Annotated in this window: 55 protein-coding genes and 1 riboswitch (1 of these 56 only partly in view); of the genes, 27 read left to right on the forward strand and 28 right to left on the reverse strand. The window is 71.6% G+C overall.

Annotation, left to right across the window (positions count from 1 at the left end; all coding sequences use genetic code 11):
* Nucleotides 1-166: 166 nt before the first annotated feature.
* A complete protein-coding gene (locus tag ACF08W_RS25680) occupies nt 167-1,009 on the reverse strand; it encodes a hypothetical protein (RefSeq protein ID WP_392280678.1) in 843 nt (280 codons plus the stop codon).
* A 161-nt stretch (nt 1,010-1,170) separates the two neighbouring features.
* Between ACF08W_RS25680 and ACF08W_RS25685 the strand changes: the two genes are divergently transcribed.
* Entirely contained in the window at nt 1,171-2,046 is an 876-nt protein-coding gene (locus ACF08W_RS25685; protein WP_385217609.1) for a DUF4097 domain-containing protein, read from the forward strand.
* A 1-nt stretch (nt 2,047) separates the two neighbouring features.
* Entirely contained in the window at nt 2,048-3,043 is a 996-nt protein-coding gene (locus tag ACF08W_RS25690) for a helix-turn-helix transcriptional regulator (protein WP_392280679.1), read from the forward strand.
* Nucleotides 3,044-3,135: 92 nt separating this feature from the next.
* Here ACF08W_RS25690 and ACF08W_RS25695 read toward each other — a convergent pair whose 3' ends face one another.
* The 3 genes from ACF08W_RS25695 to ACF08W_RS25705 form a co-directional block, all read right to left on the reverse strand.
* Nucleotides 3,136-4,590 (reverse strand): cellulase family glycosylhydrolase, encoded by a 1,455-nt coding sequence (locus tag ACF08W_RS25695; RefSeq protein WP_392280680.1) that lies wholly within the window; start codon nt 4,588-4,590, stop codon nt 3,136-3,138.
* A gap of 32 nt (nt 4,591-4,622) precedes the next feature.
* Nucleotides 4,623-5,588 (reverse strand): zinc-binding dehydrogenase, encoded by a 966-nt coding sequence (locus ACF08W_RS25700; RefSeq protein WP_352277089.1) that lies wholly within the window; start codon nt 5,586-5,588, stop codon nt 4,623-4,625.
* Nucleotides 5,589-5,722: 134 nt separating this feature from the next.
* Nucleotides 5,723-6,937 (reverse strand): NADP-dependent malic enzyme, encoded by a 1,215-nt coding sequence (locus tag ACF08W_RS25705; protein WP_366293187.1) that lies wholly within the window; start codon nt 6,935-6,937, stop codon nt 5,723-5,725.
* Nucleotides 6,938-7,473: 536 nt separating this feature from the next.
* Between ACF08W_RS25705 and ACF08W_RS25710 the strand changes: the two genes are divergently transcribed.
* From ACF08W_RS25710 to ACF08W_RS25720, 3 genes are read left to right on the forward strand one after another with little or no spacing between them, the layout of a single operon-like run.
* A complete protein-coding gene (locus tag ACF08W_RS25710) occupies nt 7,474-8,421 on the forward strand; it encodes an ABC transporter substrate-binding protein (protein ID WP_392280681.1) in 948 nt (315 codons plus the stop codon).
* Between the two features lie 29 nt (nt 8,422-8,450).
* Nucleotides 8,451-9,401 (forward strand): amino acid ABC transporter permease, encoded by a 951-nt coding sequence (locus ACF08W_RS25715; RefSeq protein ID WP_392280682.1) that lies wholly within the window; start codon nt 8,451-8,453, stop codon nt 9,399-9,401.
* A complete protein-coding gene (locus ACF08W_RS25720; protein WP_352278454.1) occupies nt 9,398-10,159 on the forward strand; it encodes an amino acid ABC transporter ATP-binding protein in 762 nt (253 codons plus the stop codon). The genes ACF08W_RS25715 and ACF08W_RS25720 overlap by 4 nt, the downstream gene beginning before the upstream one ends.
* A gap of 75 nt (nt 10,160-10,234) precedes the next feature.
* Here ACF08W_RS25720 and ACF08W_RS25725 read toward each other — a convergent pair whose 3' ends face one another.
* From ACF08W_RS25725 to ACF08W_RS25735, 3 genes are all read right to left on the reverse strand, one after another.
* The gene (locus ACF08W_RS25725; protein ID WP_385217592.1) at nt 10,235-10,999 is read right to left on the reverse strand and encodes a hypothetical protein; all 765 of its coding nucleotides are present in this window, start codon (nt 10,997-10,999) and stop codon (nt 10,235-10,237) included.
* A complete protein-coding gene (locus ACF08W_RS25730) occupies nt 10,996-11,484 on the reverse strand; it encodes a SigE family RNA polymerase sigma factor (protein WP_352278450.1) in 489 nt (162 codons plus the stop codon). Before ACF08W_RS25730 ends, ACF08W_RS25725 begins: the two co-directional genes overlap by 4 nt.
* Nucleotides 11,485-11,633: 149 nt before the next feature.
* On the reverse strand, nt 11,634-12,407 hold the full coding sequence (locus ACF08W_RS25735) for a class I SAM-dependent methyltransferase (RefSeq protein WP_352278448.1): 774 nt from the start codon (nt 12,405-12,407) through the stop codon (nt 11,634-11,636).
* A 76-nt stretch (nt 12,408-12,483) separates the two neighbouring features.
* On the opposite strand from ACF08W_RS25735, the gene ACF08W_RS25740 reads away from it, so the two are divergent.
* A complete protein-coding gene (locus tag ACF08W_RS25740; RefSeq protein WP_352278446.1) occupies nt 12,484-13,113 on the forward strand; it encodes a CGNR zinc finger domain-containing protein in 630 nt (209 codons plus the stop codon).
* On the opposite strand, the gene sodX is transcribed toward ACF08W_RS25740, so the two are convergent.
* On the reverse strand, nt 13,017-13,466 hold the full coding sequence (sodX, locus tag ACF08W_RS25745; RefSeq protein WP_392280683.1) for a nickel-type superoxide dismutase maturation protease: 450 nt from the start codon (nt 13,464-13,466) through the stop codon (nt 13,017-13,019). The genes ACF08W_RS25740 and sodX overlap by 97 nt on opposite strands.
* Before the next feature lie 208 nt (nt 13,467-13,674).
* Here sodX and sodN point away from each other — a divergent pair, with 208 nt between their 5' ends.
* Entirely contained in the window at nt 13,675-14,070 is a 396-nt protein-coding gene (gene sodN, locus ACF08W_RS25750; protein ID WP_352278442.1) for a superoxide dismutase, Ni, read from the forward strand.
* 83 nt (nt 14,071-14,153) lie between these two features.
* Here the strand turns inward: sodN and ACF08W_RS25755 are convergent, their stop codons facing one another.
* On the reverse strand, nt 14,154-14,687 hold the full coding sequence (locus ACF08W_RS25755; RefSeq protein ID WP_392280684.1) for an AAA family ATPase: 534 nt from the start codon (nt 14,685-14,687) through the stop codon (nt 14,154-14,156).
* A 455-nt stretch (nt 14,688-15,142) separates the two neighbouring features.
* Between ACF08W_RS25755 and abc-f the strand changes: the two genes are divergently transcribed.
* Nucleotides 15,143-16,834 carry a ribosomal protection-like ABC-F family protein gene (gene abc-f / locus ACF08W_RS25760; RefSeq protein ID WP_392280685.1) on the forward strand — a complete coding sequence of 564 codons (1,692 nt, stop codon included), beginning with the start codon at nt 15,143-15,145 and terminating at the stop codon, nt 16,832-16,834.
* A 332-nt stretch (nt 16,835-17,166) separates the two neighbouring features.
* On the opposite strand, the gene ACF08W_RS25765 is transcribed toward abc-f, so the two are convergent.
* Both ACF08W_RS25765 and ACF08W_RS25770 read right to left on the reverse strand, forming a co-directional pair.
* Nucleotides 17,167-17,661 carry a DUF3237 domain-containing protein gene (locus ACF08W_RS25765; protein ID WP_392280686.1) on the reverse strand — a complete coding sequence of 165 codons (495 nt, stop codon included), beginning with the start codon at nt 17,659-17,661 and terminating at the stop codon, nt 17,167-17,169.
* Nucleotides 17,658-18,122: an ester cyclase gene (locus ACF08W_RS25770; RefSeq protein WP_392280687.1), complete on the reverse strand. Its 465-nt coding sequence runs from the start codon at nt 18,120-18,122 to the stop codon at nt 17,658-17,660. Before ACF08W_RS25770 ends, ACF08W_RS25765 begins: the two co-directional genes overlap by 4 nt.
* Nucleotides 18,123-18,200: 78 nt before the next feature.
* Between ACF08W_RS25770 and ACF08W_RS25775 the strand changes: the two genes are divergently transcribed.
* From ACF08W_RS25775 to ACF08W_RS25785, 3 genes are all read left to right on the forward strand, one after another.
* Nucleotides 18,201-18,842, forward strand: a complete 642-nt coding sequence (locus ACF08W_RS25775; protein ID WP_392280688.1) for a TetR/AcrR family transcriptional regulator — start codon at nt 18,201-18,203, stop codon at nt 18,840-18,842.
* A gap of 119 nt (nt 18,843-18,961) precedes the next feature.
* A complete protein-coding gene (locus ACF08W_RS25780; RefSeq protein WP_352278437.1) occupies nt 18,962-19,219 on the forward strand; it encodes a hypothetical protein in 258 nt (85 codons plus the stop codon).
* Nucleotides 19,220-19,437: 218 nt separating this feature from the next.
* Entirely contained in the window at nt 19,438-19,920 is a 483-nt protein-coding gene (locus ACF08W_RS25785) for a VOC family protein (protein WP_392280689.1), read from the forward strand.
* Nucleotides 19,921-19,981: 61 nt separating this feature from the next.
* On the opposite strand, the gene ACF08W_RS25790 is transcribed toward ACF08W_RS25785, so the two are convergent.
* Entirely contained in the window at nt 19,982-21,487 is a 1,506-nt protein-coding gene (locus ACF08W_RS25790; RefSeq protein ID WP_392280690.1) for an MFS transporter, read from the reverse strand.
* 103 nt (nt 21,488-21,590) lie between these two features.
* Here ACF08W_RS25790 and ACF08W_RS25795 point away from each other — a divergent pair, with 103 nt between their 5' ends.
* A complete protein-coding gene (locus tag ACF08W_RS25795) occupies nt 21,591-22,217 on the forward strand; it encodes a TetR/AcrR family transcriptional regulator (protein WP_385217557.1) in 627 nt (208 codons plus the stop codon).
* A 77-nt stretch (nt 22,218-22,294) separates the two neighbouring features.
* On the opposite strand, the gene ACF08W_RS25800 is transcribed toward ACF08W_RS25795, so the two are convergent.
* The 4 genes from ACF08W_RS25800 to ACF08W_RS25815 all read right to left on the reverse strand — a co-directional run bounded on the left by ACF08W_RS25800 (nt 22,295) and on the right by ACF08W_RS25815 (nt 25,757).
* The gene (locus tag ACF08W_RS25800; RefSeq protein ID WP_392280691.1) at nt 22,295-23,248 is read right to left on the reverse strand and encodes an NAD(P)H-binding protein; all 954 of its coding nucleotides are present in this window, start codon (nt 23,246-23,248) and stop codon (nt 22,295-22,297) included.
* Nucleotides 23,245-23,628: a DUF952 domain-containing protein gene (locus tag ACF08W_RS25805; protein ID WP_392280692.1), complete on the reverse strand. Its 384-nt coding sequence runs from the start codon at nt 23,626-23,628 to the stop codon at nt 23,245-23,247. Before ACF08W_RS25805 ends, ACF08W_RS25800 begins: the two co-directional genes overlap by 4 nt.
* A gap of 75 nt (nt 23,629-23,703) precedes the next feature.
* On the reverse strand, nt 23,704-24,711 hold the full coding sequence (locus ACF08W_RS25810; protein WP_392280693.1) for an NAD-dependent epimerase/dehydratase family protein: 1,008 nt from the start codon (nt 24,709-24,711) through the stop codon (nt 23,704-23,706).
* Between the two features lie 92 nt (nt 24,712-24,803).
* Complete coding sequence (locus ACF08W_RS25815; protein WP_385217543.1) at nt 24,804-25,757, reverse strand: LysR family transcriptional regulator; 954 nt, start codon at nt 25,755-25,757, stop codon at nt 24,804-24,806.
* 244 nt (nt 25,758-26,001) lie between these two features.
* Between ACF08W_RS25815 and snpA the strand changes: the two genes are divergently transcribed.
* Nucleotides 26,002-26,670, forward strand: a complete 669-nt coding sequence (gene snpA / locus ACF08W_RS25820) for a snapalysin (RefSeq protein WP_392280694.1) — start codon at nt 26,002-26,004, stop codon at nt 26,668-26,670.
* A 67-nt stretch (nt 26,671-26,737) separates the two neighbouring features.
* Here the strand turns inward: snpA and ACF08W_RS25825 are convergent, their stop codons facing one another.
* From ACF08W_RS25825 to ACF08W_RS25845, 5 genes are all read right to left on the reverse strand, one after another.
* Entirely contained in the window at nt 26,738-27,097 is a 360-nt protein-coding gene (locus ACF08W_RS25825) for a GntR family transcriptional regulator (protein WP_352278424.1), read from the reverse strand.
* A gap of 2 nt (nt 27,098-27,099) precedes the next feature.
* Nucleotides 27,100-28,089 (reverse strand): DUF1648 domain-containing protein, encoded by a 990-nt coding sequence (locus ACF08W_RS25830; protein ID WP_392280695.1) that lies wholly within the window; start codon nt 28,087-28,089, stop codon nt 27,100-27,102.
* 127 nt (nt 28,090-28,216) lie between these two features.
* Entirely contained in the window at nt 28,217-28,891 is a 675-nt protein-coding gene (locus ACF08W_RS25835) for a DUF6304 family protein (protein WP_385217535.1), read from the reverse strand.
* Nucleotides 28,892-29,112: 221 nt separating this feature from the next.
* On the reverse strand, nt 29,113-30,168 hold the full coding sequence (locus ACF08W_RS25840; protein WP_385217657.1) for a family 2 encapsulin nanocompartment cargo protein polyprenyl transferase: 1,056 nt from the start codon (nt 30,166-30,168) through the stop codon (nt 29,113-29,115).
* Nucleotides 30,169-30,332: 164 nt separating this feature from the next.
* Nucleotides 30,333-31,739: a family 2B encapsulin nanocompartment shell protein gene (locus tag ACF08W_RS25845; RefSeq protein WP_352278420.1), complete on the reverse strand. Its 1,407-nt coding sequence runs from the start codon at nt 31,737-31,739 to the stop codon at nt 30,333-30,335.
* Nucleotides 31,740-31,929: 190 nt separating this feature from the next.
* Between ACF08W_RS25845 and ACF08W_RS25850 the strand changes: the two genes are divergently transcribed.
* The 3 genes from ACF08W_RS25850 (at nt 31,930) to ACF08W_RS25860 (ending at nt 34,643) form a co-directional block, all read left to right on the forward strand.
* Nucleotides 31,930-32,379: an RrF2 family transcriptional regulator gene (locus ACF08W_RS25850; RefSeq protein WP_392280696.1), complete on the forward strand. Its 450-nt coding sequence runs from the start codon at nt 31,930-31,932 to the stop codon at nt 32,377-32,379.
* A gap of 118 nt (nt 32,380-32,497) precedes the next feature.
* Complete coding sequence (locus ACF08W_RS25855) at nt 32,498-33,694, forward strand: globin domain-containing protein (RefSeq protein ID WP_385217528.1); 1,197 nt, start codon at nt 32,498-32,500, stop codon at nt 33,692-33,694.
* Nucleotides 33,695-33,725: 31 nt separating this feature from the next.
* Nucleotides 33,726-34,643: a 1-aminocyclopropane-1-carboxylate deaminase/D-cysteine desulfhydrase gene (locus tag ACF08W_RS25860; RefSeq protein ID WP_392280697.1), complete on the forward strand. Its 918-nt coding sequence runs from the start codon at nt 33,726-33,728 to the stop codon at nt 34,641-34,643.
* Here the strand turns inward: ACF08W_RS25860 and ACF08W_RS25865 are convergent.
* A complete protein-coding gene (locus tag ACF08W_RS25865; RefSeq protein WP_385217522.1) occupies nt 34,616-36,220 on the reverse strand; it encodes a Na+/H+ antiporter in 1,605 nt (534 codons plus the stop codon). The genes ACF08W_RS25860 and ACF08W_RS25865 overlap by 28 nt on opposite strands.
* 57 nt (nt 36,221-36,277) lie before the next feature.
* Here ACF08W_RS25865 and ACF08W_RS25870 point away from each other — a divergent pair, with 57 nt between their 5' ends.
* From ACF08W_RS25870 to ACF08W_RS25880, 3 genes are all read left to right on the forward strand, one after another.
* Entirely contained in the window at nt 36,278-36,538 is a 261-nt protein-coding gene (locus ACF08W_RS25870) for a UBP-type zinc finger domain-containing protein (protein WP_352278412.1), read from the forward strand.
* Between the two features lie 230 nt (nt 36,539-36,768).
* On the forward strand, nt 36,769-37,182 hold the full coding sequence (locus ACF08W_RS25875) for an anti-sigma regulatory factor (protein ID WP_148839137.1): 414 nt from the start codon (nt 36,769-36,771) through the stop codon (nt 37,180-37,182).
* Between the two features lie 23 nt (nt 37,183-37,205).
* Entirely contained in the window at nt 37,206-38,132 is a 927-nt protein-coding gene (locus tag ACF08W_RS25880; RefSeq protein ID WP_385217518.1) for an RNA polymerase sigma factor SigF, read from the forward strand.
* Between the two features lie 104 nt (nt 38,133-38,236).
* On the opposite strand, the gene ACF08W_RS25885 is transcribed toward ACF08W_RS25880, so the two are convergent.
* Complete coding sequence (locus ACF08W_RS25885) at nt 38,237-38,545, reverse strand: hypothetical protein (protein ID WP_385218333.1); 309 nt, start codon at nt 38,543-38,545, stop codon at nt 38,237-38,239.
* 294 nt (nt 38,546-38,839) lie between these two features.
* On the opposite strand from ACF08W_RS25885, the gene ACF08W_RS25890 reads away from it, so the two are divergent.
* Nucleotides 38,840-39,808: a diacylglycerol kinase family protein gene (locus ACF08W_RS25890; RefSeq protein ID WP_352278408.1), complete on the forward strand. Its 969-nt coding sequence runs from the start codon at nt 38,840-38,842 to the stop codon at nt 39,806-39,808.
* A gap of 320 nt (nt 39,809-40,128) precedes the next feature.
* Entirely contained in the window at nt 40,129-40,386 is a 258-nt protein-coding gene (locus ACF08W_RS25895; RefSeq protein ID WP_003953983.1) for a WhiB family transcriptional regulator, read from the forward strand.
* Nucleotides 40,387-40,584: 198 nt separating this feature from the next.
* On the opposite strand, the gene ACF08W_RS25900 is transcribed toward ACF08W_RS25895, so the two are convergent.
* The gene (locus ACF08W_RS25900; protein ID WP_352278407.1) at nt 40,585-42,054 is read right to left on the reverse strand and encodes a histidine kinase N-terminal domain-containing protein; all 1,470 of its coding nucleotides are present in this window, start codon (nt 42,052-42,054) and stop codon (nt 40,585-40,587) included.
* Between the two features lie 522 nt (nt 42,055-42,576).
* Between ACF08W_RS25900 and nagB the strand changes: the two genes are divergently transcribed.
* Nucleotides 42,577-43,362 carry a glucosamine-6-phosphate deaminase gene (gene nagB / locus ACF08W_RS25905; protein ID WP_352278405.1) on the forward strand — a complete coding sequence of 262 codons (786 nt, stop codon included), beginning with the start codon at nt 42,577-42,579 and terminating at the stop codon, nt 43,360-43,362.
* Nucleotides 43,363-43,473: 111 nt separating this feature from the next.
* Here nagB and ACF08W_RS25910 read toward each other — a convergent pair whose 3' ends face one another.
* The 4 genes from ACF08W_RS25910 to ACF08W_RS25925 form a co-directional block, all read right to left on the reverse strand.
* Nucleotides 43,474-45,003, reverse strand: coding sequence for a glycoside hydrolase family 3 protein (locus tag ACF08W_RS25910; protein ID WP_385218312.1), 1,530 nt, complete (start codon nt 45,001-45,003; stop codon nt 43,474-43,476).
* Nucleotides 45,004-45,010: 7 nt separating this feature from the next.
* Nucleotides 45,011-45,841 (reverse strand): carbohydrate ABC transporter permease, encoded by an 831-nt coding sequence (locus ACF08W_RS25915; RefSeq protein ID WP_352278402.1) that lies wholly within the window; start codon nt 45,839-45,841, stop codon nt 45,011-45,013.
* Complete coding sequence (locus tag ACF08W_RS25920) at nt 45,838-46,830, reverse strand: sugar ABC transporter permease (RefSeq protein ID WP_352278400.1); 993 nt, start codon at nt 46,828-46,830, stop codon at nt 45,838-45,840. Before ACF08W_RS25920 ends, ACF08W_RS25915 begins: the two co-directional genes overlap by 4 nt.
* A gap of 103 nt (nt 46,831-46,933) precedes the next feature.
* The gene (locus tag ACF08W_RS25925) at nt 46,934-48,217 is read right to left on the reverse strand and encodes an extracellular solute-binding protein (RefSeq protein ID WP_352278398.1); all 1,284 of its coding nucleotides are present in this window, start codon (nt 48,215-48,217) and stop codon (nt 46,934-46,936) included.
* A gap of 279 nt (nt 48,218-48,496) precedes the next feature.
* On the opposite strand from ACF08W_RS25925, the gene ACF08W_RS25930 reads away from it, so the two are divergent.
* From ACF08W_RS25930 to ACF08W_RS25950, 5 genes are all read left to right on the forward strand, one after another.
* Complete coding sequence (locus tag ACF08W_RS25930; RefSeq protein ID WP_385218324.1) at nt 48,497-49,261, forward strand: GntR family transcriptional regulator; 765 nt, start codon at nt 48,497-48,499, stop codon at nt 49,259-49,261.
* 262 nt (nt 49,262-49,523) lie between these two features.
* Nucleotides 49,524-49,778, forward strand: a complete 255-nt coding sequence (locus ACF08W_RS25935) for a DUF3311 domain-containing protein (protein ID WP_392280698.1) — start codon at nt 49,524-49,526, stop codon at nt 49,776-49,778.
* Nucleotides 49,775-51,409 (forward strand): monocarboxylate uptake permease MctP, encoded by a 1,635-nt coding sequence (gene mctP / locus ACF08W_RS25940; RefSeq protein ID WP_352278393.1) that lies wholly within the window; start codon nt 49,775-49,777, stop codon nt 51,407-51,409. Before ACF08W_RS25935 ends, mctP begins: the two co-directional genes overlap by 4 nt.
* A 181-nt stretch (nt 51,410-51,590) precedes the next feature.
* A riboswitch (cobalamin riboswitch) is annotated at nt 51,591-51,717 on the forward strand.
* A gap of 140 nt (nt 51,718-51,857) precedes the next feature.
* Nucleotides 51,858-54,263, forward strand: a complete 2,406-nt coding sequence (locus ACF08W_RS25945; RefSeq protein ID WP_392280699.1) for a ribonucleoside-diphosphate reductase subunit alpha — start codon at nt 51,858-51,860, stop codon at nt 54,261-54,263.
* On the forward strand, nt 54,263-54,708 hold the start of the coding sequence (locus ACF08W_RS25950; RefSeq protein ID WP_385218330.1) for a ribonucleotide-diphosphate reductase subunit beta. Its footprint extends 574 nt past the window's final position; the window shows 446 of its 1,020 coding nt (coding positions 1-446); it begins with the start codon at nt 54,263-54,265; its stop codon lies beyond the right edge, outside the window. Before ACF08W_RS25945 ends, ACF08W_RS25950 begins: the two co-directional genes overlap by 1 nt.

Consider the following 54,708-nt stretch of genomic DNA (forward strand, 5'->3'; position numbering starts at 1 on the left):
GTGAGTTCCTAGACAGTTCCCACCCCACCGGAGGTCTTCGCCATGTTCAAGACCAGACCAGTGTCAACAACGCTCGTGATCAATACACCTAGGGCCTTTCGTTTGGATCATGCCGGGCTCGCGTGGTCCGGCCTGATCCAAACGAAAGGCCCTGGCCCCGCTCCCCTCAAGGCGTTCCGGCGTCCTCCTCGGCGTCCCTGATCCGGTCGTAGGCGAGACCGAGCGCGCCGTGCGCCACCAGCAGGGTGCCCGCGAGCGCCCAGCCGCCGCCGCGCCGGATCCCCAGGAGGACCAGCGGCAGCCCGGCGGCGATCTGGGCGGCGGCCAGCGCGCGGGCCCGGGGGCCGCGCATCCAGGGTCCGAGGCGCCCGCGCTCGACCGCGTCCAGTTCGGCCCGTACCGCGCGCCGCCAGCCGGTCCAGACGAGCGCCTCCGCGTCGGGCCGTTCGTCGGCCGCCGCGTACAGCCGCTCGCCGGGGGTGTCCGGATCGAGGCCGGGCGGCAGGACCAGCCCGATCCTGGTCAGCACGGCGACCAGTCCGCGCAGCCGGATGCGGGCGTCGGCGTCCGCGTCCGGCCGGGTCAGCTCTTCGAGCGCCTGGACGTCCAGTACGGGATCGAGGCCGAGGCGCTCCGCGAAGGTGCGCATGGCCTCATCCTCGCCGGCCGGGGTGCCGTCGGCGAGCCAGACGTAGCCGACCGGGCGGCGGAACCCCGTCGCGAGGATGTATCCGGCCCGGTCGCCGTCCCACCACAGGGCGAGCACGGGCCAGGTCGAGCCGACCGCGAGCGCGGTCGCCCAGCCGGCCACCACCCGGTCGACCGGCTCCACATCCGCCTCTTCCGTACCGTCGCCCTGCCAGGGCTTCCCCTCGGGCACCAGGACGGACCAGCCGTCCCCGGCGGGGGCGAGCAGCATCCGCTCGCGCAGCAGATGGGCCACCGGGCGCACGGACTCCGGTTCGGCCCGGCACAGCAGCAGCGCCCCGGCGGGGGATGTCGCGTTCATGGCTCACACGCTAGGGCACCTCGCCCCGGTTCGACACTATTTGCCGCACCCTCATCGCTCTGCGGACGGGACGGGCCTTGACTTCCGCATGCCGCGATATATCGTGTTCAACAAGAGACGCGATATGTTGCGTCATTCCGTGTTCCTGGGAGGTCAGATCCATGCCTGTGTCGACCTGGGCCGTCCCCGAGCCCCAGAAACTGGCCTTCGACGCCCCGGTGACCTCGCTCGACGTACGTCTCGTCGGCGGCACCGTCAACGTGGTGGGCACCGACGAGCCGACCGCCCGGCTGGAGGTCACCTCGATCGAGGGGCCGCCGCTGATCGTGACCCAGGAGGGCGGGGCGCTCACGGTCGCCTACGAGGACCTGCCGTGGCAGGACTTCCTCAAGTGGTTCGACCGCCGGGCCCGGCAGCGCAGCGCGGTCGTCTCGCTCGCCGTGCCGGCCGACTCGGCGGTGAAGGTCGGGGTGGTCGGCGCGAGCGCCGTCGTCTCCGGCGTCCACGGCCGGACCGAGGTCCGGGGCGTCACCGGCGACACCACGCTCGTCGGGCTCGGCGGCCCGGTCCTGGCCGACACGGTCTCCGGCAGCGTCGAGGCCCAGTCGGTCGCGGGCGAGCTGCGCTTCCACTCGGTCTCCGGCGATCTGACGGTGGTCGAGGGCACCGGGGCGGCCGTGAAGGCGGAATCGGTCAGCGGCAACATGGTCCTCGACCTGGACCCGACCGGGCGGCCCACGGACATCCGGCTCACCACGGTCTCCGGCGAGATCGCCATCCGGCTGCCGCACCCGGCGGACGCCACGGTGGAGGCCAACACCGCGAGCGGCTCCGTCTCCAACGGCTTCGAGGACCTGCGGGTCGGCGGCCAGTGGGGCGCGAAGAAGATCACCGGCACGCTCGGCGCCGGGACCGGGAAGCTGCGCGCGACGACCGTCTCCGGCTCGATCGCCCTCCTCCGGCGCCCCTCGGCCGAGGACGGCGCACCGGCCGAGGACGGCCCGTACGATGCCGAGCCGACCGGAAAGGTGCTCTGACATGCCCCCCGTTTTCGCCCACGGCCGCCTCCGCCTCTATCTGCTGAAGCTGCTCGACGAGGCCCCCCGCCACGGCTACGAGGTGATCCGGCTCCTGGAGGAGCGCTTCCAGGGGCTGTACGCCCCCTCGGCCGGGACGGTCTATCCGCGCCTGGCGAAGCTGGAGGCCGAGGGGCTCGTCACCCACGCCACCGAGGGCGGTCGCAAGGTCTACTCGATCACCGACGCGGGCCGCGAGGAGCTGGCCGGCCGCACCGCCGAGCTGGCCGACCTGGAGCTGGAGATCCGCGAGTCGGTCTCCGAGCTGGCCGCCGAGATACGGGACGACGTGCGCGGTGCCGCGGGCAAGCTGCGCAGCGAGATGCGGGCGGCGGCGGACGAGACCCGGCACACCTCCGCCCGCAAGGGCCCCCGGGAGAACCCCTTCGGCGACCTCGGGGACCTCACCGACACCGAGGCGTGGCGCGCGGCGAAGGAGGAGCTGCGCAAGGCCAAGCAGGAGTGGAAGGAGCAGGCCCGCCGGGCGAAGGACGAGTCCCGCCGGGCCCGCGAGGAGGCCCAGCAGGCCCGCCGCCAGGCCAAGGAGGCCCAGGACCGGGCGCGCGAGCAGATGCAGAACGCCGTCCGCCAGGTGCAGGACCACTTCGCGCGCGGTGACTGGCCGGCGGGCGTACGGGACGGGCTGGCCGAGATCACCGGCCAGCTGGGCGGCCTGGCCCGCACCGGCAACTGGTCCCCGTACGTGAAGCAGGACCCCGCCGGGGCCGACCCCGACTGGGGCCGGGACACCCCCCGCACCGGCGACCCGGCCCGCGACCTGGACCGGCTGCTGGACCGCTTCCGCGACGACATCCGCGACACGGCCCGGGACCGGGGGGTCACCGAGGAGCAGTTCGCCGCAGCCCGGGGCCACCTCGCGACGGCGGCGGCCCGCATCGACGCGCTGCTGCGCGGTGACGGCGGGGCCACCGACGGGAAGGCGGCCGACCACGGCTGACGCCCCGCCCCGACCACGGCTGACGCCCCGCCCCCGGCCGCCGCTCCCGGCCGGGGGCGGCGGCTCTCCGGCCGCTGACCGGGCCGTCTCCGTCACCGCGACGCGGGCCCCGTCCCGGTCACCGTCACCGTGACCCGCGTCCCGGGGCGGGCCCGGACGCTCACCTCTCCCCCGTTCCGGCGGACCTCGGCGCGGCCCTGGACCGCCACCCGCCACCGCCCCGCGGTCGGCGGCAGCGAGATCTCCGTGGCCCCGCCCCGGCCCGCGGTGTAGGCGAGCCGGTAGACGCGCGCCGTGTCGTCGTACGTGTCGGAGCGGACGGTTCCGGCGACGGCGGGGGCGTACGGGGTGGCGGTCCGCTCCTTGTTCGCGGCGAAGTCCCCGTTCCCGTCCAGGGCGCAGTAGCCGCCGCCGTAGCACCACACGTAGCCCGCCCAGCCGGAGCTGTAGCGGCTCAGCGAGGCCATCGCGTCCCGGTAGAAGCGGCCCATCATCGGCAGCCGGTTGTTCAGCGGACCCCACTCCCCGACGACGACCGGCATCCGCCGCTCACGGGGGTACGCGGTGACGGCGGCCTCGTACGTCTCGATCCAGCCGGCCGCCGGGTCGTAGTCGGCGCCCGCCTCCATCGCGGTGTTGTAGAAGTGCGGGGCGTAGACGGTGCGGCGGTCGCGGATCGCGCCGAGGCCGGTGGGGACGCTCTCGCCGACGATCGGGGTGGGCTCCACGAAGAGCCAGTTGCTCCGGTCCACCGTGCGGACGGCGCGGGCCAGCCGGTTGTACATCGGGGTGAGCTGCCGGGCCTCGATGCGGCGGGCGGCGGCCGGCAGGTCCTCGCCCTCGCGCACCTCCCCCATCGGCTCGTTGATCAGGTCGTAGCCGAGGACGGCGGGGTGGCGGCCGAAGCGCTCGGCGAGGAGCCGCCACATGGCGGCCTGGGCCCGCTGGAGGTCGGCGTCCTCGTAGAGGTGGGTGAAGGCGCGCTGCACGGCCGGTTCGAAGTACTCCCCGAACCAGTCGTCGGGGTGCGGGGTGAAGGGCAGCCCGTCGGTACGGGTCGCCCAGGCGGGGATGCCGCGATGGCCGAAGGCCGGGCCGAACACGTCCTGGTGGGCGTCGATCAGCACCTGGATGTCGTACGTGTGCGCCCAGTCCAGGATCCGGCCGATCCGGCGCAGGTACTCGGCGCTGTAGTGGCCCCGGCGCGGTTCCAGGTCGTCCCAGAAGATCAGCAGCCGGGCGAAGTTGAAGCCCTTGGCCCGCAGGTCGCGGAAGTGCTTCTCGGTGATGGCGGTGAGGGCCCGGTCACCGCTGTTCGCCTTGTCCTCGACGTTCCAGCCGCGCAGGGTGAGCGTCCGGCCCCGGTCGTCGGTGAGCGGGGGGATCCCGGCCCGGTCGGACGGGGCCGGCCGGGCGGGGTGCGTGGCTGGTACGGGTCGTGCCTGGTGTGCTTCGGCGGCGGGGGCGAGGGCCCCCGCCGCGAGCACGAAGGTCGTCATGATCGAGGTGGCGGCGGTGGCCGCCCGTATCCGCGTCCGCTTCAGCATGGCGCAGATCAGAGCAGCTCACCGGTCACACCTCAAGAGCAGGTGAGCACAATCTTGCCGAAGTGGTCGCCCGCGGCCAGCCGTTCGAAGCCCTCGCGGGCCCGGTCCAGCGGCAGCACCTCGTCGATGACCGGGCGGACCCCGGTGGTCGCGCAGAACGCCAGCAGGTCCTCCAGCTCGTCCTTGCTTCCCATGGTCGAGCCGACGACCTTCAGCTCCAGGAAGAAGATCCGGGTCAGCTCGGCGTGCGAGGGCCGGTCGCCGCTGGTCGCGCCGGAGATGACCAGGGTGCCGCCGGGGCGCAGCGACTTCACGGAGTGGGACCAGGTGGCGGCGCCGACCGTCTCGATGACCGCGTCGACCCGCTGCGGCAGCCGTGCGCCCGGCTCGAAGGCTTCGAGGGCGCCCAGCTCGACGGCGCGCTTCCGCTTGGCCTCGTCGCGGCTGGTGGCGTAGATCCGCAGTCCGGCGGCCCGGCCGAGCACGATCGCGGCGGTGGCGACGCCGCCGCCCGCGCCCTGGACGAGCACCGAGTCGCCGGGGCGCACCCCGGCGTTGGTGAAGAGCATCCGGTACGCGGTGAGCCAGGCGGTCGGCAGGCAGGCGGCCTGCTCGAAGCTGAGCTCCTTCGGCTTGGGCAGCACGTTCCAGGTGGGGACGGTGACCTGTTCGGCGAAGGTGCCCTGGTAGCGCTCGGTGAGGATGGAGCGGGGCTCGTCCGGGCCGACCCCGTGGCCGCTCTGGCCGATGACGGAGTGCAGGACGACCTCGTTGCCGTCCTGGTCGACTCCGGCGGCGTCGCAGCCGAGGATCATCGGCAGCTTGTCCTCGGCGAGGCCGACGCCGCGCAGGGACCAGAGGTCGTGGTGGTTGAGGGAGGCGGCCCGGACGGTGACGGTGGTCCAGCCGGGGCGTGCCTCGGGGGCCGGGCGTTCGCCCAGTTCGAGGCCGTCGAGGGGGCGGTCGCGGTCGATGCGGGAGGCGTAGGCGGCGAACATGACCCGACGATAGGCCGGGGCGCGGCGGGGCGTAACCGGCCGCGGGTGTGACGCGCGCCGCGCGGGGTGGATCTCCCGCGCGGCGCGGGTGAGGGGGCCGGGCCCAGCGGCCCCTGCCCCCTCACCCGCCCGGCTCAGCGCCGGGCCACGCCCTCGGCCCGCGCGGCCGCCGCCACCGCGGCCGTCACGGCGGGGGCCACCCGCTCGTCGAACGGCGAGGGGATCACGTAGTCCGCCGCGAGCTCGTCGCCGACGACGTCGGCCAGCGCGTTCGCCGCGGCGATCTTCATGCCCTCGGTGATCCGGGAGGCCCGGACCTGGAGGGCGCCGGCGAAGATGCCGGGGAAGGCCAGCACGTTGTTGATCTGGTTGGGATAGTCGGACCGCCCGGTCGCCACGACGGACGCGTACTTGTGCGCGATGTCGGGGTGGACCTCGGGGTTCGGGTTGGCCATGGCGAAGACGAACGCGCCGGGCGCCATCGAGGCGACGGCCGCCTCGGGGACCGTGCCGCCGGAGACGCCGATGAAGACGTCCGCACCGGCCAGGGCGGCCTCCAGCGGACCGGAGATCCCGGCCCGGTTGGTCAGCTCGGCCAGCTCGCGCTTGACCTCGGTGAGGTCCTCGCGGTCCCGGCTCACGACCCCCTTGCGGTCGGCCACGGCCACGTCGCCGAGCCCGGCCTCCAGCAGGAACTTGGCGATGGCCACCCCGGCGGCGCCCGCGCCGGAGATGACGGCGCGCAGATCGCCGAGGCTGCGGCCGGACAGCTTCGCGGCGTTGCGCAGGGCCGCGAGCGTCACGACGGCGGTGCCGTGCTGGTCGTCGTGGAAGACCGGGATGTCGAGCCGCTCCTGGAGCTTGCGCTCGATCTCGAAGCAGCGCGGGGCCGAGATGTCCTCCAGGTTCACGCCGCCGAAGGAGGGCGCGAGCCGGACGACGGTCTCGACGATTTCGTCCGCGTCGGTGGTCGCGAGCGCGATCGGCACCGCGTCGACCCCGCCGAACTGCTTGAAGAGGATCGCCTTGCCCTCCATCACGGGGAGGGACGCCTCGGGCCCGATGTCTCCGAGGCCGAGCACCGCGGTGCCGTCCGTCACGACCGCGACGACCTGGGACTTCCAGGTGTAGTCGTGGACCAGTTCGGGGTTGTCCGCGATGGCGCTGCACACCTTGGCGACGCCAGGCGTGTACGCGAGGGACAGGTCGTCCTTGTCGCGGATCGGGACGGTGGCCTGCACGGCCATCTTCCCGCCGCGGTGCAGCGCGAAGGCCGGATCGAACGGCTCGTCGGTGCTGCTGTTGTCGGTATTGCTGTCGCTGCGAGGATTGACGATCTCCGCTGCCATGGTGTTGACCCCTTAAGTCTTCATCTTTTTGAGGGTGGCCACTCCTGGTTGAGGAGGGGTGGGCGGGCACCGCGTACGTTCCCTGCGTCGGCGGTTGGCCCGCACCGGCAGGGGGAACTACATACGCGCGGGCGCGCCGCACAACGCGCCCCGAGCCCCTGATGAGGGGTGTAAAGGTCTTTCTTACCGGACAGAGCCCGTCATCGACGAGTCCGGGGCGGCTCGGTGACGTGACTCATACTCGAATATCTGGACATGTCAGCTGGACGGCGAAAGTGTCCACCTGTCAAGACGCGCCACAGATCCTGCGGCCGGGAATCCGTTTCCCCGAAGAACGTCCGGCCCCGCACACCGGCCCAGTACCGGCCTTCTGGGCTACTGGAACGGCCCGTTATCCGATTTTGACATGTTCAGCGGCAAGTTTGAGCCAGTCCGAATGGCAAGATGCCCTAACCAATCAGGGGGGCGACATCGACAGTCACGTGTCCATACCGCCTGGCACCACACCACCCTCACCTGCCGGAGGAATCCCGATCATGACCGCACGCACCACCTGTCGACCGACCGCGAAGCACCGGATCGCAGCGGTCGGCGCCATCGCGGTCGCCGGCACCATGCTGCTGACCGCTTGTGGCGACCAGACGAAGAACGGCTCGCGCCCCGCTTCGAACGACCAGGCCCCGCTGGCCCATCTGCTGCCCGCGGCGATCAAGGACAAGGGAACGCTCCGGGTCGGCTCGGACATCGCCTACCCGCCGGTCGAGTTCAAGGACAAGTCCGGCAACACGGTCGGCATCGACCCCGACATCGCCGCCGCCATCGGCAAGCAGCTCGGCCTGACCCTCGAATTCCAGAACGGCACGTTCGACACGCTGATCACCGGCCTGCGCTCCAAGCGCTACGACCTGGCCATGTCGTCCATGACCGACACCAAGGACCGTCAGCAGGGCATCGACCCGGAGACGAAGAAGAAGGTCGGCGAGGGTGTCGACTTCGTCGACTACTTCAACGCCGGTGTCTCGATCTACACGCGCAAGGGCGACGACCAGGGGATCGCGTCCTGGGCCGACCTCTGCGGCAAGAAGATCGCCGTCCAGCGCAACACCGTCTCGCACGACCTCGCCAAGGCCGAGTCGAAGAAGTGCCCGGCCGGCAGGTCGATCACGATCGAGACCTTCGACAACGACCTGGAGGCCCAGACCCGGCTGCGCAGCGGTGGCGTCGACGCCGGCTCCTCCGACTTCCCGGTGGCCGCGTACGCGGTGAAGACCTCGGGCGACGGCAAGGACTTCCAGATGGTCGGCGAGCAGGTCGACGCGGCCCCGTACGGCATCGCCGTCGCCAAGGGCAACGACCAGCTGACCCAGGCCATCCGGGCGGCCCTGGACGCGATCATCAAGAACGGCGAGTACGGCAAGATCCTCGCCAAGTGGAAGGTGGAGGACGGGGCCGTCACCGAGGCCAAGATCAATGGCGGGTCCTGACAGGGCATCGGCGCAGAAAGGTTCTTCCTGTGACTGACTTCGAGAAGAAGAGGACCGGCCCGGCCGACCCGCCGCCCGCCGCCCCGTCGTCCGGCCCCCAGGCGATCCGGGCCATCCCGGTCCGGCACTACGGCCGGTACGTCTCGGCGGTCGTCGCCATCGGCGTCCTCGTGGCGATCGTCTACGCCTTCAGCCAGGGCAAGATCAACTGGGGCGCGGTCCCCGACTACTTCTTCGACGACCGCATCCTGAAGGGCGTCGGCCAGACCCTGCTGCTGACCGCCCTGTCCATGGTCATCGGTGTCGTCGGCGGCATCCTGCTGGCCGTGATGCGGCTGTCGAAGAACCCGGTGACCTCGTCGATCGCCTGGTTCTACATCTGGTTCTTCCGCGGCACCCCGGTCCTGGTCCAGCTCTTCGTCTGGTTCAACCTCGGCCTGGTCTTCGAGTACATCGACCTGATGCCGATCTACAAGGACTACTGGTCGAGCTTCATGACGCCGCTGCTGACGGCGCTGCTCGGCCTGGGTCTGAACGAGGCCGCGTACATGGCCGAGATCTGCCGGGCGGGGCTGCTCTCCGTCGACGAGGGGCAGACGGAGGCCGCGCACGCGCTGGGCATGAGCCACGGCAAGACGCTCCGCCGCGTCGTGGTCCCGCAGGCCATGCGGGTGATCGTGCCGCCCACCGGCAACGAAGTGATCAACATGCTCAAGACGACGTCGCTGGTGGCGGCCGTCCAGTTCTACGAGCTGTTCAAGTACGCCCAGGACATCGGGCAGGCGTCCGGGGCCCCGGTCGAGATGTACTTCCTGGCCGCTGCCTGGTACCTGATCATGACCTCGGTGCTCAGCGTCGGCCAGTACTACCTGGAGCGGTACTACGCGCGCGGTTCCAGCCGCAGCCTGCCGCCCACCCCGTTCCAGAAGGTCAGGGCCAATCTGCTGTCCCTGGGCCGCCCGAAGGGAGGCATGGCATGAACGCCATGGTGAAGGCCGAGGGCGTCCACAAGTCCTTCGGCGCCGCGCACATCCTCAAGGGCATCGACCTGGAGGTCGCGCCGCGTGAGGTCTTCTGCCTGATCGGCCCGTCCGGCTCCGGCAAGTCGACGTTCCTGCGGTGCATCAACCACCTGGAGAAGATCAACGCCGGCCGGCTGTACGTCGACGGCGAACTGGTCGGCTACCGGCAGAAGGGCGACAAGCTCTACGAGCTGAAGGACAGCGAGGTCGCGCTGAAGCGCCAGGACATCGGCATGGTGTTCCAGCGCTTCAACCTCTTCCCGCACATGACGGCGATCGAGAACGTCATGGAGGCCCCGGTCCAGGTCAGGCGCGAGTCCAAGGCGGTGGCCCGGGCCCGCGCCGAGCGGCTGCTGGACCGGGTCGGCCTCGGCGACAAGGCGAAGAACTACCCCTCGCAGCTCTCCGGCGGCCAGCAGCAGCGGGTGGCGATCGCCCGCGCCCTGGCCATGGAGCCGAAGCTGATGCTCTTCGACGAGCCGACCTCGGCGCTCGACCCGGAGCTGGTGGGCGATGTCCTCGACGTCATGCGCGGACTCGCGGAGGACGGCATGACCATGATCGTCGTCACCCATGAGATGGGCTTCGCCCGCGAGGTCGGCGACGCGCTGGTCTTCATGGACGACGGCGTGGTCGTCGAGTCGGGCCACCCGCGCGACGTGCTGACCAACCCGCAGCACGACCGGACGAAGTCGTTCCTGTCCAAGGTGCTGTGACGCCCGGGCCATGAGGCCATGAGGGAATGAGGTGAGGGGGAGGGCCGCGCGGCCCTCCCCCTCTCCCTTCCCCGCCTACTTCTTCGGCAGCAGGGCCGGGTCGAGCAGCAGGGACCGCAACTGGTCCCGGGTGAGCGGCGGGTTCTTCAGGAGCGGCCCCTGCGCCCGCTTCCCCTCGAAGCCGGTGCTGCCGCGCACGGCCAGCACCCCGCCGTCCTTCATGACCAGCCGGCCGCTCAGCTCGGGTCCCCAGGGCAGTGCGACGTCCTCCATCGCGTCGGTCCAGGTGGTCAGCACACTGCCGTCCGGCCGCTTCTCGTTCACGCAGTCCGTCGCACCGGGGACCCCGTGGGAGGGCTTGCAGATGTCCTGCGCCCGGCCGCCGTTGCCGGTGTCCATGTAACCGATGGTGAGGTAGCCGACGCCGCCGTCCCTGCGTACGGAGTAGCTGCCGTCCAACGGTCCCTGGAGGTGCGGCATCTCCCGCTCGGAGGTGTCGCCGTCGATGATCACGGCCATCGAGACCTCGTCGACCACCCCGACGCCCGGGGGCAGCACCTTCGCCAGTTCCTTCTCCCGGCCGCCGTTGCCCACCAGCTCGACCGGGGCCGCCACCGTGGCCTCGGGCTTCACGGCCGGGCCGCCGCCGCTCCCGGCCGGGGACAGCCCCGGCAGGACGACCGCACCGGCCGCGACAGCGGCGACCGCCGCGGTCGTGACGCCGGCCCGGCGGCGCAGCCGCGCCCGGGCGGCCCCGGCGTACACCGCCCGTACCGAGGTCGTCGGCTCCCCCGCGCCGTCCGCGGCCCGCCCCAGCAGCTCGTGCACGTCGTTGCTCATACCAATTCCTCCGCCATCTCGGCGCGCAGTGCCGCCAACCCCCGAGCCGTGTGGCTCTTGACCGTGTTCTCCCGCATCCCGAGCAGCTCGGCCGTGGCCTCGACGCTCAGGTCCTCCCAGTAGCGCAGGACCAGGACGGCCCGCTGCTTGTCGGTGAGACGGGCGAGCGCCGCCCGCACCGCCAGACCGGTGTCCGTGTCGGCCGTCCGGTCGGGGCGGTCGGGCAGTTCCCCGTAGGACTGCTCGCGCCGCCAGAACCGGCGGCGGGATGCGATGAAGGTGTTGATCAGCGTCTTGCGCGCGTACGCCTCGATGTTGTCGAGCCGTCCGTACCGCCGCCCTCCGAGCACCACCTTGACCAGCGTCGCCTGGACCAGGTCATCGGCTTCGTGCCGGTCGCCGCAGAGCAGGTACGCGCTGCGGAACAGCGCGGTACGTCTGCCTTCGACGAAGGCGTGCAGCGCGGCATCGTCATCGATCCGCATCGTCGGCGCCCCTCTCCCGGGTCCGCGGGTGCGGACCGTCTCATCCCTTCCAGTGCGGTGGGGGCCGCGGCGGGTTGCAGCGCACACGGGAGAGGGGGAGGGCGACGTACCGCCCTCCCCCTCTCCCGGTCCTGACGAACCGTCGTCCCTCACTTCACGGCGAGCACCAGGGTGTCCGAGGGCGAGGCCCAGACGGCCCGCGCCTCACCGAACCCGGCCGCACGCAAGGTGTCGATGTGCCAGGCCGCCGGGGGCATGTCGCCGTCCGCGTGTTCACCGTAGATCCGGAACCGCTCGGCGGTCGGTCCGGCCAGCGCCGGGTCCTTGGCGGCCAGCGCCCACCAGTCCGCCCAGTCGACCGCGCCCGCCTCCTTGGCCCGGTCCATGACGGCGTGCCGGTGGGCGCGCTCGGCCGCGTTGATCCGGGGCGTGGTGGTGTCGATCATGTGGTCCGCGTTCATGAACACGCCGCCGTCCCTGACCAGCCCGCCGATGTGCCCGTAGAGCGCGGCGAGCGGTTCGGTGTGCAGCCAGTGCAGGGCGGTCGCGGTGAGGACGGCGTCGTACGAGTCGTACGGCAGCTTCGCGGCCCACGCGGGGTCCTTGAGGTCGGCGGTGACGAACTCGACGCGCCCGTCCCCCTCGAAGGAGCCGCGCGCGATGGTGAGCAGCGCGGGGTCGAGGTCGACTCCGGTACTGGTGGCTTCCGGGAACCGCCGGAGCAGCCGGTCCGTAATACTTCCCGTACCGCACGCGAGGTCCAGCACCCTCGGCCGCGGCCCCACGACGGCCTCGACCATGTCCAGCATCACCCGGAAGCGCTCCTCACGGTCGGGCATGTACCACTCCTGCTGGCGGTCCCAGCTCTCCTGCCAGGCCCGCCAGTCCGTACCCGTCGACGTCTCTGCCACCGGAACCTCCATGTAATACCCTGAATCTTGAACAGCCCATTACATCTTTCGACGCATCGACCATAGACCGACGCCGTAAGGACTACAAGTGGAACTGGCCTATTACTCGGACTACGCCGTACGTCTGGTCAACACCGAGGAGCCGGCCCGTAACAAGGACTGCCTCACCTCCGTGGAGGCGGTCCGCGAGCTGTTCGGCCCCAACCAGCAGGCCGCCCGGCGCGCCACCGACGCGGACGTGACCCGCTTCAGGTCGGTACGGGCCCGGCTGCGCGCGGTCTTCGAGGCGGCCGACGGGGGTGACGAGACGCTCGCCGTCGACCTGCTCAACTCGCTGATGCTGGAGTTCCCGGTCAGCCCGCAGATCTCCGGCCACGAGACCCGGGACGCGGACGGCAAGCCGGACTGGCACATGCACCTGGCCGACCACCCGTCGAACGCGACGGCCGGGTACGCCGCCATCGCGGCGATGGGCCTGGCCTTCCACCTCACGTCGTACGGGGTCGACCGGCTCGGCCTGTGCGAGGCGTCGCCGTGCCGCAACGCCTACCTCGACACCTCGACCAACCGGTCCCGCCGCTACTGCTCGGACCGGTGCGCGACCCGCGCCAACGTGGCCGCCTACCGGGCCCGCAAGCGCCTGGAGACGGAGCGGGCCGCCGACACCGGCCGCAGCGCGGAGACCGCCCAGCTCACCACGGACCGCAGCGAACGCTGACCCTTCGCCGGCGGCCGGTACCGCAGCCGGGCCGTGGCCAGTACGAGCTCCTCGGGGACGGCACCGTAGTCCGTGCTGTCACCGCCCGCGAAGCTGTTGTCGGCCAGCACCCACCAGCCGCCCCGGCGCCGTTCGGCGGCCCTCTTCACCACCAGCAGGTCCTGCTGGAACGGATGGCGCAGGATCACCACGTCACCGGGGCGGACCCGGGCCCCGTACTGCACCAGCAGCCAGTCCCCGTGATGGAGCGTCGGCACCATCGACGGCCCGGTCACCTCCACCACCTGGAACGGCCCCCGCGCCACCGGTCCCCGCCCGGACCGCTCCCGCGTCGACTCAGGCGTTTCCGGCATCTCCGGCACCTCCCGCATCTCCGGTACCTCCCGGCCCGTCCCGCACACATTCCGTACCCGTCCCGACAACAGCGTCCCGCATCACCGGGCCACTGGCCTCATCCTCGCCCCGGACTTTTGGCCTAAGCCCATGGGGGCACCCGGGAAAACCCGCCTCTCACCGAGTAATGTCCCACCTGAGAAGACGATCACGAGGAAGGACAGCTCAATGCTTTCCCGCCTGTTTGCCCCCAAGGTGAAGGTCAGCGCCCACTGCGACCTGCCCTGCGGCGTGTACGACCCGGCCCAGGCCCGCATCGAGGCGGAGTCCGTCAAGGCCGTCCAGGAGAAGTACCAGGCCAACGAGGACCCGCACTTCCGGGCCCGCGCGGTGGTCATCAAGGAGCAGCGCGCCGAGCTCGCCAAGCACCACGTCTCGGTGCTGTGGAGCGACTACTTCAAGCCGCCGCACTTCGAGAAGTACCCGGAGCTGCACCAGCTGGTCAACGACACCCTCAAGGCCCTCTCGGCCGCGAAGGCCTCCACGGACCCGGCGACGGGCCAGAAGGCTCTTGACCTGATCGCCCAGATCGACAAGATCTTCTGGGAGACGAAGAAGGCCTGACCTTCTCGCCGCTCGGCAAGGAAGGGAGGCCCGGCCGCTTCGCGCGGCCGGGCCTCCCTTCTTCGCTTCCGCCCGCCCCGCCGTCAAGCCCCTTCGGCGCGCCGGTGCTGCGCCAGCGCCGCCAGAAGCGCGCCGAGGTCACCTCGATGGACGATGACCTCCTCGTCCTCCCCGGGCGGTTCGAAACGGCCGAAGAAGTCGTCGAGCGCTTCGGGCGTGACCACGAGAGCGTTGGCATCCCCGCGTCCGTTGCGCCCGGCCAGCCGCCGCACCAGCTCGTCGCGGCCGGCAGGCAGGTGCACGACCAGCGGCAGACCACCCGCGTCACGGGCCGCCCGCCGCCACGCGTCCCGCTCGCGACGGCGCCACAGGCCGTGGTCCAGGACCACGTCGTTCCCCGCCGCGATCTCCTCGCCGAACCTCCGCCGGACCACCTCGACGACGGGCCGCTCGCGCGCGAAGTAGGTGTCCTCGGGATAGTCCACGCCGTAACGGCCGTGCAGGCGGTGGACCTCCTCGTCGACGGAGAGACGCGCGAACCCCCGGCCGGCCAGGACCCGGGCGAGGGCGGTCTTCCCGGAACCGGGCAGACCGACCAGGAGAACAGCGAGGGGCACGGGGCAGTCCTTACGTTCGGATCCGTCCGTGGGCATCGGCACCGTCCCAGCGTGCCCGACGAAGTGACCGACCACGCGCCCCGGCATCGCGCACGGGGCGCTCCCTCCCCGGTCGACCGGGCCGTGCCGGAGGGGATCCCCCATCGCGGCACGGCGGGAAGCCTCGCTGTCGCCGGGGCCGTCCGCCCAATTCCACGGGCCGCGCCGTCCGCCCGTTTCCACGTGCCGGGTCGGCGGCTCGGAGCACGCACGGTCGAGTGCGGGGAATCGTCCGGGGCCGAGCGCACCTCCTCGCCGCGGTCGTCGATTCCGTACCCCCGTAAATCCCATGGAGCAGGACGATGCGTCTTGTTACGGTGGCGGCATGGCTTTCCTTTTCTTCGTCTGAGTCCGGGCACGGCCCTTGCCGCCGTTTCTGCTGCCCGTAGACCCTTCGCATGCCCAGGGAAAGCCTTATGCGCGACCGCGCTCATACCGTCATGCCCACCGCCGCCCCCACCGTGGCGCAGCTGTCCGTCAGGTCCGTCACCAAGTCGTACGGCACCCGGACCGTCCTCGACCAGGTCTCCTTCACCGTACGGCCGGGCGAGAAGGCCGCCGTGATCGGTGAGAACGGCTCCGGCAAGTCCACCTTGCTGCGGCTGCTCGCCGCGGTCGAGGAGCCGGACGCCGGGGAGGTCACCGTCCGCTTTCCCGGCGGGACCGGTCACCTCGCCCAGACCCTCGGCCTCGACGCGGGCCGCACCGTGCAGGACGCCGTCGACCTCGCCCTGGCCGAACTGCGCGACATGGAACGGAGGATCCGTGTCGCGGAGGAAGCCCTCGCCGACGCGTCGGACGCGGAACTCGCTGCGTACGGGGATCTGTTGACCGCCTACCAGGAACGCGGTGGATACGAGGCGGACGCCCGCGTCGATGCCGCCATGCACGGGCTCGGGCTGGCCCGGATCGGCCGGGAGCGGCTGCTCGGCTCGTTGTCCGGCGGTGAACAGTCGCGGCTCGCGCTCGCCTGCTGCCTGGCCGCCGCCCCGGAACTGCTGCTTCTGGACGAACCGACGAACCACCTCGACGCGGCGGCCGTGGGCTGGTTGGAGGAACACCTGCGCGCCCACCGCGGCACCGTCGTCGCGGTCACCCACGACCGCGGGTTCCTGGAGCGCATCGCGACCACGATCCTGGAGGTCGACCGGGACGAGCGCACCGTGCGCCGGTACGGGGACGGCTGGGCCGGTTACCGTGCCGCGAAGGCCGCCGCCCGGCACGGAGCGGAGCAGCGGTACGCGGACTGGGTCGAGGAGGTGGCCCGGACGGAGGAGCTGCTGGAGGCCACCGGCCGGCGGCTGGCCGTCACCGGACGCGACCCGAAGCAGGGTTTCGGCAAGCACCGCCGCTCCAGCGAGGCGAAGCTCGGCGGGCGGGTCCGCTCGGCGCGGGAGCGTCTGGAGCGGCTGCGGCGCGACCCGGTGGCGAAGCCGCCGGAACCGCTCCGGTTCACGACGCTGCCGCCGACCGCGGACCCCGGCCCGGTCCAGGAGGTACTCGCCAAACTCGACGGCGTACGGGTCGGGGAACGGCTGAGCCTCGACGGGCTCCTGACGATCGGGCCGGGAGGCCGCCTCCTCGTCACGGGCGGGAACGGGGCGGGCAAGACGACGCTGCTCCGCGTCCTGGCGGGCGAGCTGCGACCGGACGCGGGCACGGTGCGCCGCCCCGCCCGCGTCGGCCATCTCGCCCAGGAACTGCCCGCCCGCGCGACACGGCTGCCGCTGCTCGCCGCGTTCGCCGCCGGGCGCCCCGGGCAGCCGGACGAGCACGCCGAACAGCTGCTGTCCCTGGGCCTGTTCCGCGAACAGGATCTGCACGTCCCGGTCGCCGCCCTGTCCGTGGGCCAGCAGCGGCGGTTGCAGATCGCGACCCTGGTGACCCGGCCCGCCGATCTCCTCGTGCTCGACGAACCGACCAACCACATCGCACTCGACTTGGTCGAGGACCTTCAGGCGGCGCTCGCGGCCTACCCGGGGGCGGTGGTCGCGGTCTCGCACGACCGGGACTTCCGGGCGTCCTTCGCGGCCGAGCGGCTCGAGCTGCACGCCGGCCACGGGCGCTGCCCCGGTCAGGTCCGGCCCCGGAGGGTGTCCGGCGCATGATCCCGCGACGCCGCAGGCCGGTGTCCGACGCCCCTGGTCCCGGTGCGACCGCCGTCCGCCCGGCCGCCGGCACACCCGGTGATCGCGCCCAGCCCGCTCGTGCCGCGCGAACCCCTCCCGCGCGGCGGGTTCTCGATCCCGTTCTGGCCGTTCGTCGAGGAGGTCCGGGAACCCGACTACGTCGCGAACGCGGAGAGCACCGCCCACCCGCGGGCGGACGCCCCCCCTTCGCCGTTGGCACGAACAGCCGACAGCGACCGACCGCGCCCGTCCTGATCCCCACTCCCCCGGACACCTGGAGTTCACTCCGTCCGCAGTCCGGTGGGGGCCGTTCACAGCACCTGGGACACCTTGTAGGCGATACCTCCCTCGACGAGGTACCCCGACCCGACGCAGACGGTTCCGTTGAGCCATGCGTAGGGCTCGGCACCGGTCTCGAAGAGCGGGGTGGTCCGGAAGTAGTACGCGCCGGGGTCGGTCCGGTGCCGCCGGACCGGGTCGGCCACGGCGTCGCGCGCCGCGGGCGGGGTGACCCAGCGGCCGCCGTAGGTCATGTGCAGAAGAGCGCCGTCGTGGGTGCGCAGCGTCAGGCGTACGTCGAGACGCATCGTCCCGTCGGGGCCGAACAGCGCCCAGTCTCCCCCGCCTGGAAGTACGTCGCCGCGCAGCCCCGGGCCATGGAACGTGCCGCCCGCCGCGCCGAAGAGGACACGTCGGCCGACCGGGCCGGTACCGAAGGAGCGCCGCGGTTCCAGGTCGACGACCATGTCGAACAGGTGGCTCGTCCGGATGTCGCCGACGTCCCTCACCCGCGGATCCGCCGTCATGCGGCACCGCCTCCCCCGAGCGCGGGGAACAGGGTGCGCCGGACCGCGTCCGTCGAGACGCCCGATCCGGCGCACAGCGTCGAGAGGTCGAAGAAGAACCGCTCGCCCGCGATGAGGCCGTCCGCGAAGGCGAACCGGATGAACACCGGCACCTCGGCCCGCTCCCCGTTGGGCCGGACGCCGAACCGGTCGCCCGTCATCGTCATCCGGGCCGTGCCCCAGCACACCAGGGTGTCCGGACCGCTCGCACGCCCGTGCAGCTCGACCTCGTAGTCGGGGAAGGCGGCGAAGAACCCGCGTAAAGCCCGCTCGTTCTCGTCCAGACCCCGGGCCGTCGTACCGAAGGCCGGCGCCTCCAGCACGATGTCGGGATGCAGGAGTTCCAGCGCGGCAGGAACGTCCTGGCGCCCCTTGGCCGCCGCGAGGGCCTGCGCCAGCTCGAACATGTCGTGGTCATCCATGACCGCCCCTCCTCACAGATCCCATTGAACGTACGACCGGTCGTATTGTTTTCGCAAGCGCATGGAAGGATGGAGCGGATGAACGAGCATGGGGACACCACCGCCGCGACCGTGACCGTGACCGTGACCGACCAGCGCCTCATCCGGGGCGCCCGGACCCGGCGCAGGATCGCCCGGCACGGAGTCGACGTGGCCTCGCTGGAGGGACTCGACGGACTCAGCATCGGCCGTCTGGCCGCCGATCTGGAGCTGAGCAAGAGCGGCGTCCAGACGCTGTTCGGGACCAAGGAGAACGTGCAACTCGCCGTCGCGGGGGTGGCCCGTGAAGAGTTCACCGCGGCGGTCATCCGCCCGGCACACTCCGCACCTCCGGGTGCCGCCCGGCTGCGCGCCCTGACGGAGCGCTGGGTCGACTACGCGCAGGCTCCGCTGTTCGCCGGGGGCTGCTTCTGGGCGGCCTGCCTCCCGGCCTTCGACAGTCGGCCGGGCAAGGTCCGCGACACCCTGGCACTCCATCGCCGTGAATGGCTCGCGCTGCTCGCCGCCGAGCTGCGCCGCGCCGTCGATGCCGGGGAGATCGTCGAACCGGACGTCGATCTCACTGCGTTCCAGATCGACGCCGTGCTCCTGGCCACCAACACCGCGCTGCGGCTGGGGGAGTCCGACGCCGCCGCCCGGGCCCGCCGCGCGGTCGACCGCCTTCTCGGACCGCGCGGCTGACCGGCCCGGACCCGTTTCCACCTTCCGCACCGACTGCGCCCCACAGTGACCAACATCGTTTATTTTAAGATCACTTGGTACCGCATACCGTGCGATCCCTCTTCGTCAGGAGACTGAACATGTCTGTCCCGGAAGGCGCCTACGCCGTCGAGTACTCGTTCACGGCCTACGACACCGGCGTCGAGATAGGAGCCGTCATCAAGTTCCCGCTCAGCTCGTCCCCCTCCCAGCAGCCGCACGAGGACGCCGCGGCGCGGGCCGCGGCCGAGGCGTACCGGGCCACCATCGCCGCCGCCTATCCGGCCGTCCCGGTGCACGCGAGCCGCGTCTACCAGTGCCGCCGCCCGGGCGACGCCTGGCCCACGACCTCCGCCTGACCGCCGCGCCCGGAGGCGACCGGATCGGAACGGAGCGGCAACTCCATGGCGCGGCGCAGCGATTCGCGCTCGTTTCGCCCGACACGGCCGTGTCGTCGAGATGTTTGCGCGCTTCCGGGGGACCATATGGAGTCGGCCGATTCCGGTCCCCCGTCACTTCGCTCCTCCTGGTATACGCGAGCAATGAAACGGGGCTGCGTACACGAGGGGAGACAGCAATGGCGACCGAGGGTTTCACCACATGTCTGTGGTTCGACGGGCAGGCCGAGGAGGCCGCGGAGTACTACGTGTCCGTCTTCCGGAACTCCCGCGTCGGCAGGGTCGCCCGCTACAGCGAGGCCGGGCCGGGGCCCGCCGGCTCGGTGATGACGGTGGAGTTCGAGATCAACGGCCAGCGGTTCGTCGGGGTGAACGGCGGACCGGCGTTCACCTTCGACGAGGCCATCTCGTTCCAGATCGGCTGTGCGGACCAGGCCGAGGTGGACCACTACTGGGCCCTCCTCACCGACGGCGGCGAGGAAGGCCCCTGCGGCTGGCTGAAGGACCGGTACGGGGTCTCCTGGCAGGTCGTGCCCGACGGGCTGATCGAGCTGGTGAGCGACCCGGACGGGGAGAAGGCCGCCCGGGTCACCCGGGCGATGATGACGATGAAGAAGCTCGACATCGCCGCGCTGCGGCAGGCGCACGGCGCCGGCCGGTAGAGCGCTTCCTGACGACCGGGCCGCCGGGACACCCCCGACGGCCCGCCCCGCCCGCGTCCCGTCACGGGCGGGACGTGCCGCCCGGGCGGCGCGGCGCGAGGAAGGCCCCCGCGAGGAGTGCCCCGGCGAGCACCAGCGCCGCGTTGACCAGGATCGCGACCGCGACCCCGGACAGGACGGCCTCGGGCCCGCTGCCGCCGAGGGCGGAGATCCGGGCGGTGGCGATCGCGCTCATGACCGGGATGCCCATCGTGATGCCGACCTGCTGGGTCATGGTGGCTAGCCCGGTGGCCAGGCCCTGTTCCTCGTCGGGGAGCCCCGAGGTCGCGGTGACCATGAAGCCGACGATCATCAGCATGTTGCCGATGCCGCCGACGAACGTGGCCACCAGCAAGAGCGCGATCCAGCCACCCGTGCTGCCCAGCGCGACCAGGGAGAGGGTCGCCACGGCCTGGACGATCCCGCCGCCGACGATGGTGGCCCGGCTCCCGAACCGGCCGACGGCCCGCCCGCCGAACGCCCCGCCGAGCACCGTGCCGACGCCGAGGACACCGAAGGCGAGCCCGGTCGCGAGCGGCGAGTAGCCGAGGACCTCCTGGAGGTAGAGGGTGAGCAGGAAGACCAGCGAGGTCTCGGTGACGAACGCGATCAGCCCCGCCGTGTTGCCCCAGACAACGCTGTGCCGCCGCAGGACGCGTACGGGGACGAGCGGCGCCGCGGCCCTCGCCTCGACGAACCGGAAGGTGACGAGGAGCGCGGCCCCGGCGAGCAGGGCCGCCAGGGTGACGGGACCGGTCCAGCCGGACTCGCCGGCCCGGGTCAGACCGTAGACGAGCAGCAGCAGTCCGCCGGTGACGGTCACCGCGCCGGGGACGTCGAGCCGGGGCCGCCGGGCGGGCCGGGCGTCGGTGACGACGGACGGGGCGAGGGCGACGACCAGGGCGGCGACCGGCACGTTGACGAAGAAGGCCCAGCGCCAGGAGAGCAGGTCGGTGAGCAGTCCGCCGAGGACGGCCCCGGCGGTGAAGCCCGCCGACATCAGCGCCCCGTTGAGGCCCAGGGCGCGTTCGCGCAGCGGCCCCTCCTTGAAGGCGGTGGTCAGCAGTGCCAGCCCGGCGGGCGTGACGGCCGCCGTGGCGAGCCCCTGGAGCACCCGGGCCACGAGCAGCACACCGGGCGAGGTGGCGAGCCCGCCGAGAACGGACGAGAGACCGAGGACGGTCATGCCGACGAGGAACATCCGCTTCCGGCCGACCAGATCGGCGATCCGGCCGAACAGCAGGGTGAACCCGGCGGCGGCGAGCGCGAAGGCGGTGGCGATCCACTGGAGTCGGGAGAGGGGGAAACCGAGCCCCTGGCCGACGGCCGGCAGCGCGACGTTCAGGATCGAGAAGTCCACGGCGATCATGAACTGCGCGCCGAGGAGAAGTGTGAGGACGAGCTTCTGCCGCCCGGTCATCCGGACGGCGGGAGCGGCGGGGACGCACTCCCCGGCAGGGACACGGTCCCCGGAGGGGGCGGGGGTGGGGTCGGTCGCGGCCGACGGGGCGGGGCTGGGCGCGGACATGGCGGGCCTTCCTCAGCGAAGAATTTCTAACGGGACTGTGGTTCCGTTAAGATGGGCGTCACCGTAGCAGAGGAAGAGGCACTAATGGAACTGGAGACCCGTTATGGTTTCTGAGGGTGTGGCCCCCGAGGCGGTGGAACCCGGCAGCGTGCGTCCCGGGGGCCGTACCGCCCGGGTGCGTGAAGCGGTGCTGCGGGCGGCGGGCGACGCCCTGGCCGAGCACGGCTTCGGCCGGCTGGACCTAGCCGACGTCGCGCGCCGGGCGGGCGTGGGCAAGACCACCGTCTACCGGCGCTGGTCCACCCCGACCGGGCTGATGGCGGACCTGCTGGACGACATGGCCGAGCAGTCCTCGCCACGCGCGGCCACGGGTTCGCTCACCGAGGACCTCCGGGCCAACGCCCGGCTGGTGGTGGACACCCTCACCGACGCGCGGCAGGGCGCTCTCTTCCGGGCCGTGATCGCCGCGGCCCTCTGCGACCCGCACACGGCGAAGGCGCTGCACCGCTTCTACGCGATCCGGGTCGAGGAGTGGTCCGGCTGCGTCACCGAGGCCGTCGAACGCGGCGAGCTGCCCGCCGGCACGGACCCCGGCGAGGTGGTCCGCGCCGTGTCGGCGCCGCTCTACTACCGGCTGCTGACCAGCGGGGACACGCTTGACACGGCGGCGGCGGACCAAGCTGCCGGGGCCGCCGAGGCCGCGGCGCGGTCGGGGGCGTACGTCGTATGAACAGCCGCGCCCGCCCACGGGAAGCGGGCGGGCGCGGGGCGGACCCGGGGGCGGGGCGTGCTCAGGACGGGGCGGGCTCAGGACCGGGGCGGCCCGTCCGGTGCCAGCAGGTGCCGGTAGCTGTCCGGGTGCTGCCGCAGGAAGGCGGCCAGGCCCGTCGCCGGGCGGCCGGTGAGCTGCGGCACGGCGTCCGAGACCGTGGCCATTTCACCGGCGGCGATGGCCTCGTACGAGGTGACCCAGCCGGCCACCTCCCAGTCCTCGGCCCCGTAGTGCGCCCGTGAGGCGTACGCCTCCTCGCGGGTCTCCGGTACGTAGGTGACGGCCCGGCCGGTGACCCGGCTCAGCTCCTCCGCCGCCTCGGCGAGGGTGAACGCCTCGGGGCCGGTGAGGTCGTAGCTCCGTCCGTCGTGCCGGGTGACGGGGCCCTCGGCGCCCGGTCCGGTACCGGCCAGCAGGACGGTGGTGGCGGCGTCGGCGATGTCGTCGTGCGCCACCGCCGCCACCCGTCCGTCGCCCGCCGGTCCGCGCAGCACCCCGTCGGCGCCGGTCATGGCCGGGATGCCCGCGAGGTACAGGCTGTCGCGGAGGAAGGTGTGGCGGACGTCGGCGGCCCGGATGTGCGCCTCGGTGTGCCAGTGGTCCCGGGCGAAGGTGAACGTGGCGTCCGGCGCCGCGCCCAGGAAGGAGACGTACACGATGCGTTCGACGCCGACGGCCACCGCCGCGTCCACCGCCGTCGTGTGCTCCCGTACCCGGTGCGGGCTCTCGTGCGCCGAGACCAGGAACAGGGTGTGCGCCCCGGCCAGGGCACGCCGCATGGCCTCCCCGTCGCCGTACGGGGCGGGCGGGGCGGCCACCGCTCCGGGCAGTTCGGGCAGCCGGGACGGATCGCGGCCGAGCAGCCGTACCGGCACCCCGGCCCGGACCAGCCGCCGGGCGACCCGGCCGCCGACGGCACCGCCCGCGCCGGTGACGGCGACGATCGGGGCGTCCGGGACCGGCGTGCTCGTGGCGGACGTGTCGCTCATGCGGGACCGCCCTCCTTCCCGGGCGCGTTCCCGGGCGCGTTCCCGGGCCAGGGGCGCACCTCGACGACCGCGTCCACCGGGACGGGACCGTAGATGTGCGGGAACTCCTCGCCGCCGGGCGCGGCGGGCTCGTACCGGACGGGCACCGTGAGCCGGTCGGGGTCGATGACGAGGACGACGAGTTCCTGGTCGTGGGCGCCGGCCCCGCTCCCGGCGCCGTAGAGCAGTTCGGCGACACCGTCGAGCTGGTGCGGCAGCGAGCAGTGGATGAAGCCCTCTTCGTGCAGGGTGCGGCCGCGGGTGGACATCTCGAACGTCCCGATCCCGCGGGCCGCCTCCCACAGCGGGCCTTCGGTGAGGTGCAGCAGCAGTTCGGCCATGGGCCAAAACTACGGGCTGTGCCGTGTTCCCCGGTGGATCAGCGCGCGGCCGGGTCCGGGCGCCGCGCGCCGGTGTCAGGCGCTCCCGAGGAGCCGGGCCTCCACCTCCGGGTCCAGCCCGACGGCCGGCCGGTCCGGCCGCTGCGGGGCCCGTCCGCCCAGCTTCTCCAGCCATGTCCAGGTGTCGGCGACCGTCTCCTCGACCGGGCGGCAGCGCAGTCCGGCCGCGTGCGCCCGCTCGACGTCGCCGCGGTGGAGCGTGTCGTACAGCTCGCCCGGCGGCAGCCAGACCGGCAGGTCGCTCCACGGCTCCACGCCCGCCGCGAGGATCGCCTCCTCGGGGACCCAGCGCAGCTCGGCGCCGGAGCCGGTGACCCGCACGCAGGCCTCCAGCAGCCGCCCCATGGTGGTGTGGCCCGGGCGGCTGACCAGGTTGTACGGGCCGTGCAGCCCGGCGCGGGCCGCGTCCAGCAGCCAGCCGGCGAGGTCGCGGGCGTCGATGTACTGGAGATCCAGATCCGGTCCGCCGGGGGCCAGTACGGGCCCGCCCCGGGCGATCCGCCCCAGCCACCAGGGCAGTCGGCCGATGTTCTCCCCGGGGCCGAGGATCAGCCCGGCGCGGGCGAGCAGCGCCCGGTCGCCGAAGGCGTCGAGCGCCGCCAGCTCACCGCCGCGCTTGGCCTGCGCGTACGGGACGTCCCCGCCCGCGTCCGGCGAGGCGCCGGTGACCAGCGGACCGTCCTCGGGCAGCCCGGCCGGCGCCGGGTACGCGTACACGGAGCGGCTGGACACGTACATGTACCGCCCGGCCCGGCCGGCGAGCAGCCGGGCGGCGTCCCGGACGGCCGAGGGGGCGCCGCTCCAGGTGTCGACGACCAGGTCCCAGCCGGGCCCGTCTGCGGCGCCCCGGGCCAGCGCGGCGAGGCCGTCCGGCGCGGTGCGGTCGCCGAGCAGCTCCGCCACGCCCGGCGGGGCGGCATGGCGGCCCCGGTGGAACACCGTGACGTCCCAGCCGCGCGCCGACGCCTCCTCGGTCACCGCGCGCCCCACGAACTCCGTACCGCCCAGGATCAGTAGCCTCATGATCCGACTCTGCCCGGCCGGAGCCGTTCCGGTAACCGGTCCTCGCTCCTGGCGGAATCGGCACGCCCACGGCGAAACCGGGAACCTTCCGGTCACGGGGTGCGGGCGAGCGGGCTGCGGTTGCGCAGCAGCCACTGGTGGTACCCGGCGGCGCGCGAGGCGGCCTCCCGGTAGGCCGCCTCCAGCTCCGCGTAGACCGGGTCCATGTCGGCGCCCGGCCGGGAGAACAGCAGCAGCCGTACGGCGAGGGGGTCGTCGCGCAGCGGGCGGATCGCCATGTCGTCGCGCGGCCCGGAGGTCGGCTGGCAGGGGGCGACCGCCTCGCCGAGCACGATGAGCGAGGCGGCGGTGAGGTAGTCCCCGTGCAGGACGGTCGGGGCGAGACCGGCCGCGTCGAAGACCCGCCGCAGCCCGTCCCACTCGCCGTCCACCGTGGGGTCGACCATCCACCGGTCGGCGGCCAGGTCGACGAGGTCGACCACCGGGCGGGCGGCGGCGGGGTGGTCCCTGGCCATGGAGATGAACTGCGGTTCGCGGTCCAGGAGTACGCGCTGTTCCAGACCGTCCGGTACCGCCAGCGGGCACCCCTCGACCTCGTGCACGAAGGCGACGTCCAGCGCGCCGGTCGCGACGTCGCGGAGCAGGGCGCGGGCCGACACGTCGACCCGCAGCGAGATGTCGGTGCCGGGCAGCCGGAGCCGGAGCCGGCGCAGCCAGCCGCCGATGACCCGGCTCGCGGTGCAGCCGATGCGCAGCCGGGGGCCGGTGGCGCGGACCGCGTCGGCCTCCGCCCTGGCGTCGCTGACCAGGGCGGTCATGCCGTCGACCAGGGGGCGGGCGCGGCTGAGGACGGCGCGGCCGAGCTGGGTCGGGCGGCAGCCGGTCCGTTCGCGCCAGAACAGCTCGGCGCCCAGGGCGTTCTCGATCCGGCGCAGCTGAGTGGTCAGAGAGGGCTGGCTGACGCCCAGGCGGCGGGCGGCTCGGTGCAGGCTGCCCGCGTCCGCGATGGCGCACAGCGCCCTGAGGTGCCTCACCTCAAGCTCCATACGAGCGAGCGTAGGGCGGCGGGAGACGGTCGCACCAGACTCCCCAATCACCTCAAAGCCCTTTAATTCACCGGGAGTTGACGGAAGCTTCGGCGACCGTACGGGGACCGGTGATAGTGCGGCGCTATCGCCGGTTGACATCATCCGCCGCGGCTTCCGCTCCCCGACACTCACTGCGTACCGCACCCGTCCGGTTCCGATCATCGGACGGGTCCATCGGACCGGTAACGGCAGGAGACCCCCCATGAAGCACCCCAGGACCGTCATCTCGTCCTTGGTCGGCCTCGGCTTCGGCCTCGCGGCCGCGCTGGGCACCGCACCCGCGATCGCCGCCTCCCCGGCCCCCGCCGACCAGGCGGCCCAGAAGGCCGCGGGCTACGCCGCGTACGCCGGTTCGGCGGAGAACGCCGCCGGGAACAAGGCGTTCTTCGAGGCGGTCGCCAAGTCCGTCGCGAAGAAGCGGGCGGCCAACCCCGGCCTCAAGTCCGTCACCATCGTCTACAGCGCCACCAACGCGCCGAGCTTCCGCAGCCAGATATCCAGCAGCGCGCAGATCTGGAACAGCTCGGTCTCCAACGTCCGGCTCCAGGAGGGCTCGAACGCCGACTTCGCCTACTACGAGGGCAACGACTCCCGGGGTTCGTACGCGAGCACCGACGGGCACGGCAACGGCTACGTCTTCCTGGACTACGCGCAGAACCAGCAGTACAGCTCGGTCCGGGTCACCGCCCACGAGACCGGGCACGTGCTCGGCCTGCCGGACCACTACTCCGGTCCGTGCAGCGAGCTGATGTCCGGCGGCGGCCCCGGCACGTCCTGCACCAACCCGTACCCGAACGCGAACGAGGTCAGCCGGGTCAACTCCCTGTGGCAGTACGGCTTCGCGGCCTCCCTCGCGAAGAACGCCTCCTGACGGTCACGGCCGTCACGCACGCGGCACGCCGCGGGGCCCCACCCCGCGGCGTGCCGCGCCGGACGTCTCAGCCGGTGCGCAGCGCGGTTCGCACCAGCTCCAGCAGCTCCTCCTCGGTCATGCCCAGCTCACGCGCGTCGGCCGCCACTTCCCGTACGCGTTCCAGCAGTCTGGCCCGGTGCGGCGGGACGCCTCCGGTGACGACCGCGCCGCGGCCCCGGCGCAGTTCGATGAGCCCTTCCTCGCGCAGCTGCTGGTAGCCGCGGAGCACGGTGTGGACGTTGACGCCGAGGGAGTCCGCGAGCGCCCGGGCCGCGGGCAGCCGTTCGCCCGGCGCCACCTCGCCCCGGGCGGCCGAGCGGCGCACGCACGCCGCGATCTGGTCGCCGAGCGGCACGGTGGAGGTGGGATCGACACGGAACAGCATGCTCAGCGTCCCGCCCGACGCCGGTCGACCAGGGTGTTGAGGAGCGCGGCGCCGGTCTTCGAGTCGTCGACGGTCACCGCGAACTTCCGGCCGTCCACCAGCGTCGCCACGATCCCCTCGCCGGAGCGGAGCACCACACCGGTGCCGCCGGGCCGGACGCGGTAGCCCCAGCCGCCGAACTCGGCGAGAGGGCTGATGTCGCGGCTGCACGCGGACTCTATCCGGTCGAGCGGCACCCTGACGCGGGGCCAGGGCAGCGTCCCGGAGACGGTGATGCCGCGCCGGTCCACCATCACGTGCGCCCGGACGAACCCGCCCAGCACCACACCGACGACCAGCAGCGGCAGCCCGGCCTCCCACCGCCACAGCGGCGTCAGCACCAGCCCCGCGGCGAGCAGCGCCAGGACCGCCGCCGGAGCCCACCGGCTCCCGGCGCCGCGGGTCCACCCGGCGACCTCGCCGTCCGCCAGCGCGATCCGCGCGCCGCCGCCGGCCTGCCACGGACCGCTCCCGGCCGGCGGTTCCGGTGCGGGGAAGAGCGCGGCGAGCGCCCATCCGAGCCCGCCCGTGAGCGCGGCAACCCCCAGGGCGGCGGCGAAGTGCCACATCGGGAGCGAGACTCCCGGCACCTCCCCCCGCGGACCCACGGTCGCATCCACGTTGACGAGCAGCGCGGCGGCCAGCAGCCAGCCGAGGAAACCGGCCAAGGCGAAGCCGCTGGAGAAGAGCCACCGGTGGGCCCGACCGTGCAGCTGCCACCGGGCCGCCATGAGCAGCCACGCCCCGCCGGCCACGACGAGCGTCAGCGTGCTGATCAGCACGTACCAGTCCCGCCCCATGTACTGGTCCGCCCGGCCGCCGCCCGTGAAGTGGCTGGCGACGCGCTCCGGGAGCCGATCCCGGAACACGAGGAAGAGCACCAGGTCGACGGCGAGGGCGAGCACGAACGGCAGGACCGCGAAGAGGGCCCCACCCAGGTTCTTTCGATTCATCAAAACCTCCCTTGTTCGCATGCTAGTAGAACAATGAGGGGCTGACAAACCCGCCCCGTACCGGAACTGCGCCGGTACGGGGCGGGATGCGATGCGCGGGAGGGCCGACGGCCCTGCGCCGGGCGGCTCAGGCGTGTTCGAGCGGGAACGCTCCCCGATGACCGGTGCCCGCACCGGAGTCCGGGCGGGGCTCGTACTCGCGGCAGCTCCAGATCTCCTGGACGAACCCGGTGCGCCGGTCCCACAGGTCCCGTACGTCACCCTCGCCCGCCGCTCCCCGGTAGGCGTCCTTGGCGCCCCGGAAGCAGGCGAGGCCGCCGGAGAGTCCGCGGACCGCCTCCGGGGCCGGGAAGTAGTCCGAAAAGGCGCAGGCGATACAGGTCCGCAGCCGCACCCCGGGCGGCAGCGCACGCTGGATCGTGGCGAGCGCGGAGGCGAAGTCGCTCTCGGCCCGGCGGGACGCGTAGGAGGCCCCGCCGAACTGCAGCTCCAGGCTGAGGTGCGAATCGGGCCTGCGTAGCGACAACAGGCAGCTGAGCGTGGCCTGATGGACCACCCCGTCCCAGCCGACCGGGAACGGCAGGTCCCACTCCAGCACGCAGTCGCTCAGCGCGCCGTCCACCAGGACGAACCGGTCGTCGGCCGGTGGCGTGCCGGCGACGGGGGTGAGGCCGTCGAAGCCGGGGCCCTCGAAGTCGGTGCCCCGTGTCCGGAGGCGTAGTTGCTGTCCGTCGGTGGTGAGGACGACGGCGTCGGAACCCTGCCGGTCCCGGTACCACCCGGCCCATGACTCGTCTGTCATGGGCACGGACTGTAGCCCGTGCCCATGACAGTCGCCCGGTCACCCTCCGCTTCCCACCGGCGGCGGACCGCCGACGGCGGCCGGCGCTCCCGCCGGACCTTCGGCGGAGAGTGCGCGGAAGGGGGTGCCGGTGCGCCCGGCGGGCCTTCGACGGACGTGCGCGGAAGGGGATATCAGTGCGTCCGGCGGGCCTTCGGCGAAAGGCGCACGGAAGCGGGGTGTCAGTGCGTCCGGCGGGTGACGAACTCCGCCAGGGTCAGGAGCTCCCCCGCCCCGGCCAGGTCGTCCACCGCGCGGGACAGGTGATGGACCGCCCGGGACATCCGGTCCGCCGCCCCGGCCTGCGCCCAGTCCCGCCCGCCGGCCCGCTCCACCGCGTCGGCGGCACGGGCCACCTCCTCGGGGGTGCTCATCGGACCCCGGTAGAGCGCGGCGAGTTCACCCGCAGCCGGAGTGCCGGAGGTCAGTGCCGCGACGACCGGCAGGGACTTCTTACGGGCCATGAGATCCGCCCCGACCGGCTTCCCGGTCCGGGCGGGATCGCCCCAGATGCCGATCAGGTCGTCGATGAGCTGGAAGGCGAGGCCCGCCTCCCGGCCGAATCCGTCCATCGCGGCGACCGCCCGCTCCCCCGCGCCGGCGTAGAGCGCCCCGAGTGCGCAGGCGCAGCCGAGCAGGGCGCCGGTCTTGGCGGTGGCCATCGTCAGGCACTCGTCCAGCGTGACCTCCTCGGGGCCCCGGTCCTCGAAGGAGCAGTCGGCCTGCTGCCCCGCGCACAGCTCGATGATGCAGGTCGAGAGCCGTGCGGCGGCCGGGGCGGCGGCCGGTGACGGGTCCTCGGCGAGCAGCCGGTGGGCCAGGACCATCATGGCGTCGCCCGTGATGACGGCGTCCGGGACACCGAAGACCGCCCAGGCGGTGGGGCGGTGCCGGCGGGTCCGGTCCTCGTCGATGATGTCGTCGTGGAGCAGGGTGAAGTTGTGGGCCAGCTCCACGGCGACGGCCGCCCGCACCGCCTGTTCCGGATCGCCGCCGAGCGCGCGGGCGGCGGCGAGGACCAGCGCGGGCCTGATCGCCTTGCCCGCGGGCCCCGAGGACGGGCTGCCGTCCGCCTCCTGCCAGCCGAAGTGGTACATCGCGACGCGGCGCAGCGAACCGGGCAGCGACTCGACGGCCGCCCGCAGCCGGGGGTCGACCAGGGCCCGGGTCCGCTCCAGGAGGGACTCGGCCCCCTCGCCCCGGCTCACGGGCCCCGGCGGCGCGCCGCCGGGGAGCACGGCACCGCCCGCGGTCCTGGCTGTCGGTGACGGAATCACCTGCGCGGTCTGCTGCGTCACATGCTGGGTCTTCACTGGGGCGTCCTCCCGGAACCACCGCGGGCACGGCTGCCCGGCGGTGGAGGTTGACGGGGTCCGGACGCCCCCGTCCGGACCCCGATCGGCTACCGCCAGCGACTGACTTCGACGTTCTCCAGGACGCCCAGGGCGTCCGGGACGAGGATGGCCGCGGAGTAGTAGGCGGTCACCAGGTAGGAGATGATCGCCTGCTCGTCGATGCCCATGAAGCGGACCGAGAGGCTGGGCTCGATCTCGTCGGGGAGACCGGTCTGGTGGAGCCCGATGACGCCCTGGTCGGACTCGCCGGTCCTCATGCAGATGATCGAGCTGGTCCGGGCCTCGGTGACCGGGATCTTGTTGCAGGGGAGGATCGGAACGCCGCGCCAGGCCGGTACGTGCTGGCCGCCCAGGTCCACGCTCTCCGGCACCAGGCCGCGCTTGTTGCACTCGCGGCCGAAGGCGGCGATGGCCTTGGGGTGGGCGAGGAAGAGCTTCGAGCCGCGGCGGCGGGAGAGGAGCTCGTCCATGTCGTCGGGGCCGGGCACGCCCGCGTGCGGCTGGAGGCGCTGGGAGTAGTCGCAGTTGTGGAGCAGCCCGAACTCGCGGTTGTTGACCAGCTCGTGCTCCTGGCGCTCGCGCAGCGCCTCGACCGTGAGCCGCAACTGCTGCTCGGTCTGGTTCATCGGCTGGTTGTAGAGGTCGGCGACCCGGCTGTGCACCTTCAGCACGGTCTGCGCGACGCTCAGCTCGTACTCGCGCGGGGACGCCTCGTAGTCGACGTACGTGTGCGGGACGACGGCTTCGCCGACGTGGCCGGCGGACAGGTCGATGGCCGCCTCGCCGTACTTGTTGGTGCGCTGCTCCGGGATGGCGCGCAGGCCGGCGAGGTGGGCGCGGAGCGCGTCGGAGCGCTCGGCGAGGTTCAGCACGTCGGCGCGGCTCAGCGTCAGCACCGTGCAGGCGGTGAGGGCGCGGGCCGTGTACTCCCAGACGGCGTCGCCGTCGACCAGGGAGTCGTCCCCGAAGTAGGCCCCGTCGGCGTGGACCCCGAGCACCGTCTCGTCCCCGTAGGGGCCGGTGCCGACCTTCTGGACCTTGCCGTGCGCCAGGAGGTAGACGGTGTCCGCCGCGTCCCCCGCCACGCCCAGCACCTGGCCCGCCGCGATCTCGCGCTGCTCGCAGCGCCGCGCCAGCTCGCTCAGCGCCTCCTCGTCCTCGAAGTCCCGCAGCGCGGGGAGTTCGCCGAGCTCGGCGGGGATGACCGCCACCCGGTCACCGGTCTGCACGAAGGTCACCCGGCCGTCCCCGACCGCGTAACTCAACCGGCGGTTCACCCGGTAGGTACCGCCCTGCACCTGGACCCACGGCAGCATCTTGAGCAGCCACCGCGAGGTGATCTCCTGCATCTGCGGGGCGGACTTGGTGGTCGTCGCGAGGTTCCGCGCCGCCGCCGTCCCCAGACTCTGCTGCGGAAGCGTCGCCGCGCCCTGAACCTCTTCGCCAACGGACATCTGACGTTCTCTCCATTCTTCGGATGACCTGCGCGAAGAAGCCTTTCAGCGCGGAGAGTACGCGCGCCATTACACAAAAGAGTGTGACTAATCTGCCTGGGACTGGGCAGATGCGGGCAGGTGTGCGGTGGCGCATATCACACTCCTCGCTAACTTGCATCTCATATGCAATTTATCTAGCGTGAGGGCCATGCGGCTGACGAGATTCACCGACGTGGCGCTGCGCGTGCTGATGCGCCTCGCCGTGGCGGAGGGCGAGGACACGCCGACCACCCGGGAGGTGGCGGCCACCATGGAGGTGCCGTACACCCATGCGGCGAAGGTCGTCGCCAAGCTCCAGCACCTCGGCCTGATCGAGGCGCGCCGGGGCCGCGGCGGCGGGCTCAGCCTGACCGGGGCGGGGCGCTCTGCCTCGATCGGCGGACTGGTCCGGGAGCTGGAAGGCCCCGGCGACGTCGTCGACTGCGAGGGCAGCACACCTTGCCCCGTACGCTCGGCCTGCCGGCTCCGCACCGCCCTGCGCGGTGCGACGGACGCCTTCTACCAGGCGCTCGACCCGCTCACCGTCACCGAACTCGTCGCCGCGCCCACCGGCCCGCTGCTGATCGGCATCAGCCGCTCCCGGCCGGACACCGGCTGAGCCGGAGCGCGATCCGCGCCACACCCACCCAGCCACCGGACCCCCGCTCCCCCTGCCCGGATCCGGCACGCCCAAAAATACGCATCTCAAATACCAATTTGAACCGCAAGGAGTCCCGATGCTCTCCGAGACGTCGACCGCCACCGTCCGCGCCACCCTGCCCGCCGTGGGCGCGGCCATCGGGGACATCGCCGACCTCTTCTACCGCAAGCTCTTCGAGGCCCACCCCGAGCTGCTGCGCGACCTCTTCAACCGGGGCAACCAGGCGTCCGGCGCCCAGCGACAGGCACTCGCGGGCTCCATAGCCGCCTTCGCGACCCACCTGGTCGAGCACCCGGACACCCGCCCCGACGTGATGCTCGGCCGGATCGCCCACAAGCACGCCTCGCTCGGCGTCACCGCCGCCCAGTACGAGATCGTGCACACGCACCTGTTCGCCGCCATCGCCGAGGTGCTCGGCGACGCGGTGACCCCCGAGGTCGCCGCCGCCTGGGACGAGGTCTACTGGCTGATGGCGAACGCCCTCATATCGATCGAGGAGCGGCTCTACGCGCAGCAGGGCGTCGTCGCGGGCGACGTGTGGCGCGACTGGGAGGTCGTCTCGCGGGTCGAGGAGACCGACGACGTCGCCACCTTCCGGATCCGCCCGGCCGACGGGGCGCCCGCGCCCGACTTCCGGCCCGGCCAGTACGTCTCCGTACAGGTGGAGCTGGCCGACGGGGCCCACCAGATACGCCAGTACAGCCTCTCCAGCGCCCCCGGTTCGGAGGTCCGCTCCCTCACCGTGAAGCGGGTGCGCGGGGCCGGGGCGCCCGACGGCGAGGTCTCCAACCACCTGCACGCCGCGGTGGCCGCCGGTGACACGCTGCGCGTCTCCGCCCCCTACGGCGACCTGGTGCTGGACGCGTCCGACGCACCGGTCCTGCTCGCCTCGGCGGGCATCGGCTGCACCCCGATGCTCTCGATGCTGGAGCACCTCGCCGCGACCGGGCACACCGCCCCCGTCACCGTCGTGCACGGCGACCGCTCCCCCGCCACCCACGCCCTGCGCGTCGACCACGACCGGCTCACCGCCAAGCTCCCCGACGCCGCCGCCCACTTCTGGTACGAGACCCCCGAGCCCGGCCACCCGGCCGACCGCACCGGCCGCGTCGACCTGAGCGGCCTCGACATCGCCCCCGGAACCCGCGCCTACCTCTGCGGCCCGCTGCCCTTCATGCGCTCCGTCCGCACCCAGCTGCTGGCCGAGGGCGTCCCGGCGAGCGACATCCACTACGAGGTGTTCGGCCCGGACATGTGGCTGGCCCAGGACTGAGCCACCGGCCGGGCACGGCCACAATGACGGCATGACCTCCGAAGCGCTCGACCTCTCCCGGCTGCGGCCGGTGCTCCCCTCGCCCCTGGAGCCGGTGGAGGACGAGCGCTTCGCGCGTCACGGCGTACGACTCGTGCTCAAGCGCGACGACCTGATCCACCCCGATCTGCCGGGCAACAAGTGGCGCAAGCTCGCCCCCAACCTGCGGGCCGCCGGCGGGCGCGCCGTGCTGACCTTCGGCGGGGCCTACTCCAACCATCTGCGGGCCACCGCCGCCGCCGGACGGCTGCTGGGGTTCCGGACCATCGGGATCGTGCGGGGCGAGGAGCTGGCCCACCGCCCGCTGAACCCCTCGCTCGCCGCCTGCGCCGCCGACGGGATGACCCTGCGCTTCGTGGACCGCTCGACGTACCGCGCGAAGGGCGATCCCACGGTCCTGAAGGGGCTGCTGAGCGCCTACGGGGAGTGCTGTGTCGTCCCGGAGGGTGGCAGCAACGCCCTGGCCGCACAGGGCTGTACAGAGCTGGGGCGGGAGTTGCGCGGCGTGGCCGACGTGGTCGCTGTGGCCTGCGGGACCGGAGGCACCCTGGCCGGGCTCGCCGCCGGACTCGCCCCGCCGCAGCGCGCCCTCGGCGTCCCCGTCCTGCGCGGCGGCTTCCTCGGGGAGGCGGTCCGGGAGCTCCAGACGGCGGCCTTCGGCGCCCCGGCCGGCGACTGGTCCCTGGACGAGCGCTTCCACTTCGGCGGCTACGCCCGTACCACCCCGGAGCTGCACGCCTTCGCCGACGACTTCGAGCGGCGCCACGGACTGCCGGTGGAGCGGCTGTACGTGGCCAAGCTCCTGTACGCGCTGACCGAGCTGGCCGGGGAGGGCGCGTTCCAGCCGGGGACCACGGTCGCCGCGGTCGTCACGGGCCGCCCTCAGGAGGCGTCCGAGGACTCCCGGTAGGCCGCCGCCTCCTCCAGGTCGAGGCGTCGGAGCAGGGTGCGCAGCATCTCGTCGTCGATGTGCCGCTCGTCGCGCAGCCGGACGAAGACCTCGCGTTCGGCGTCGATCGCCTCCCTCGACAGGCGGCGGTAGGTGTCGTCCGCCGACTCCCCGGTCACCGGGTTGGCGGCGCCCAACCGCTCCCAGACGGCGTTGCGGCGGCGCTCCAGGACGGTGCGGAGCCGGTCGGCGAGCGGGCCGGGCAGGCGGTTGCCGGGGTCGGCGAGCAGCTCGTCCAGCCGTTCCTCGGCGGCCGCGGACGCCTGGCTCTGGGCCTGCGCCTCGGCCAGCGTCTCGGCCTTCGCGTCGCGCCCCGGCAGCTTCAGGACCCGCACCAGCACGGGCAGGGTGAGCCCCTGGACCACCAGGGTGCCGATGACGGTGGTGAAGGTCAGGAACATCACCAGGTTGCGGGCCGGGAACGGGGCCCCGCCGTGCACGACGAACGGGACGGAGAAGGCGACGGCGAGCGAGACGACCCCGCGCATCCCCGCCCAGCCGACGATGAGCGGCGCGGTCCAGTCGGTGTCCGGCTCGCGTTCCCTGATCCGCCGGGACAGCAGACGGGGCAGATAGGTCGCCGGGTAGACCCAGACGAAGCGGACCACGACCACGGCGAGGAAGACGGCGACCGCGTACCAGACGGCCTCGCCCGCGGTGTACCCGCCGAGGTCCTTCAGTACGAAGGGCAGCTGGAGGCCGATCAGCGCGAAGACCGTGGACTCCAGGACGAACGCGACCATCTTCCAGACGGCCTCCTCCTGGAGCCGGGTCGCGAAATCGACCTGCCAGGAGCGGTGCCCGAGGTAGAGCGCCACCACGACGACGGCGAGCACCCCGGAGGCGTGGACCCGCTCGGCCGCCGCGTACGCGACGAAGGGGATCAGCAGGGACAGCGTGTTCTGGAGCAGCGCCTCCTTGAGGTGGGTACGCAGCCAGTGCAGCGGCACCATGAGGGCCAGGCCCACCGCGACGCCGCCGACCGCGGCGAGGAGGAACTCGCCGATCCCGGCGCCCCAGCTCATGCCCTCGCCGACGGCGGCGGCCACCGCCACCTTGTAGGCGGTGATCGCGGTGGCGTCGTTCACCAGGGACTCGCCCTGAAGGACGGTCGTGAGCCGGCCGGGCAGCCCGACCCGGCGGGCGATCGCGGCGGCCGTGACCGCGTCCGGCGGGGCGACGACCGCGCCGAGCACCAGCGCCGCGGTGAGCGGCAGATCGGGCACCAGCCGGTACGCCAGCCAGCCGACCGCGACGGTCGCGAACAGGACGTAGCCGACCGAGAGCAGTGCGACGGGCCGGAGGTTGGCCCGCAGGTCCAGGTACGAGCTGTCGACGGCCGCTGTGTAGAGCAGGGGCGGCAGCAGCAGCGGCAGCACGATGTGCGCGTCCAGGGTGTACGTGGGCACCCCGGGCAGGTAGGCGGCGACCAGACCCGCCGCGACGAGCAGCAGCGGGGCCGGCACTGGGGTGCGGCGGGCCGCGCCCGCGACCGCCGCGCTGGCCGCGACCAGCCCCACCAGCGGCAGTGCGTCCATTCCGGGCCCTCGCCTTCCACGATCCGTGATCCACGTCTCCGACGTAACCTGAACATCATGAGTGACTGCCCTCACCTGTCCGCACTGCCGCGCCCCGAGCCGGCCCCGCTGAGCAGCACCTGTCCTGGCTGCCTCGCGGCGGGCACCCACCCCGTGCAGCTGCGGCTCTGCCTGGTCTGCGGCCATGTCGGCTGCTGCGACTCCTCGCCCCTTCGGCACGCCACGGCGCACTTCGAGGAGACCGGCCACCCGGTGATCCGGAGCTTCGAACCGGGCGAGAGCTGGCGCTGGTGCTTCGAGGACGGTTCGATCGTCTGACGTCTGGGTACGTCAAACCGGCGCCGGTTGTTCGCAATTGACCGCCACGAACCCCTAGCCACTGTGCGTACCCATGGGTTTACCATGAGTGACAGCCATGGGTTGAGGCTCTGGCGACACGGCATCATGGGTCACGACAGCGTCGCGGGCCAGATCCGACGGCGTACCACACGGCTCCGGGGCACCCTTCCCGGATCCTCGAAAGAGTTTGTGCCACCTTGGAGGTGAGGGTGTCCCAGATCGCAGGCGAGCCCGGGAATCAGGACTTCGTGGAGGTCCGGCTGCCCGCTGCGGGTGCCTACCTGTCGGTGCTGCGGACGGCCACGGCCGGTCTTGCAGCGCGCTTGGACTTCACGCTCGACGAGATCGAGGATCTTCGCATCGCGGTCGACGAGGCCTGCGCGATCCTGCTTCAGCAGGCCGTGCCGGGGTCCGTCCTCAGCTGCGTCTTCCGGCTCGTCGAGGATTCCCTCGAAGTCACGGTGTCGGCCCCCACCACGGACGGACGGGCGCCGGAGCGCGACACCTTCGCCTGGACGGTGCTCTCCGCACTGGCCGGGAAGGTCGACTCCTCGGTCGCCGACGACCGTACGGTCAGCATCAGCCTCTACAAGCAGCGCGGCGCGGGCCCCGGGCCGGCGTGAGCAACGGGAACGGGGACGGTCCTGTGCGGGACGAATCGACGCGACCAGGGGTGGTGCGAGCAGCAGGCATCCCGGAGCAACAGGCCCTGCCGCACCCGGAGGACGGGGCGGACGGGCCGGTGGGCCGTACGGTCGCGGTGGAGCAGTCGCAGGCGGAGCGGGCAGGCCAGATGAGCGAGCACGGGCACCACGATCCACACGACCGCAGCGCGGCGCGGGCACTCTTCATCGAGCTGCGGGCACTGCCCGACGGCTCGCCCGAGAAGGCGGAGCTGCGCAACCGGCTGGTGCGGATGCACCTGCCGCTCGTCGAGCACCTGGCCCGCCGCTTCCGCAACCGGGGCGAGCCGCTGGACGATCTGACCCAGGTCGCCACGATCGGCCTGATCAAGTCGGTGGACCGGTTCGACCCGGACCGCGGTGTGGAGTTCTCCACGTACGCGACCCCCACGGTCGTCGGCGAGATCAAGCGCCACTTCCGCGACAAGGGTTGGGCGGTGCGGGTGCCGCGCCGCCTCCAGGAGCTGCGGCTCTCGCTGACCACGGCCACCGCCGAGCTCTCCCAGCTGCACGGCCGCTCGCCCACGGTCCACGAGCTGGCGGAGCGGCTGGGCATCTCCGAGGAGGAGGTGCTGGAGGGGCTGGAGTCGGCCAACGCGTACAGCACGCTCTCGCTGGACGTGCCGGACACGGACGACGAGTCCCCCGCGGTCGCGGACACGCTGGGCTCCGAGGACGAGGCCCTGGAGGGGGTCGAGTACCGGGAGTCGCTCAAACCGCTGCTGGAGGACCTGCCGCCGCGCGAGAAGCGGATCCTGCTGCTGCGCTTCTTCGGCAACATGACCCAGTCACAGATCGCGCAGGAGGTCGGCATCTCGCAGATGCACGTCTCGCGGCTGCTGGCGCGCACGCTGGCGCAGCTGCGCGAGCGGCTGCTCGTCGAGGAGTGACGGGACGACCCCGTTCCGCGACGTCCGGCGCCGCCCCGTCCCGCCAGGGACGGGGCGGCGCCGGCGTTCGCTCCCAAATCCGGCCAGACCCGAACAAAAGGCCCCTAGCCGGGGCGGCGGATGCCGAGGGCCTCGATGGTGGCGGGCCTGACCAGCTGGAAGAGGGCGGTCAGGCTCACCGCGGCCAGGACGATGCCGGCCGGGATCAGCACGCCGTGCGAGCGCAGCAGTGTCCAGACCACGGGGAGCGCGATGATCTGCGTGATGAGCGCGGGACCCCGGCTCCAGCTGCGCCGCCGCAGCAGGCCCCGGGCGGCGGCCAGCGGGATCACGGCGAGCGCGATCAGCGTCAGCCCGCCGGTCTCCGCCTGCTGGGGGCTCTCGGGGCGGCCCAGCAGCCCCATGACCAGCATGTAGATCCCGCCGATGGCGAGGGCCGCCCCTTCCAGCGCGGTGAGCGCGGCGACGAGAGTGATCCTGCTCGGCTTCGCCGGTTCGAGCCTCGGCAGAGGCGTCGATGCGGGCGTGTTCTGCTCAGTACTCACCCTTGCAGGTTGGCATCCCGGCGGCGGGGAAGCGAAGCCGGGGTCGGGATCGACACGGAAACCGGTGAAGGGTTCGCCCGGTGGCACCCATGTCGTCACGGAGCGTAAACGTCATGGGGAAGGACTTCAGAGCGATACCGCGCGGTAGGTAGTCTGGCGGTCATGCGCGCACTTCTCGTGGTCAATCCGGCAGCTACCACCACCAGTGCGCGGACCCGCGACGTACTCATCCACGCGCTGGCCAGCGAGATGAAGCTGGAGGCCGTGACCACGGAGTACCGGGGGCACGCCCGGGACCTGGGCCGGCAGGCGGCGGAGGGCGACGACATCGACCTGGTGGTGGCGCTGGGCGGCGACGGCACGGTCAACGAGGTGGTCAACGGGCTCCTCCACAACGGCCCGGAGCTGGACCGGCTGCCGCGCCTCGCGGTGGTGCCCGGGGGTTCCACCAATGTCTTCGCGCGCGCCCTGGGCCTGCCCAATGACGCGGTGGAGGCGACCGGAGCGATTCTGGACGCGCTCGCCAACCGGACCGAACGCACGGTCGGCCTCGGCCTGGCTTCCGGTACGCCCGGCACGGAGGACGAATCCGTACCGGAACGCTGGTTCACTTTCTGCGCCGGAATGGGATTCGACGCGGGCGTGGTCGGCCGGGTCGAACAGCAGCGGGAACGCGGCAAGCGTTCCACGCACGCGCTCTACGTACGCCAGGTGGTCCGGCAGTTCTTCGACGAGCCGCACCGCCGGCAGGGCGTGATGACGCTGGAAACCCCGGGCCACGAACCGGTGACGGATCTTGCACTCTCGATAATCTCGAACACCGCCCCCTGGTCCTACCTGGGAAATCGCCCCCTGTACGCCTCCCCCAAGGCCACGTTCGACACCGGCCTGGACGTGCTCGGGCTGAAGCGGCTCTCCACTCCCGCGGTCGCCCGGTACGGCACCCAGCTGCTCACATCGAGTCCGGAAAAGGGCCCGTCCGGAAAGCACGCCGTTTCACTTCACGACCTCACGGACTTCACCTTGCATTCAAAGGTTCCGCTCCCCTTCCAGATGGACGGTGACCACCTGGGAGTGCGTACAAGTGTGACGTTCACAGGCGTACGCCGTGCACTGCGTGTGATTGTGTGAGTCGAAGGGACCAAAGTCCTTTAACTCGAACGTTTGGACTGGGATCCACCCCATGGAAGTACGGCTGTGACCTAGTCGACACCGAGGAATCAAAAAAAACTTTCCAGAAGGGGTTGTATCCGCCGCTGAGGTTTGCGAATCTCTACATGGCGATCGGGACGGCCCGCAACACCGGCCTCCACTGAGAGCCAGAACCCCTCCTCTACTGCACAGGACCACAACCAGTTCATCTGGGCGTCGGCCCGTCACCTGCGGGGGGATTCGTGAAAGCGTTCACATTCACAAGCAAGAGTATGCAATACCAAGGAGAGGTAGCAGCCATGGACTGGCGTCACAACGCCGTTTGTCGTGAGGAAGACCCCGAGCTGTTCTTCCCCATCGGCAACACCGGTCCTGCGCTGCTGCAGATCGAGGAAGCCAAGGCCGTCTGCCGTCGCTGCCCCGTCATGGAGCAGTGCCTGCAGTGGGCGCTCGAGTCCGGCCAGGACTCCGGCGTCTGGGGTGGCCTCAGCGAGGACGAGCGCCGTGCGATGAAGCGCCGCGCCGCTCGCAACCGGGCGCGTAACGCCAGCGCCTGACCGACGCCACCGCTTCGAGCCTCAGCCAGGCGGCGCGTACAGCGCGTACGCACCACCCCGCCCCCCGAGTCGCAGCGCGCAGTACCCCCCGAAGCGCACGCTTGACCAGTGAGCCCGGACCGTCACAACGGTCCGGGCTCACTGCTGTGTTGGCGCCCGCCCGTCCGTACGGAACGGTGAACGGGCAGGTGGCAGGGGTTACTTGGCGGAGCGGACCGGGATGTCGAGGACGACCTGGGTGCCGCGCCCGGGGGCGGGGACCATGCCGAAGGTGCCGCCCAACTCACCCTCCACCAGCGTCCGGACGATCTGGAGCCCGAGGTTCCCGGCGCGCTGCGGGTCGAAGCCCTCGGGCAGCCCGCAGCCGTCGTCCTGGACGGTGATCAGCAGCCGGGCACCGGTGGTCGAAGAGCCGCCACGCACCGCGGAGACCTCCACCGTGCCGGACTCGGCGAGCGTGAAGGCGTGCTCCAGGGCGTTCTGCAGGACCTCCGTGAGCACCATCGCCAGCGGGGTGGCCACTTCGGCGTCCAGGATGCCGAAGCGTCCCGTGCGGCGACAGGTGACCTTGCCCGGGGAGATCTCGGCGACCATCGCGATGACCCGGTCGGCGATGTCGTCGAACTCCACCCGCTCGTCCAGATTCTGGGACAGCGTCTCATGGACGATGGCGATCGAACCGACGCGCCGTACCGCCTCGTTGAGCGCCTCGCGACCGCGCACGGAATCCATCCGGCGGGCTTGGAGGCGCAGAAGGGCCGCCACGGTCTGGAGGTTGTTCTTCACCCGGTGGTGGATCTCCCGGATGGTGGCGTCCTTGGTGATCAACTCGCGCTCACGACGGCGGAGTTCGGTGACGTCCCGGAGCAGGACCAGGGAGCCGATGCGGGCGCCCTTGGGCTTGAGCGGGATCGTCCTCAGCTGGATCACCCCGCCCTCGCACTCGACCTCGAACTCCCGGGGCGCGTAGCCGCTGGCCATCTTGACCAGGGCTTCGTCCACCGGGCCCCGGGAGGGCGCGAGTTCGGCGGTGATGGAGCCCAGGTGGTGGCCGACCAGGTCGGAGGCGAGGCCGAGACGGTGGTACGCGGAGAGGCCGTTGGGGCTGGCGTACTGGACGACCCCGTCGGCGTCGAGCCGGATCAGTCCGTCGCCGACGCGCGGCGAGGCGTCCATGTCGACCTGCTGGTCCGGGAAGGGGAAGGCGCCGGCCGCGATCATCTGGGCCAGGTCGGAGGCCGACTGGAGATAGGTGAGCTCCAGCCGGGAGGGGGTCCGGACGGTGAGGAGGTTGGTGTTGCGGGCGATCACCCCGAGCACCCGGCCCTCCCTGCGCACCGGGATCGACTCGACCCGGACCGGCACCTCCTCGCGCCACTCCGGGTCGCCCTCGCGGACGATCCGGCCCTCGTCCAGGGCCGCGTCCAGCATCGGGCGGCGGCCGCGCGGCACCAGATGGCCGACCATGTCGTCCTGGTAGGAGGTCGGGCCGGTGTTGGGACGCATCTGGGCCACGGACACATAGCGGGTACCGTCCCGGGTGGGCACCCAGAGCACGAGGTCGGCGAAGGACAGGTCGGAGAGCAACTGCCACTCCGAGACCAGCAGGTGCAGCCACTCCAGGTCGGTGTCACCGAGGGCTGTGTGCTGGCGGACGAGATCGTTCATGGAGGGCACATGTGCGAGCGTACCCGCGCGGGAGCGATCATTCCGAACCGGACGACTCCCCCGTACGTGCCGGGGAAGAAGCCGAAATTTCGGCGCCCGGACGGATGGACACAGCTAATGGTCTAGTCCACAATGCTGGAGACAGATCTTCCACTCTCCCCGCACAGGAGAGTGGATCGAGGTACCGCGCTCTCTGCCCTGACCGCGTCGGTGCCTCTCCCCGGCCGGGGGCAACCGCACACCGCCGGCCGAACCGGACCGTCCGTGACGGACGGCCCTACTCCGGGCTGCGGTGCCGGACAGGCTGAGGGTCCTGTCCCGGCGCCGTGGCCCGCGGGTGTTTCCGGGGCCGTCCGGCCCTCCGGCCCCCGCCCCGCCGCCGAGCCGTTCCCGGCCGTCCCACTCCATGAAATCCGCCGCGGGAACAGGCACATCCACCGCGCCCGCGTTGCCGTGGTCTGCTAAATTGGAACCGATTGGTCTATACCACCTGACTCAACTCTTCAGATCGGCAGGCCCCGCGTGGAAGTTGTCATCGTCCCGGACGCCCAGGCAGGCGGCGAACTCATCGCGGAGGCCATCGGTGCCCTGCTGAGCCGCAAGCCCGACGCCCTTCTCGGCGTTGCCACCGGCTCTACCCCGCTGCCCATCTACCAGGCGCTGGCGGCCAAGGTCCGCTCCGGCGCCGTGGACGCCTCGCGCGCCCGTATCTGCCAGCTCGACGAGTACGTGGGCCTGCCGGCCGGCCACCCCGAGTCCTACCGCTCGGTGGTGCTGCGCGAGGTCGTCGAACCGCTCGGCCTGTCCCAGGAGTCCTTCATGGGTCCGGACGGCGCCGCCGAGGACGTCCAGGCGGCCTGTCTCGCGTACGACAAGGCGCTCGCCGAGGCCGGCGGGGTGGACCTCCAGCTCCTCGGGATCGGCACCGACGGGCACATCGGCTTCAACGAGCCGTGCTCCTCGCTCGCCTCCCGCACCCGGATCAAGACGCTCACCGAGCAGACCCGGATCGACAACGCGCGCTTCTTCGACAACGACATCACGCAGGTGCCGCACCACGTGATCACCCAGGGCATCGGCACCATCCTGGAGGCCCGCCACCCGATCCTGCTCGCCACCGGCGAGGGCAAGGCGGACGCCGTGGCGCAGACGGTGGAGGGGCCCGTCGCCTCGATCGTGCCCGCCTCGGCGCTCCAGCTGCACCCGCACGCGACGGTGGTGGTCGACGAGGCCGCCGCGTCGAAGCTGAAGCTGGCGGACTATTTCCGTGCCACGTACGCGGCGAAGCCGTCGTGGCAGGGGCTGTAGGACTTCCGGACGACCACGAAGGCCCGGGGCCGCCCACGCTGGGCGGCCCCGGGCCTTCGACTGTCGTGCGGGGCGTGGCGCGACCCCCCGTGCCCGCGCCACGCCCCGAGCTCAGGCCGCCCGGCCGCCGGTGCCGCGGACGATGACCTCGGCCGCGGCCAGGCCGCAGACGCGGGCCGCGCCGTGGGTGGCGATGTGCAGGGCGCCCCTGGGGGCCGCCTGCGGTACGCCCATCTCGACGACGACGGTGTCGGGGCGCCGCGCCACCAGGGCGTCGAGCGTCTCGGCCATCCAGGCGTGGCGGTGGACGTCACGGACGACGACGACCAGCGGCCGCTCCCCCGCGGCCCGGAGCACGGCCCCGGCCGGGTCCTCGGTCTCGGCGCTGTACGTGCCGGTCTCCGTGCCGGGCACCAGCCGGGCCAGCTCGGCGGCGACGCCCCAGGGGGTCTCGTCGCCGACCGCGATGTTCGACGCGGAGGTGAGGGCGGCGACGTACGCGGGCGCGGTCAGCGGGGCGGCCGAGCCGGTCACCAGGACCGCCCGGCGGGCGGCGACCAGGCCGATGTCGGAGGCGGGCGCGGTCCCCTCCTGCACTGCCGCACCCGATTCCGTACCGGCCCGCCCGGCCTGCCGCGTCCAGGCCGCCAGGGCGCGGACCCGGGCGGCCGCGTCCGCGAGCCGCTCCTCGGCGAGTTCGCCGCTGTGCACCGCGCGGACCAGCGCGTCGCGCAGCCGCACCACGGTGCCCTCGTCCTCCAGGCCGCCGCCGACGCAGAGCGCGTCGGCGCCCGCCGCGATGGCGAGGACGGAGCCCTGCTCGATGCCGTAGGTCGCGGCGATGGCCTGCATCTCCACGGCGTCGGTGACGATCAGTCCGTCGTAGCCCAGCTCCTGGCGGAGCAGGCCGGTGAGGATCTGCGGGCTGACGGTGGCGGGGCGGTCCGGGTCGAGTGCCGGCAGCAGGATGTGCGCGCTCATCACGCACTTGGAGCCGGCCGCGATGGCCGCCCGGAACGGCACCAGCTCGCGGGCGTGCAGGGTCTCCAGGTCGACGTCGATACGCGGCATCGCGTGGTGCGAGTCGATCGCGGTGTCGCCGTGCCCCGGGAAGTGCTTGGTGCAGGCGGCGACGCCGGAGGACTGGAGGCCCTCGATGTACGCGGCGGTGTGCCGGGCCACCAGCTCGGTGTCGGCGCCGAAGGCGCGTACGCCGATGATCGGGTTGCCCGGGTTGGAGTTGACGTCGGCGGAGGGCGCCCAGTTGAGGTTGACGCCGCACTCGGCGAGCCGGCGGCCGAGTTCCCGGGCGACCTCGCGGGTCAGCCCGAGGTCGTCGACGTGGCCGAGGGCGAGGTTGCCGGGGAAGGAGGAGCCGGTGCGGACCTCCAGGCGGGTGACGTCGCCGCCCTCCTCGTCGATCGCGACGAGGAGGTCCTCGCGCTCGGCCCTAAGCTGGGCGGTGAGCGCGGTGACCTGCTCGGCCGTCTGGATGTTGCGGCCGAAGAGGGCGACGGAGGCGAGGCCCTCGTCGACCCGGCGCAGCACCCACTCGGGGGCGGTGGTGCCGGTGAATCCGGGCTGGAGGACGGCGAGCGCGTCGCGGGTGACGGTGTCCGTGGCGGATATCGAGGTGGTCATGACTGCGTTATCCCTTCACGGCGCCGTCGGTGAGGCCGCTGACGGCCTTGCGCTGCAGGAAGACGAAGAGGATCAGGATCGGGATGGCGAAGATCGAGGCGGCCGCCATGGTGGCGCCCCAGTCGTCGCCGAACTGGCTCTGGAACTGGGACAGCCAGAGCGGCAGCGTCTTGGCCTCGGGGTCCTTGTTGAGGATGAGGACCAGCGGGAACTCGTTCCACGCGGTGATGAAGCCGAAGAGCGAGGTGGCCATCAGGCCGGGGGCGAGCAGCGGCAGGATGACCTTGATGAAGGCCTGCGGGCGGGTACAGCCGTCGACCATGGCGGACTCCTCCAGTTCCTTGGGCACCGCGGCAACGTAGCCGCGGAGCGTGAGGATCGTGAAGGGGAGCACCATCACCATGTAGAAGAGCGTCAGCGGAACCAGGCTGTTGAGCATGTCCGCGTCGCGCACCAGGAGATAGATCGCGATGACCATGACTTCCCAGGGCGCCATCTGAGCGATCATGAAGACGAGGATCATGCCCTTGCGGCCCTTGAAACGCATGCGGGCCAGTGCGAACGACGCGAAGAGCGCGATGATCAGCGAGAAGGACACGGCGAGCAGGGTGACCGTCAGCGAGTTCCCGACCAGGGTCAGGAAGTTCGGCGCGTTGTACGCGGTCTTGAAGTGCTCGAAGGTGATCTCGGTGGGGAACCAGACCGGGGTCTCGGTGATGATGTCGCCGGTCGGCTTGAAGGCCGTGCTGAACATCCAGTAGACGGGGAAGACCAGCCCGACGAAGAGGATGAGGGCGAGGGCGTTGGGCCAGATGCGGCCGAACAGTGAGCGCTTCACAGCTCGTCCTCCTCTTGCTTGAGAACGATGCGGAGGTAGTACGAGGTCAGCCCCAGCATGATCAGGATGGTGAGCAGCGAGATCGCCGCGCCCATGCCGTAGTGCTGGTTGCCGACACCTTCGACGAAGGCGTAGATCGGCAGGGTCTCGGTGAGGCGGTTGGGGCCGCCCTCACTGATGGTGAAGATCTGCGGGAACGCCTTGAAGACCCAGATGACCTCGAGGAAGGTCGTGGCGTAGAGGAAGGGCCGCAGGAACGGCATGGTCACCGAGGTGAAACTCTTCCAGCTGCCGGCGCCGTCCAGGGAGGCAGCCTCGTAGAGCTCCTTGGGGATGGTCGTGGTCGCCGCGTAGAGGTTGATCGCCACGAACGGGATGGACTGCCAGACGATCATCAGGGTGACCACGAAGAACGTGGAGAACTGCGATCCGGTCCAGTTGAAGTCGGCCATCGAGTGCCAGCCGAGCTTGTCCAGCACGTAGTTGACCACGCCGAAGCGGGAGGCGAAGAGCCACTGGTAGACGGTGGACGCCGCCACGATCGGCATGGCCCAGGCGAGCACCAGGCCGATCAGCAAGGTGAACCGCATCTTCTTGCCGAGGCGGGCGAGCAGCAGGCCGACCAGGGTACCGATGATCATGATCAGCGCGACGTTGGCGGCGGTGAACACGATCGTGCGGAGGGTTACCCTCCAGAAGTCCTCACCGGTGAGGATCTCCTGGTAGTTCTTGAAGCCGTTCCACTCGGTGACATGCTGGATCAGCTGCCCCATGTTGAGGTTCTGGAACGACAGCATGGCGTTCTTCACCAGGGGATACCCGAGGAAGATCGCCGTCACCGCGAGCGCGGGAACCATCAGCAGGTACGGCGCGGCGCCGATACCCACTCTCCGCTTCTTCCCCCCGTGCTGCCCGACGGGTGGTATTCCGTCCCGGCCGCGGCCCGCGGCCGTCCCGGCCACGTCCGAGGGATCGGTCTGCACTGCCATGCTCGCCATCTCTTCCAACAAAGCCCTACACGGAACGATGCGTACGGCCGGGGGCGGCGGGTCGGAACCCGCCGCCCCCGGCGCGGGACGCGCTAGCTGCGAACTACTGCTGCTGGCTGAGGCGCTTGTTGAGCTCGCCCTCGACCTGCTTGGCGGCGTCGGCGGGCGACTTACCCTGCAGGACCAGCGTCATGTAGGTCTTGATCGGGTTCGGCGGGTTCTCGACCGGCGCCCACTCCGGGATCAGCGGCGTGGTGCCACCGGACTTGGCGGCGGCGGGGCCGGCGGCCTCGGCGGCGGGCTGACCGACGGTGTACTTCTGCATGGCGTCGTTCTTGGGGGACCAGCCGGCCTCCTTGATGAGCGCGCCGTCGTTCTCCTCGGAGAGCGCGATCTTCAGGAACTCCTTGGCCAGGTCCTGCTTCTTGCTGCCCGCGGCCACGGCGAGGTTGGAGCCGCCGAGGAAGACGCCCTCGGGCTTGTCGGCGGTCTCACCGGGGATGGTGAAGAAGCCGATGTCGTCCTTGAGCTTCGGGTTGGCCTTGATGGCGGTGCCGGCCTCGTAGCCCATGGCGATGATGGCGCCGGTCTTGCCCTTGGCGAAGACCTCGGCCTGCTGCGGGGTGGCCTCGTCCTTGTCCTTGGGGGCCTTGGAGTAGGACTGGTACTTCTTGTACACATCCATGGCCTCGGCGACCTTCGGGTCGGCCAGGTTGGAGACGTACTTGTCGCCTTCCTTCTTGACCGGGGAGACGTCCTTGCCGACGAGCAGGCCGTCGAAGAAGTACCAGTTCTGGCCGGGCAGGTAGATCGGCTCGGCGTCGCCCTTCTTCTCGATGGCCTCGAAGGCCTTGAAGAGGTCGGCGCGGGTCTTCGGCGTCTCGGTGATGCCGGCGTCCTTGAAGACCTTCTTGTTGTACATGACGACGCGGTTGCCCACGTACCACGGCAGGGCGTACTGCTTGCCGTCGTAGATGGAGGGCTGGTTGACGCCGTCGGCCCAGGCGGAGCCGATCTCCTTCTTGAGGTCGCCGAGGTCGGCGAGGCCGCCGGTCTTGGCGTAGGCCGGGGTCTGGGTGTTGCCGATCTCCAGGACGTCCGGCGGGTTGGACTCCGAGAGGGCGGTGGTGACCTTCTGCTGGATGCCGTTCCAGTCCTGGACTTCGATCTTCAGCTTGGCCTTGGTCTTCTTCTCGAACTCCTCGGTGACCTTCTTGGTCCATCCGTCGGGGTTCGAGCCGGACATCGTCCAGACGGTCAGCGTCTGACCCTTGTAGGCGTCGGGACCGGCCTTCTTGCCGCTGTCTCCGCCGTCGTCGGACCCACACGCGGCGAGGCCGATCATCATGCCCGCGACGCCGATCGCCGCGATGAGCTTGCGCTTCACGCCAAACCCTCCTCAGGGATACTGCAACCCCGCCCACCGCGAAGACATTCGACGAGTACTGCTGGGGCTGGACCTGGTCTTTAATGGTTTAGACCAGTACCGGGAGCTTGGCCTAGACCTTTTGGGGTGTCAAGGGTGTATAAGAAGTGCACTCGCGTCCGTTATAGGACCGACACCTAAGGGAGGGCGACCAGCCGTGACCGGACCGTGCCACCATGTGAGCCGCGACAGACGGAGGAGCCGGTGACGGCAGCAACGCAAGCGTCGGGAAGGCGGACCATGGGTGCCGACGGGGGCAGTACGGAGAACGAGACGGGCGCGGCCACACGCACGGCACGCGTCCCGAAGTACTACCGGCTGAAGCGACATCTGCTGGACATGACGGACACCATGCCGCCGGGCACCCCCGTGCCCCCGGAGCGGACCCTGGCCGCCGAGTTCGACACCTCGCGCACCACCGTGCGCCAGGCGCTCCAGGAACTGGTCGTCGAGGGCCGACTGGAGCGCATCCAGGGCAAGGGCACCTTCGTCGCCAAGCCGAAGGTCTCACAGGCCCTCCAACTCACCTCGTACACCGAGGACATGCGCGCCCAGGGGCTGGAACCGACGTCCCAGCTGCTGGACATCGGCTATGTGACGGCCGACGACACCCTCGCCGGGCTGCTCGACATCACCACCGGCGGGCGGGTGCTGCGGATCGAGCGGCTCCGGCTGGCCAGCGGCGAGCCGATGGCGATCGAGACCACGCACCTTTCGGCCAAGCGCTTCCCGGCACTCCGCCGCTCCCTGGTGAAGTACACCTCTCTCTACACCGCGCTGGCCGAGGTCTACGACGTGCGGCTGGCCGAGGCCGAGGAGACCATCGAGACCTCGCTGGCCACCCCGCGCGAGGCCGGGCTGCTCGGCACCGACGTGGGCCTGCCGATGCTGATGCTCTCCCGGCACTCGCTGGACGGGCGGGGCGAGCCGGTGGAGTGGGTGCGCTCGGTCTACCGCGGCGACCGGTACAAGTTCGTGGCGCGACTCAAGCGGCCCATCGACTGATTCCGGCGGACGGGAGGCTAATTCCGGCCACCCCTTCCCCCGTCACCACCCTCGGGCCCCTGTGGAGCGCACCACTCCGCAGGGGCCTTTCGGCTGCCCTGGTACGGACCAACTCCCGTACGTATGACGCGATCTCACACATACGTACCAACCGGTCGGACCGTTGTCGGACCGCAATGCGGACGGGGGGTGACGGTGACCGGAACCTCCCCTAGATTTCCTGCGCATTACAGGGTGATCAGCGAGGGGACGGAGTCGCCGCATGTCCGTGGAACCAGAGGGAAAACCGCCCACCATCACACCGGTCAGAGTGGTCGTCGCGCTCTGTCTGGTCGCGCCGTTCGTGGCGATGCTCTGGGTGGGTTCGTACGCGAAGGTGGACCCCACCTTCATCGGTATCCCGTTCTTCTACTGGTACCAGATGCTCTGGGTGCTGATCTCCACCGCGCTCACGATGGTCGCGTACAAGCTGTGGCAGCGCGACCAGCGCGCCCGCAAGGGGGGTGAGCGCGCATGAAGGACGGCGTGAACGGCGTCGCGCTCGGCGTCTTCATCTTCTTCTTCGTGGCCGTCACGGTCATGGGCTTCCTGGCCGCCCGCTGGCGCAGGGCCGAGAACGAGGCCAGCCTCGACGAATGGGGGCTGGGCGGGCGCTCGTTCGGCACCTGGGTGACCTGGTTCCTGCTCGGCGGCGACCTGTACACGGCGTACACCTTCGTCGCCGTACCGGCGGCGATCTACGCGGCGGGCGCGGCGGGTTTCTTCGCCGTTCCGTACACGATCCTGGTGTACCCGCTGATCTTCACCTTCCTGCCCCGGCTGTGGTCGGTCTCGCACAAGCACGGCTACGTCACCACCTCGGACTTCGTCCGCGGGCGGTTCGGCTCGAAGGGGCTGTCGCTGGCGGTCGCCGTCACCGGCATCCTCGCCACCATGCCGTACATCGCGCTCCAACTCGTCGGCATCCAGGCGGTGCTGGACGTGATGGGCGTCGGCGGCGGCGAGAACACGCACTGGTTCGTCAAGGACCTGCCGCTGCTGCTCGCGTTCGCGGTGCTCGCCGCGTACACCTACTCGTCCGGGCTGCGCGCGCCCGCGCTGATCGCGTTCGTCAAGGACGGGCTGATCTACCTGGTCATCGCCGTGGCGATCATCTACATCCCGATCAAGCTGGGCGGCTTCCACGACATCTTCGCCAAGGCGGGCGAGGCGTTCTCCGAGACCAGTCCGGCCACCGGCAAGCCGCGCGGCGCGCTCGCCCCGGGCGAGGCCGGCCAGTGGGGGTACGCGACCCTGGCGCTGGGCTCGGCGCTGGCGCTGTTCATGTATCCGCACTCCATCACGGCGACGCTCTCCAGCCGCAGCCGCAACGTGATCCGGCGCAACACCACGATCCTGCCGCTGTACTCGCTGATGCTGGGCCTGCTGGCGCTGCTCGGCTTCATGGCGATCGCCGCCGGGATCAAGGTGGACAACGGGCAGCTCGCCATCCCGCAGCTGTTCGAGAACATGTTCCCGGACTGGTTCGCGGGGGTGGCCTTCGCCGCGATCGGCATCGGCGCGCTGGTGCCCGCCGCCATCATGTCGATCGCCGCGGCGAACCTCTTCACCCGCAACATCTACAAGGACTTCCTGAGGCCCGACGCCACCCCGGAGCAGGAGACCAAGGTCTCCAAGCTGGTGTCGCTGCTGGTCAAGGTCGGTGCGCTGGCCTTCGTCCTCACCATGGACAAGACCGTCGCGATCAACTTCCAGCTCCTCGGCGGGATCTGGATCCTCCAGACGATGCCGGCCCTGGTCGGCGGGCTGTTCACCCGCTGGTTCCACCGCTGGGCGCTGCTCGCAGGCTGGGCGGTCGGCATGGTGTACGGGACGGTCGCCGCGTACGGGGTCGCCTCGCCGACCCAGAAGCACTTCGGCGGTTCGTCGGCGGAGATCCCCGGCATCGGCGAGATCGGCTACATCGGCCTCACCGCGTTCGTGCTGAACGTGGTCGTGACGGTGGTGCTGACCTTCGTCCTGAACGCCGTGAAGGCGCCCGCCGGTACGGACGAGACCTCGCCGGCCGACTACACGGCCGACGCGGGCGACCCGGGCGTGCGGGCGGAGCTTCCGCCGGCCACCGCGGGGGCTCCCGGCGGCCACTGACGGCCCGCTTCCCGGCGCCCCGGGAACACCCTCCGGCAGGGCCCGTCACCGGGCCTCCACGGCCCGTTCCCGCCCCTTCCCGAGGGGCGGGGGCGGGCCGCCCACCGTTGCGGAAGCGGCCTGATCCTGCGTCGTACGACACAACATGTGGGGGCTGCCTCATCGGGCGGCCCCCACATGTATGCTCATCCTCGCTGTCGTCGCAGGGGAATCCGGTGCGAATCCGGAACTGTCCCGCAACGGTGTATCCCGTGCGCTTTTGCGCACCCGAGCCAGTCCGAGGACCTGCCGACAGCGCATCCGGCTCGACCGAACCGGATGCCCAGACGTCCGGGCCTCGCGGTTGGGCCGGTGGACGCCGCGCGGAGTGCTGCCCCGGCCCGGGTGCGTCCTCCGCGGGCTGCCCCGTTCCCCCGCCGGCCCCGAGCCGAGCGTGGGAGAGCAACACGTGACCATCGCGCCAGCCGATCCGGCTTCAGTCGCCGCGTCCGTCGAGTCCGAGGCAGCCGCACAGGACGGTCCCGGAGCGGCGCTGCTGCGGACCCTGACCGCCCTCACCGCCGATCTGCCCGACACCGACCCCGGCCGGGTCGCCGCCGCCGCCCTGCGCGGCCGCAGCGCGCGGGCGGACGAGGCGGAGCTGCGTTCGCTGGCCACCGAGGCGGCCGCGGGCCTGATCTCCGAGGACCCCGCGTACTCCCGGCTGGCCGCCCGCCTGCTGACCCTCGCCATCGCGGACGAGGCGGCGGGCCAGGGCGCGGTCTCCTTCTCCGCATCGGTCGCCGTGGGGCACCGCGAGGGCCTGATCGCGGACCGCACCGCCGCCTTCGTCGCCCGGCACGCACAGGCGCTGGACGCGCTGGTGGACCAGTCCCTGGCCGACGGCGCGGACGACCGCTTCGGCTACTTCGGGCTGCGCACCCTGCACAGCCGCTACCTGCTGCGCCACCCGCACACCCGCCAGGTCGTCGAGACCCCGCAGCACTTCATGCTCCGGGTGGCGTCCGGGCTCGCCGAGGACGAGTCGCAGCGCGCCCTGGACGAGGTGGCGGCGCTGTACGGGCTGATGAGCCGGCTCGACTACCTGCCCTCCTCCCCCACCCTGTTCAACTCCGGTACCCGGCACCCGCAGATGTCCTCCTGCTACCTGCTGGACTCGCCGCTGGACGAGCTGGACTCGATCTACGACCGCTACCACCAGGTGGCCCGGCTCTCGAAGCACGCGGGCGGCATCGGCCTCTCGTACTCCCGTATCCGCTCGCGCGGTTCGCTGATCCGCGGCACCAACGGGCACTCCAACGGCATCGTGCCGTTCCTCAAGACGCTGGACGCCTCGGTCGCCGCCGTCAACCAGGGGGGCCGCCGCAAGGGCGCCGCCGCCGTCTACCTGGAGACCTGGCACGCGGACATCGAGGAGTTCCTGGAGCTGCGCGACAACACGGGCGAGGACCAGCGGCGCACGCACAACCTGAATCTGGCGCACTGGGTGCCGGACGAGTTCATGCGCCGGGTCGAGGCGGACGGCGAGTGGTCGCTGTTCTCCCCGGTCGACGTGCCCGACCTGGTCGACCTGTGGGGCGACGCGTTCGACGCCGCGTACCGGGCCGCCGAGGCGAAGGGGCTGGCCCGCCGGACGCTCCCGGCCCGCGAGCTGTACGGCCGGATGATGCGCACCCTCGCCCAGACCGGCCAGGGCTGGATGACCTTCAAGGACGCCTCCAACCGGACCGCGAACCAGACCGCCGAGCCGGGCAGCGTCGTCCACTCGTCGAACCTGTGCACCGAGATCCTGGAGGTCACCGACGACGGCGAGACCGCCGTCTGCAACCTGGGCTCGGTCAACCTCGGCGCGTTCGTCGCCGGCGGCTCCATCGACTGGGAGCGGCTGGACGCCACCGTCCGCACCGCGGTGACCTTCCTGGACCGGGTCGTCGACATCAACTTCTACCCGACCGAGCAGGCGGGCCGCTCCAACGCCCAGTGGCGCCCGGTGGGCCTGGGCGCCATGGGGCTCCAGGACGTCTTCTTCCAGCTGCGGCTGCCGTTCGACTCGCCGGAGGCCCGCGCGCTCTCCACCCGGATCTCCGAGCGGATCATGCTCGCCGCCTACGAGGCGTCCTGCGAGCTCGCCGAGCGCTCGGGCCCGCTGCCCGCCTGGGAGCGGACGCGTGCAGCGCGCGGGGTGCTGCACCCCGACCACTACGACACCGGGCTGACCTGGCCGGAGCGCTGGGAGGCGCTGCGCGCCCGGGTCGCGAAGTCCGGCATGCGCAACTCGCTGCTGCTGGCCATCGCGCCGACCGCGACGATCGCCTCGATCGCCGGGGTGTACGAGTGCATCGAGCCGCAGGTCTCCAACCTCTTCAAGCGCGAGACGCTCAGCGGTGAGTTCCTCCAGGTCAACGCGTACCTGGTGGAGGAGCTGAAGCAGCTCGGCGTGTGGGACGCGCGGACCCGTGAGGCGCTGCGCGAGGCGAGCGGCTCGGTGCAGGGCTTCGCCTGGATCCCCGAGGACGTGCGGGCGCTGTACCGCACCGCATGGGAGATCCCGCAGCGCGGCCTGATCGACATGGCGGCGGCCCGTACCCCGTTCCTGGACCAGAGCCAGTCGCTGAACCTGTTCCTGGAGACGCCGACGATCGGCAAGCTCTCCTCGATGTACGCGTACGCCTGGAAGCAGGGGCTGAAGACGACGTACTACCTGCGCTCGCGCCCGGCGACCCGGATCGCCCGCGCGGCCTCCGGCCAGGCCGCGGCCGCCGCCCCCCTTCCCGTACAGCAGGCGTCGGCACCCGACGCGGACGCGATCGCCTGCTCCCTCGAAAACCCCGAGTCCTGCGAGGCATGCCAGTAATGAGCTCCACCCACTCCGAGAAGAACCTGCTGGACCCGGGTTTCGAGCTGACCCTGCGTCCGATGCGCTACCCGGACTTCTACGAGCGCTACCGGGACGCGATCAAGAACACCTGGACGGTGGAGGAGGTCGACCTCCACTCCGACGTCGCCGACCTGGCCAAGCTGTCGCCGGGCGAGCAGCACATGATCGGGCGGCTCGTCGCGTTCTTCGCGACCGGTGACTCGATCGTCTCCAACAACCTCGTGCTGACGCTGTACAAGCACATCAACTCCCCCGAGGCGCGGCTGTACCTGTCGCGGCAGCTCTTCGAGGAGGCCGTGCACGTCCAGTTCTATCTGACGCTGCTGGACACCTATCTGCCCGATCCGGAGGACCGGGCGGCGGCGTTCGACGCGGTCGAGGAGATCCCCTCGATCCGTGAGAAGGCCCAGTTCTGCTTCAA

Origin of the sequence: Streptomyces sp. NPDC015144, from assembly GCF_043079735.1 — a bacterium.
GTDB lineage: Bacteria > Actinomycetota > Actinomycetes > Streptomycetales > Streptomycetaceae > Streptomyces.

Coding starts and splice junctions, on each gene's coding strand:
- ACF08W_RS25890 (WP_352278408.1), top strand. CDS start 38,840: ATGCGCGCACTTCTCGTGGTCAATCCGGCAGCTACCACCACCAGTGCG.
- ACF08W_RS25920 (WP_352278400.1), bottom strand. CDS start 46,830: ATGGCAGTGCAGACCGATCCCTCGGACGTGGCCGGGACGGCCGCGGGC.
- ACF08W_RS25845 (WP_352278420.1), bottom strand. CDS start 31,739: ATGTCCGTTGGCGAAGAGGTTCAGGGCGCGGCGACGCTTCCGCAGCAG.
- ACF08W_RS25685 (WP_385217609.1), top strand. CDS start 1,171: ATGCCTGTGTCGACCTGGGCCGTCCCCGAGCCCCAGAAACTGGCCTTC.
- ACF08W_RS25735 (WP_352278448.1), bottom strand. CDS start 12,407: ATGGAGGTTCCGGTGGCAGAGACGTCGACGGGTACGGACTGGCGGGCC.
- ACF08W_RS25725 (WP_385217592.1), bottom strand. CDS start 10,999: ATGAGCAACGACGTGCACGAGCTGCTGGGGCGGGCCGCGGACGGCGCG.
- ACF08W_RS25930 (WP_385218324.1), top strand. CDS start 48,497: ATGGGTGCCGACGGGGGCAGTACGGAGAACGAGACGGGCGCGGCCACA.
- sodN (WP_352278442.1), top strand. CDS start 13,675: ATGCTTTCCCGCCTGTTTGCCCCCAAGGTGAAGGTCAGCGCCCACTGC.
- ACF08W_RS25865 (WP_385217522.1), bottom strand. CDS start 36,220: ATGGACGCACTGCCGCTGGTGGGGCTGGTCGCGGCCAGCGCGGCGGTC.
- ACF08W_RS25775 (WP_392280688.1), top strand. CDS start 18,201: ATGAACGAGCATGGGGACACCACCGCCGCGACCGTGACCGTGACCGTG.
- ACF08W_RS25800 (WP_392280691.1), bottom strand. CDS start 23,248: ATGAGCGACACGTCCGCCACGAGCACGCCGGTCCCGGACGCCCCGATC.
- ACF08W_RS25860 (WP_392280697.1), top strand. CDS start 33,726: ATGACCTCCGAAGCGCTCGACCTCTCCCGGCTGCGGCCGGTGCTCCCC.
- ACF08W_RS25770 (WP_392280687.1), bottom strand. CDS start 18,122: ATGGATGACCACGACATGTTCGAGCTGGCGCAGGCCCTCGCGGCGGCC.
- ACF08W_RS25835 (WP_385217535.1), bottom strand. CDS start 28,891: ATGACAGACGAGTCATGGGCCGGGTGGTACCGGGACCGGCAGGGTTCC.
- ACF08W_RS25830 (WP_392280695.1), bottom strand. CDS start 28,089: ATGAATCGAAAGAACCTGGGTGGGGCCCTCTTCGCGGTCCTGCCGTTC.
- ACF08W_RS25805 (WP_392280692.1), bottom strand. CDS start 23,628: ATGGCCGAACTGCTGCTGCACCTCACCGAAGGCCCGCTGTGGGAGGCG.
- mctP (WP_352278393.1), top strand. CDS start 49,775: ATGAAGGACGGCGTGAACGGCGTCGCGCTCGGCGTCTTCATCTTCTTC.
- ACF08W_RS25900 (WP_352278407.1), bottom strand. CDS start 42,054: ATGAACGATCTCGTCCGCCAGCACACAGCCCTCGGTGACACCGACCTG.
- ACF08W_RS25695 (WP_392280680.1), bottom strand. CDS start 4,590: ATGCTGAAGCGGACGCGGATACGGGCGGCCACCGCCGCCACCTCGATC.
- abc-f (WP_392280685.1), top strand. CDS start 15,143: ATGCGCGACCGCGCTCATACCGTCATGCCCACCGCCGCCCCCACCGTG.
- ACF08W_RS25710 (WP_392280681.1), top strand. CDS start 7,474: ATGACCGCACGCACCACCTGTCGACCGACCGCGAAGCACCGGATCGCA.
- ACF08W_RS25935 (WP_392280698.1), top strand. CDS start 49,524: ATGTCCGTGGAACCAGAGGGAAAACCGCCCACCATCACACCGGTCAGA.
- ACF08W_RS25780 (WP_352278437.1), top strand. CDS start 18,962: ATGTCTGTCCCGGAAGGCGCCTACGCCGTCGAGTACTCGTTCACGGCC.
- ACF08W_RS25825 (WP_352278424.1), bottom strand. CDS start 27,097: ATGCTGTTCCGTGTCGATCCCACCTCCACCGTGCCGCTCGGCGACCAG.
- ACF08W_RS25705 (WP_366293187.1), bottom strand. CDS start 6,937: ATGGCAGCGGAGATCGTCAATCCTCGCAGCGACAGCAATACCGACAAC.
- ACF08W_RS25720 (WP_352278454.1), top strand. CDS start 9,398: ATGAACGCCATGGTGAAGGCCGAGGGCGTCCACAAGTCCTTCGGCGCC.
- ACF08W_RS25870 (WP_352278412.1), top strand. CDS start 36,278: ATGAGTGACTGCCCTCACCTGTCCGCACTGCCGCGCCCCGAGCCGGCC.
- ACF08W_RS25765 (WP_392280686.1), bottom strand. CDS start 17,661: ATGACGGCGGATCCGCGGGTGAGGGACGTCGGCGACATCCGGACGAGC.
- ACF08W_RS25850 (WP_392280696.1), top strand. CDS start 31,930: ATGCGGCTGACGAGATTCACCGACGTGGCGCTGCGCGTGCTGATGCGC.
- ACF08W_RS25810 (WP_392280693.1), bottom strand. CDS start 24,711: ATGAGGCTACTGATCCTGGGCGGTACGGAGTTCGTGGGGCGCGCGGTG.
- ACF08W_RS25855 (WP_385217528.1), top strand. CDS start 32,498: ATGCTCTCCGAGACGTCGACCGCCACCGTCCGCGCCACCCTGCCCGCC.
- ACF08W_RS25885 (WP_385218333.1), bottom strand. CDS start 38,545: ATGCTGGTCATGGGGCTGCTGGGCCGCCCCGAGAGCCCCCAGCAGGCG.
- snpA (WP_392280694.1), top strand. CDS start 26,002: ATGAAGCACCCCAGGACCGTCATCTCGTCCTTGGTCGGCCTCGGCTTC.
- ACF08W_RS25910 (WP_385218312.1), bottom strand. CDS start 45,003: ATGACCACCTCGATATCCGCCACGGACACCGTCACCCGCGACGCGCTC.
- ACF08W_RS25790 (WP_392280690.1), bottom strand. CDS start 21,487: ATGTCCGCGCCCAGCCCCGCCCCGTCGGCCGCGACCGACCCCACCCCC.
- ACF08W_RS25730 (WP_352278450.1), bottom strand. CDS start 11,484: ATGCGGATCGATGACGATGCCGCGCTGCACGCCTTCGTCGAAGGCAGA.
- ACF08W_RS25785 (WP_392280689.1), top strand. CDS start 19,438: ATGGCGACCGAGGGTTTCACCACATGTCTGTGGTTCGACGGGCAGGCC.
- ACF08W_RS25795 (WP_385217557.1), top strand. CDS start 21,591: ATGGTTTCTGAGGGTGTGGCCCCCGAGGCGGTGGAACCCGGCAGCGTG.
- ACF08W_RS25690 (WP_392280679.1), top strand. CDS start 2,048: ATGCCCCCCGTTTTCGCCCACGGCCGCCTCCGCCTCTATCTGCTGAAG.
- ACF08W_RS25815 (WP_385217543.1), bottom strand. CDS start 25,757: ATGGAGCTTGAGGTGAGGCACCTCAGGGCGCTGTGCGCCATCGCGGAC.
- sodX (WP_392280683.1), bottom strand. CDS start 13,466: ATGCCGGAAACGCCTGAGTCGACGCGGGAGCGGTCCGGGCGGGGACCG.
- ACF08W_RS25895 (WP_003953983.1), top strand. CDS start 40,129: ATGGACTGGCGTCACAACGCCGTTTGTCGTGAGGAAGACCCCGAGCTG.
- ACF08W_RS25700 (WP_352277089.1), bottom strand. CDS start 5,588: ATGTTCGCCGCCTACGCCTCCCGCATCGACCGCGACCGCCCCCTCGAC.
- ACF08W_RS25680 (WP_392280678.1), bottom strand. CDS start 1,009: ATGAACGCGACATCCCCCGCCGGGGCGCTGCTGCTGTGCCGGGCCGAA.